Here is a 56146-nt window from a genome sequence, read left to right as displayed (position 1 = left end):
TGGCGGCAACTACTCCAGCCAGCCGCGCATGATGAAATACGCCGTCACCGCCTACGGCATCGCGAGCATCGGCGGAACGCTGGCCTATCAATCGCAGGCGCCGACGGCGGCCAAGGCCGACAAGATCGTCGACGAGCGGCTCGCGGCGCCGATCACGGCCGATGCCAACGACTTCGTCTACCAGTGGGAGTCCTCGCACGACTACAATGCCGGGGAGAAGCTGGAGCAGATCGAAGCCTCGTTGCTGCTGATCAACTCCGCCGACGACGAGCGTAACCCGCCGGAGACCGGCCTCACGGACGCGGCGATGAAGCAGGTCAAGAACGGCCGCCTGTATCTGATCCCCGCCAGCACCGAAACGCGCGGTCACGGCACCACCGGCAATGCAAAGTTCTACAGCGAGCAGGTCAGGCAATTGCTGCAAACCGCGCCGCAACGGACGATGTAGAATCGGCGGGCTGCACGTCCTCATATCGCAATGCATCATGTGCGGCGCCTCTCGCGCCGCATATTATTTGAGCATGCAATGCGCTGACAGCTCGGGCTTAATCGCGTCAGCGACACGAATCGAGGCGCGGAGCGATCGCGCGCCATTGGCACGACACGCGATGAGGAGGATCGCATGCGCAGGCTCGCACTGTGCGTTTGGCTGGCTGCGATGACGGCGCTGACGAGCGCGGCGTTTGCGTTCGACAACGGGCAATATGATCACGTCCCGCCCGACATCCGCGCCTGGTTCAAGAGCGTGATCGCGCCGAACGGCGTGCCCTGCTGCGACATCTCCGACGGTCATCGCACGGACTATGACGTGCGCAACGGCGCCTATTGGGTACCGATCGAGGGACAGTGGATGGCAGTGCCCGAACGCGCCATCATCCGCGACCGCGGCAACCCGGTCGGCCAGGCCGTGGTGTGGTACGTCCACCATCGCGGCACCATCATCATCAGCTGCTTCGTGCCCGCCGATGCAGTGTAGCGCGTCGTGATGGATTTCATTGGCTGGGGCGGCCCGATCGGGTAGCTTGCCCCCAAGCTGATGCGGAGACACGCCGTTGACCGATCTTTGCGCCGAAGACCTCGCCACCATCTATGCCAAGCCGAGCCCGCGCGTGATCGCGAAGGCACGTCCTGCGATCGATGCGCATGCAAAGAAGTTCATCGAGATGTCGCCGTTCTGCGTGCTCGCGACGTCAGGCGCGGACGGCAGCGTCGACGCCTCGCCGCGCGGCGGCGGCATCGGCTTCGTCCACGTCGCCGGCCCCAACCAGCTGCTGATGCCCGACCGCTCCGGCAACAACCGGATCGACAGTTTTCGCAACGTCGTCGAAGGCTCGGGCTTCGTGCATCTGCTGTTCTTCGTCCCCGGCATCGACGAGACGCTGCGCGTCGGCGGGCGCGGCACGCTGTCCGCCGATCCGGATCTGCTTGCCTCGATGGTGGAATTCGGCAAGCCACCGCGCGCGGTGCTGAACGTCGCGGTCAGCGAAGTCTATTTCCACTGCGGCAAGGCGCTGATGCGCTCGAAGCTGTGGTCGCCGGAGAAGGTGCAGCGCTCGGTGATGCCGAGCATCGTCGAGGTCATTCACGACCAGACGGGCCTGGGCGAACCGGAGAGTCAGGAGATCGTGGAAGAGCGCTACAAGCAGCAGCTGTAGGCGCGCTTTCGTTCCGCAAACAGATCGTCATGCCCGGGCTTGTCCCGGGCATTCATGTCTTCATTGCGCGCAGCATGTGGATGGCCGGGTCAAGCCCGGCCATGACGAATGGAGAGCGCGCGGTCGGAGCTTAATGCCCCTCGCCCTCGAGCCCGCCGACGTGCTTCTGGGTGTAGAGCTCGAGGCCGATGCGGCCGATCAGGTCGAGCTGGGTTTCGAGGAAGTCGATGTGGTGCTCCTCGTCGCTCATCAGCTTCTCGAACAGGTCGCGCGTGACGTAGTCCTTGACGCCGTGGCAGTAGGTCGCCGCTTCCTGGTAGAGCGCCCGCGCGCTCATCTCGGCGGCGAGATCGCACTCGATGATCTCCTTGACGTTCTGGCCGATGCGCAGGGGATCGAGCACCTGCATGTTCGGGAAGCCGTCGAAGAACAGGATGCGCGCGGTGAGCTTGTCGGCGTGCTCCATCTCCTCGATGGATTCCTTGCGCCAGACCTTGGCCATGTCCAGCAGGCCCCAATTGTCGAGGAAGCGGTAGTGCAGCCAGTACTGGTTGATCGCAGTCAGCTCGTGACGCAGTGCCTTGTTGAGGTAGTCGATGACTTTTGCGTCGCCCTGCATGGTTCACTCCAGCTCTTGCAGTCCAACTCGATCCTAAACCGAATTTAGAACGCTTCTAAATGAGTTTACGGAAGGGGGCAACCGGCTACGGGGACGCAGCGGGGGAAAAGCTCAGCCGACAGCGCGGAAGATTTCAGCAGGCCGCGAGCGCGAACTGGGCGGACTCGGCCGTCTCGTCATTGGCGGCCACGGTGTGGCTGTGCGGGCAGCCGGAGCAGCAGGACTTGGCGCACGGGCCAAGCGCTTCATCGATGATGGTCTTGATCGTCCGCGCGCAGCGGCCGCATTCGGCGCTACAGCCGAGGCAGCCATAGACCTGCTTGGCATGGCGCACGGCGTCGTCGGACTCGGCCACAGCGGCGCGGATGTCGTCATCGCTCAGCACGTTACAGGAACAAACGATCATGGAAGCGGCAGGCCCTTCGGTGATGCGCCATCATCGATATTTAACGGGCCAGCCGGATGCAAAGGGAAAAACCGGTATTTGAAGCTATTCCAAACTGACCCGGAAACAGCCTAGAACGGCTCTAAAACAGGGTGTTGCGCTGGATCAAGATGGCGGCCGGATCTAGTCGCCGCCAGCGCCTCCCCCACCGTCGCCGCCGCCTCCGCAATCCCCGCCGCTGCTGCCGCTATCGCTGCTGGAACAGCTGCCGGTGTCGGTCGAGTTCCCCGAGCTGTCGCTGGAAAACCAGCTTCCCAGCGAGAAGCCGTCGCTGGTCCCCGAATAGCTGTCGCCGCCGCCATCGCTGCCGGCCCCTGCGCGGGAGCGGCGTTGGCCGCGATTCTGGAGGTGGGTGATCCAGCCGTAGCCGATGGCGAAGACGATCCCGGCAGCAATCAATGCATTGATCATCGCGTTGCCCATCATCGCCTCCCTGGCGGAGCTGCGGTCCACACCAATTCGTCGCATCCGGCCAAGGTGCCGTTCATTGATCATTCAAACGAAGTATGGAACTTTACCCCCCAAAGAGTTCCCGCGTGTTTGTGCGAAAGGTCAAGCCAATGAAGAAGTCGCTCCTGGCAGTCGCTGCCCTCACCGCTGTGGCCCTGACGGCCGGGACGCCGGCCCATGCGCAGCGCGGCGTCGCTGCCGGCGTGGCGGCTGGGATCATCGGCGGCGCCATTGTCGGCGGGGCGCTCGCTTCCCCGTATTATTACGGACCCGGGCCGGGCTACGCGTATGGTCCGGGTTATGGCCCTGGTTACTACCCGCCCCGCTACTACGCGCCGGGCCCGGGTTATGTCGCCGACGACTATTACGGCGGTTGCGTCTGGCAGAGGCAGCGCTTCTGGGACGGCTATGGCTGGCGCGTCCGCCGCGTCAGGGTCTGTGGCTGAGGCGCCAAAAGCCGGTTCACGACGGATGCGCCGTTCATCTCGGAGCCCGAAAAAGACCGCTTTTTCTCGTCACAGCTCTGTGTGCGTTTACCGTGGATTGACCATTTGCGCGCTTCCTAGCTGCAAGGCTAATTCCATCAGAGTGTGCGTGAACCTTTGAACCCCGGGCGCCTCTAACAAGGGGAACCCATCTCCCAGGAGAGCCAAGAGCATGAAGAAGACTTTAGTTGCCGCCCTCACGGTTGCGACGGTCGCCGGTTCGCTGGTGACCGCTGCTCCGTCCGCAAAGGCCCATGACGGCGTCGGCGCGGGCATCGCGGCCGGCCTGATCGGCGGCGCCATCGTCGGCGGCGCGATCGCCTCGAGCCGTCCGGCCTATGGCGGCCCCGTCTACGTCGCCGAGCCCCCGCCGCCCGCGCCCTGCTACTGGCAGCGTCAGCGTTACTGGGACGGTTACGGCTGGGTCATCCGCCCGGTTCGCGTCTGCTACTGATCTGATCGCTACGGCGCTCGTGAGCGCCGCGATCGAAGCCCGGCGGAGACCATCGGCCGGGCTTTTTCTTTTGGTCCCGCGCGCTATCGCGCCGCCTCGATCGAGCGCAGCACCTCTTCGCTCGGCCAGCAATCGACCTTCAGGCCCGCCGACTTTTGATAAGCACCGAGCGCTGCGCGCGTCTGCATGCCGGCCTTGCCGTCGATCTTGTCCTTGTAGAGCCCGACGCGCGTGAGCCCGCGCTGCATGGTCTCGACGTCCCTGGTGCGCAATTGCTTCGAGGCCGACCACGGCGTTGCGAAGGGCAACGGGCTCGTCATGCGGTCGCTGAGATGACCGACGAACAGCACGTAGAGGTCGGAGAAATTGTATTCCTTGATGACGAAGTAGTTCTTCGTGGTCAGGAACGACGGGCCGTAGATTCCTTCCGGCTGCAGCAACGAGGCCGGCTGCGCCTGCTCCGCGGCGCTGAGCTTTTGTCCACGCACCGGCACGAAGCCTTCGCGCAGCCATTGGCTGATCGGCTTCGTCACCTCTGGCACCCCGGTGGTGCAATCGACCTTCGCCGGCGCCTGCACCTCGTAGGCCCAGCGCACGCCGCTCTGCCACCCCTTGTTGACGAGTTGCTGGGCGGCGGAGGCGAGCGCATCCGGCACCGAGTGCCAGATGTCGATGCGGCCGTCGCGGTCGAAGTCGACGCCGTGCTTGTAATATTCGGACGGCAGGAATTGCGTGAGCCCGGTGGCGCCGGCCCAGGACGAGCGCATGTCCTTGCGTGTCACCACGCCCTCGCCCAGGATCTTCAGCGAGAGGATGAACTCGTTGCGATAGGTGTCCTTGCGGCGCCCGACATAGGCCTGCGTCGCCAGCACGCGGACCAAATCATACGGCAGCGTGTAGCGGCCGTAGTCGGTCTCGCGGCCCCAGATCGCGAGCATGACGGTCGCCGGCACGCCGGAGCTCTTCTCGATCTCGGTCAGCGCGGGACGATATTTTTGCAAGAGCCGCTGCCCCTCGCCCGCAAGGCGCGCGATCGAGGCGTCCCTGACGTAGTCGGCCGGCACCTGCACGAACTCGGCCTGCGACGGCGCGCCGGTCGCCGGCCGGCCCGGCAGGATCAGATCCGGCAGCTTGTAGTCCGGCTCGAGCCCGCGCGTCTCTTGCTCGAACGTCGCGCGCGACACGCCGGCCGCCTGCGCCTCCGGCCAGAGCGAGGCGATGAACTGCGTGAAGGCGGCGTCGGCGGCGCGGGCGGACGACCAGCCGCAGGTGACAACGATCACCGCAGCGATGAGCGCCCGCCGCATCATGCCGCCATCACCGCGTCAGCTTCTTGTACTTCACGCGGTGCGGGATGATGCTGTCCTGGCCGAGCCGGCGCATCTTGTCCTTCTCGTAGTCCTGGAAGTTGCCTTCGAACCATTCGACATGGCTGTCGCCCTCGAAGGCCAGGATGTGGGTCGCGATGCGGTCGAGGAACCAGCGATCATGGCTGATGATGACGGCGCAGCCGGCGAAATCCTCCAGCGCCTCTTCGAGCGCGCGCAGCGTGTCGACGTCGAGGTCGTTGGTCGGTTCGTCGAGCAGCAGGACGTTGGCACCGGACTTGAGCATCTTGGCGAGATGCACGCGGTTGCGCTCACCGCCGGAGAGCGCGCCGACCTTCTTCTGCTGGTCGGCGCCCTTGAAGTTGAACGACGAGCAATAGCCGCGCGAATTGACTTCCTTCTTGCCGAGCAGGATCAGCTCGTTGCCGCCGGAGATCTCCTCCCACACGTTCTTGTTGCCGTCGAGCGCGTCGCGCGACTGGTCGACATAGCCGAGATGCACGGTCTCGCCGACCGTGATGGTGCCCTTGTCCGGCGTTTCCTGCTTGGTGATCATCTTGAACAGCGTGGTCTTGCCGGCGCCGTTGGCGCCGATCACGCCGACGATGCCACCAGGCGGCAGCTTGAAGGTAAGATCGTCGATCAGCAGACGATCGCCGTAGCCTTTGCTGAGGCCTTCGAAATCGACCACGTTGGCGCCGAGCCGCTCGGCCACGGGGATGATGATCTGCGCGGTCTGGGTCTGCTTCTCGCTCGCCTGCTTCAGCAGTTCCTCGTAGCGCTGGTAGCGCGCCTTGGACTTGGCCTGGCGTGCCTTCGGCGAGGACGCGACCCATTCCTGCTCGCGCGCAATCGTCTTCTGGTGCGCGGCGTCCTCGCGGCCTTCCTGCTCCAGCCGCTTCTGCTTCTGCACCAGCCAGGACGAGTAGTTGCCCTCGTAGGGAATGCCCTTGCCGCGATCGAGCTCGAGGATCCAGCTGGTGACGTTGTCGAGGAAGTAGCGATCATGGGTGACGATCAGGATCGCGCCGGGATAGTTGCGCAGATGGCCTTCCAGCCACGACACCGACTCGGCGTCGAGATGGTTGGTCGGCTCGTCCAGCAGCAGAAGCTCGGGCTGGTCGAGCAGCAGCCGGCACAGCGCGACGCGGCGGCGCTCACCGCCGGAGAGTTTTGTGACGTCGGCATCGTCGGGCGGGCAGCGCAGCGCGTCCATGGCCTGGTCGACCTTGCTGTCGAGATCCCAGAGGCCCTGGGCCTCGATCTCGTCCTGCAGCTTGGTCATCTCGTCGGCGGTCTCCTCGGAGTAGTTCATCGCCAGCTCATTGTAGCGATCGAGGATGGCCTTCTGCTTGGCGACGCCCAGCATGACGTTCTCGCGCACGGAAAGCTTGGCATCGAGCTGCGGTTCCTGCTCGAGATAGCCAACGCGGGCGCCCTGGGCGACCCAGGCCTCGCCATTATACTCCTTGTCGAGGCCGGCCATGATCTTGAGCAGCGTCGACTTGCCCGAGCCGTTGACACCGAGCACGCCGATCTTGGCGTCCGGGTAGAAGCTCAGATGGATGTTATCGAGCACCTTCCGGGTCGGGTAGCTCTTGGTCAGGCCCTGCATGAAATAGATGAACTGGCGCGCCATCGGTCCCGTGAAACCTTCGATTTGAGGAAATTTGCTTGCCGCCGATGTAGCGATCCCGCCCCCAAAGGGCAACGTTTTCCCTCCGTTCACCACGGATGAATACGGGATGGACACCATGCTGACGCCAATCCGGACAATTGAAACCATTTTTTAATAAAGCAGGCCAAAGCTCGTCACGGCGCCGAAAAAGACGCCACCCGCGGCAGAAGCGGCGGGGAGAACAGCGAGGCCGCACCATGGCTCTGACCGAGACCAATTCCTTTCCCGTTCCGGCAGAAGCCGGCAGCACCTCCGCGCTCGTCGCGGAGATCAAGGGCTTCTGGAAGGGCTTCTTCGCCACCGCCTTCAACCCCTACCGGCCCGAGCTGCACTACATGCGCGGCCCCGGCCCCGCCTGGCGCGCCAAGCACGGCATGGATGCGCCGGTCCGGTTGAAGCCCCGCGACCTCTGAGCCCTTTCCCCGCTATCGGATTTTTGAAGACGCGAGCTGCTTGCGCGCAGGTGTGATTGCGCGCAACCATGGCCCGGTTCCGACGATGGCCCCCGCCTGGCGCCATCACCTCTCGCCATGGATGAACGCTGATGACGCGGCTGCGCTGTGCAATTCTCGACGACTATTTCAACATCGCCCTCGACGTCGCCGACTGGCCGAAACTGTCCGACCGCATCGACGTCACCGTGTTCAGCCATCCCTTCACCTCGGAGCAGGCCGCGGCCAGCGCGCTCGCCGATTTCGAGATCGTCTGCGCGATGCGCGAGCGCACGGCGTTCCCCAAGAGCCTGTTCGATGGCTTGCCGAAGCTGAAGCTGCTGCTGACGTCAGGCATGCGCAACGCCTCGATCGACATGGAGGCCGCGAAGGCGAAGGGCGTTGCGATCGGCGGCACGCAATATTCCCGCGATCCCACGGCACCGCTGACCATGGGCCTGATCCTGGAGCTGACCCGCGGCATCGGCCGGGAGAATGCGCGCATGCATGCCGGCGAGCCCTGGCAGACCTTTGCCGGCGTCGAGATCGAGGGGCTGACGCTCGGCATCGTCGGGCTCGGCAAGCTCGGCAGCAAGATGGCGGGCATTGCGAAAGCATTCGGCATGAACGTGATCGCCTGGAGCCCGAACCTCACGCCGGAGAAGTGCAAGGCGGCCGGCGTCGGCTACGCCACCAAGGAGGAGCTGTTCGCCAAGGCCGACATCGTCACCATCCATGTGGTGCTGAGCGAGCGTTCGCGGGGACTGGTCGGCGCTGCGGACCTCGCGCGGATGAAGCCGACGGCCTTCCTCGTCAACACCGCGCGCGGGCCGATCGTGGACGAGCAGGCCCTGCTGGAGGCCTTGCAGCAGCGGAAGATCGCGGGCGCCGGCTTGGATGTGTTCTCGGTCGAGCCGCTGCCGGTCGACCATCCCTTCCGCAAGCTCGACAATCTCGTGCTGACGCCGCATCTCGGCTACGCCACCGAGGACGGCTTGCGCATCCATTACGGCCAGATGGTCGAGGCGATCGACGCCTGGACCCGCGGCGGCGAGCTGCCGCGCAAGCTGGCCTGAAACGAAAAGGGCGTGCCGACGGCACGCCCTTCGCAATCTGAATTGTCTCGCAGCGCCTAGCGCACGGTGACCGGCGCGGGCAGCGGCGGCACAACGGTCGGCTGCGTACCTGGGACAGGGCCGGCCTGGGCCGCCATCGGGGCCGGCGCACCGGGGGTGGGTGCGGCGGACGCAGTCGCCGTTCCCGGCGCCGGACCACCCGGCATCACCACCACGCGCGTGCCGACCTTGACCCGGTCGAACAGGTCGGAGACGTCCTCGTTCAGCATGCCGATGCAGCCGGAGGAGACGAACTTGCCGATCGTCGAGGGCTGGTTGGTGCCGTGGATCCGGTAGACAGTCGAGCCGAGATACATCGCCCGGGCGCCGAGCGGATTGCCGGGGCCGCCGGCCATGAAGCGCGGCAGATAGGGCTGGCGCTCGATCATCTCGGTCGGCGGATGCCAATCCGGCCACTCGGCCTTGCGGGTGATCTTCTGCACCCCGGTCCAGGTGAAGCCGTCGCGGCCGACGCGGACGCCGTAACGGACCGCGCGGCCATTGCCGAGGACGTAGTACAGGTAGGTGTTCGGGGTATCGACGATGATCGTTCCGGCCGGCTCCTTGGTCGCGAGCGAGACCTCCTGGCGGCGCAGGTTCGGCGGCAACTGTGCCGGCGCGGCGTCGGGCTGCTCCTCGGGCGGAAGCGAGGCGATCGCCATCGGCCGGCCATCGGCGCCAACCGGCGGCTGCCCGGCCTGGACCGCTCCGGTCGCGGCGGGACCACCGACGGCTTCCGGCGGACGCAGGCCGTCGCTGCCGGGGGCCTGCTGAGCGGGACGGTCGGCATAGATCACCGCGGGCGGGCCGGCGGGGCGGCCATAGCGGGGATCGTCGGGCGACATCACCGGCCCCTGCGGCGGCGCAGCCGAGTAGACGGGAGCGCCGGCGGGACGGCCATAACGGGGATCATCCGGTGACATCACCGGTCCCTGCGGCGGAGCGGCCGAATAGACCGGAGGACCAGCGGGGCGGCCGTAGCGCGGATCGTTGGGCGAGATCGGACCGCCCGGGCCGGGCGGCGGCAGCGATGCCTGCGGCAGCGCGTCGTCGTCATCTTCCAGCGCGTCGAAACTCGGCGTGCGGTCGCCGGGGCGGTATTCAGCCGGAGCGCCGTAGCTCGGCGCCTGCTGGACCGGATAGCTCTGGGCCTGTGCGAGCGAGGTTCCCGCCGCAGCGACTGTTGCGGCAGCGCATATCGTCAGAAAATGTTTGATCATCATCGCTCTTGTATAGTCCCCAGGCCCTATCGGACCGCTAACGGCCAGATGACCGAAGATAGCGGCACATTCAAGACATTACAGGCCGATTTGCGCCGGATTTGCCGATTTGTGATCCGCAAGACTACCGTTGCTCCGTTGCATCACGGGGGCGGAAATCGCATTCCGCCGTGGATTGCCGGAGTCATCGACCCCGATTTTAAGGGAACGGCGCGGAGGGGTTGCGATATGTTCGAATCAGCCTGATTCGCCGCCGCTTTGAGCTCCGATTCCGCGTGGCGAACGCGGCAACCAGTACTGTCACCGCGTTCAGATGGCTCATTGGCCCTGGCCACCTCGCCGCCGGGGCGGAAATTCGCAATCCCTCGATGCTTCCCGGCTTTCGCTTCCTGCTTGCCGCGATCCTGCTGTCAACCTCCATCCTGGTGTTCGGCTTGGGCGCCGCCGCGCTGCTGCGGGCGAGCCACGAGCAGTATGTCAGCAACCCCTCCTGGCGGAACGGCCCGCAGGAGCAGATGTTTGCCCAGGCATCCGAGCCGGCCCAGCCGGTGCTCGCGGCCTTGCGGGCGGAGCCGGAGCCGGCCGAGCCCACCGCGCCGTCGCTGCGCGACCAGGTGCCGACCATCGCTCTGCCGGTGAGCGAGCCCGAGCAGGTCGCGGCGGTGACGAGTGAGGCTGACGCTGAGCCCCAGGTCGCTACACCGTCGGCTGAGGCGCCAGCCGCCGAACCGGCCAAGACCGAGACGACGACGGAAGCCACGGCACCAGCTCCCACCGACACGCTCACCCCTGCCGACACCACGGCATCGATCCCCGAGGCCCCCCCTGTCCCGACCGCCGGCGCGCCGGCCCCGGCTGACCCTAGCCTCGCCCTGGAATCCTCGGCGCTCGATGCCGCCTCGGCCAGGATGGCTGCACTGAACGATCCCGCGACCACGGCCTGGAAGGATCCGCCGGCCAAGGCCAAGGCGGACAGCAGCGCAGCGGACAGCAAGGCGACGAAGCCGCGGGCGAAGGCGAAGAAGCGGCACCGCGTGGTGCGGCGCCCGCCGCCTCAACAGCTGCAGCAGTCGCTTGACCCGTTTGGACAGCCGCAGCAGACCTTCGCTACGACGACCACGCGCGCGCGCCAGTAAGCTTACGCCGGCCCGGTCGCGACCGGCGGGCCGCCGGCCTGGCCCCATTCCGACCATGAGCCGTCATAGAGCGCGGTATCGGTGATGCCGAGGCGATAGAGCGCGAGCGTCAGCACGCCGGCCGACACACCCGAGCCGCAGCTCGTCACGATCGGCGCATCGAGCTTGACGCCGGCACCGGTGAAAGCGGCACGCAGATCGTCGAGCGGCTTCATCGTTCCGGTCGCGGCATCGAACAGGAGATTGTAGGGCACGTTGCGGGCGCCGGGGATGTGGCCGGAGCGGATGCCCGCGCGCGGCTCGGGCGCGCGGCCCTCGAAACGGTCGGCGGCGCGTGCGTCGATCACCTGCTCTTTGTTGCTTTCGACGTTGGCGATGAGCTGCTGCATGCTGCGCACGCGTTTTGAATCATAGCTCGCCTTGAACGTCGCAGGCTTCGGCTTCACCTCGCCGCTCTCGACGGGACGCCCCTCGGCGCGCCACTTCTTCAGGCCGCCATTGAGGATGCGTACATTGCCGTGGCCGAAAGCCAGGAACATCCACCACGCGCGCGGCGCGGCGACCCAGCCGCCGGCATCGTAGATCACGACCGTGTCGGCATTACCGATGCCGAGATTGCCGACGTCGCGGCCGAACTGCTCGGCGCTCGGATACATATGCGGCAGCGGGTTGGAATGATCCGACACCGCGTCGACGTCGAAGAACACCGCGCCGGGCAGATGCGCGGCGAGATAGTCGTCCTTCGGCAGCGGCAGCACGCCCGGCAGCTTGAAGTTGGCGTCGAGCACTTTAAGGTTGGCGTCGTTGATATGGGCGGCGAGCCATTCGGTGGAGACGAGGGGGTCGGTGGTCATCGGTCTTTCCTTGTCATTCCGGGGCGCGCGTAGCGCGAGCCCGGAATCTATCGCGCGGCAGAGATGGTGGATGAATGGATTCCGGGTTCGCGCTACGCGCGCGCCCCGGAATGACGAAGGGAGAGATCTAGCCCTTCTTCTTCGGCTCCCACTGCTCCACCGGGCCGCCGGCGTCGCGCCAGGCGGCGTAGCCGCCGGCGATGTGGGCGACGGGCTTGAGGCCCATGTCCTGCGCGGTCTTGGCAGCGAGCGCGGAGCGCAGGCCGCCGGCGCAGTGGAAGACGAACTTCTTGTCTTCCTGGAAGATCGGCTTGGCATAGGGGCTCTGCGGATCGATCCAGAATTCCAGCATGCCGCGGGTGCACGCGAACGCGCCGGGGATGCGGCCGTCGCGCTCGATCTCGCGGGGATCGCGGATGTCGACGATGACGACGTCGCCGTTCTTGGAGATCTCGATGGCGTCCTTGGCGGTGAGCGTCTCGATCTCGGCATTGGCCTCGTCGATCAGCGCCTTGATGCCGCGGGTGATGGTCTGGGGCATGGGTCTTCCCTTCTGTTATTTCGTCATTCCGGGGCGATGCGCAGCATCGAACCCGGAATCCATTTATCGACGAACATTGCGGCCCGATGGATTCCGGGTTCGCGCTACGCGCGCCCCGGAATGACGGGAAGCTAGTGCGTCAATTCCTTCATCGCACCCTCCAGCCCCTCGATCGTGATCGGGAACATGCGATTGGTGAAGATGCGCTTGATGATGGTGGTCGATTCCGAATAGTCCCAGTGCTTCTGCGCGACCGGATTGAGCCACACCGTATGCGGATAGGTGCGGATGATGCGGTCGAGCCAGACCGAACCCGGCTCCTCGTTGACATGCTCGACCGAGCCGCCCGGCACCATGATCTCGTAAGGCGACATCGAGGCGTCGCCGACGAACACGACCTTGTAGTCGTGCGGGTATTTGTGCAGCACGTCCCAGGTCGGCGTGCGGTCGGTGAAACGGCGCTTGTTCTGCTTCCACACGCCTTCATAGAGGCAGTTGTGGAAGTAGAAGTACTCCATGTGCTTGAACTCGCTCTTCGCCGCCGAGAACAGCTCCTCGACCTGCTCGATATGCGAATCCATCGAGCCGCCGATGTCGAAGAACACCAAGAGCTTCACCGCGTTGCGCCGCTCGGGCCGCATGTGCACGTCGAGATAACCGTGATTGGCGGTCTCGCGGATGGTGGTGTCGAGATCGAGCTCATCAGGCGCGCCGGTGCGCGCGAACTTGCGCAGGCGCCGCAGCGCCACCTTGATGTTGCGGATGCCGAGCTCGACATTGCCGTCGAGATCCTTGAACTCGCGCTTGTCCCACACCTTCACGGCGCGGTTGTTGCGGTTCTTCTCCTGACCGATGCGGACGCCCTCGGGATTATAGCCGTGGGCCCCGAACGGCGAGGTGCCGGCGGTGCCGATCCACTTCGAGCCGCCCTGATGCCGCCCCTTCTGCTCCTCGAGGCGCTTCTTCAGGGTCTCCATGAGCTTGTCCCAGCCCATGGCCTCGATCTGCTTCTTCTCTTCCTCGGTGAGATACTTCTCCGCGAGCTTCTTCAGCCACTCCTCGGGGATCTCGGCCTTGTCCATGGCCTCGAGCAGGCTCTCCAGCCCCTTGAACACGGTCCCAAAGACGCGGTCGAACTTGTCGAGGTTGCGCTCGTCCTTCACCAGCGAGGCGCGCGACAGGTAGTAGAAATTCTCGACGGTGTAGTCCGCGAGGTCAGCGTCGAGCGCCTCCATCAGCGTGAGGTATTCGCGCAGCGTCACGGGGACCTGCGCATCGCGCAGAGAAGTGAAGAATTGCAGGAACATGGGTGACAGATTGCCCGTCGGGGGGCGGACGTCAAGGGGCGCTTCACCTCTCCCATTGGGAGAGGTGAAGCGAGATCGCGAACGCTGCTGGACCGGGAGGCTTTTTGCTCTAGAATTGGCCGCCTCACGGGGTTGTTTTGGGGACGTTTGCAATGGGAATTCTCGCAGCACTCATCATCGGCGCGATCGCCGGCTGGCTCGCCGGCAAGATTGTCCACGGGGCGGGATTTGGGCTGATCGGCAACATGGTCGTCGGCATCATCGGCGCGCTGGTGGCGGGCTGGGTGCTGCCTCAGCTGCACATCCAGCTCGCCACCGGCACGGTCGGCGCCATCGTGGATGCCACCATCGGCGCGGTGATTGTGCTCGTCATCCTTTCGCTGATAAAACGGGTCTGAAAGCCTGACCGAACCAGGAACGGCCGCCATGAGCGGCCGTTCCGTTTGTTGGACCAGGGCGATGCCTGCAGGGCAAGATCTGGGACGACGACCAACAAGGACGCGCGATGAAATTTACCGGCACCAAGGACTATGTTGCGACCGACGATCTCAAGGTCGCCGTCAATGCCTCGATCGTGCTGGAGCGCCCGCTCCTCATCAAGGGCGAGCCCGGCACCGGCAAGACCGTGCTGGCGGAGGAAGTGGCCAAGGCGCTGAACGCGCCGCTTCTGACCTGGCACATCAAGTCCACCACCAAGGCGCAGCAGGGCCTCTACGAATACGACGCGGTGTCGCGCCTGCGCGACAGCCAGCTCGGCGATGCCCGCGTCTCCGACATCAGGAACTACATCAAGCGCGGCAAGCTGTGGGAGGCGTTCACCGCCGAACAGCGCCCGGTGCTGCTGATCGACGAGATCGACAAGGCCGACATCGAGTTCCCGAACGATTTGCTGCTCGAGCTCGACCGCATGGAATTCCATGTCTACGAGACCGGCGAGACGATCAAGGCGAAGCAGCGCCCGATCATGATGATCACCTCCAACAACGAGAAGGAGCTGCCGGACGCGTTCCTGCGCCGCTGCTTCTTCCACTACATCAAGTTCCCCGACGCCGACACCATGGGCCGCATCGTCGACGTCCACTTCCCCGGCATCAAGAAGCGCCTGGTGGAAGAGGCGCTGCGCATCTTCTTCGAAGTGCGCGAGGTGCCCGGCCTGAAGAAGAAGCCGTCCACCTCGGAGCTTTTGGACTGGCTCAAGCTGCTGCTCAACGAGGACATGAGCGTGGAGCAACTGCGCGAGCGCGATCCGCGCAAGCTGATCCCGCCGCTGCACGGTGCGCTGCTGAAGAACGAGCAGGACGTGCATCTGTTCGAGCGGCTGGCGTTCTTGAGCCGAAGGGAAGTGTAGGTCGGCGCGCCGCCAACCACACGCCCGGTGTCGTCCCGGCCTAGTTGTGGAGCCTCAAGAGGTTGTCCTCGGTCAAACCGAGCCGGCTGATCGGCGTTTGAGAGTTTATACCACCGTGGGGCCGGTGCCAGTTGTATTGGTGCAGCCAGATGGGCAGCTCCCGGGCGCGCCGATCTGATGTGGGATAGGCTTTGGCATAAGCCCATTCGCGAAGCGCTGTCTGAATGAAGCGCTCGGCTTTGCCGTTTGTTCTCGGCGTGTAAGGCTTGGTGCGGATATGCTTGATGCCGAGGTCCCGGCAAGCGTCGCGGAAGGCGAAGGACTGGTAGCAACTCCCATTGTCGGTCATGACACGCGTGACGGTGACGCCGAGCCTTTTGTAATAAGCCACAGCGGCCTTGAGAAAGGGAACAGCGCTGTCCGCCGTCTCGTCGGGCTTGATCTCGGAGAAGGCGACGCGGGAATGGTCGTCGATGCAGACGTGGACGAAATCCCAGCCGGCGCCGCGGCTCTTGTTCGGACCACTCGGATCGCCAGTGATGCGGTGGCCAACACGCTTGAAACGCCCGAGCTTCTTGATGTCGATGTGAATGATCTCGCCTGGGGTCTCGCGTTCATAGCGGCGTTCCGGCTCGACCGGTTCGAGATCACGGATCCGGTTTAGTCCCAAGCGGCGCAGAATGCGGCTGACAGTGGCCGGTGATACAGCGGCCTTAGCTGCGATCTGCTTGCCGGTATGACGTTGGCGGCGCAAGACCTCGACAACCGTGCAAGTGGCTGGCGGGGTTTGGCTCGGCGATGAGTGGGGTCTGGAGGAGCGGTCGCGCAACCCTTCTACGCCTTCCTCGCGGAACCGCTTGACCCATTTGGCAACGGTCTTCGGCGTCGTGTTGAACTGGAAAGCCGCGTCGGCCTGGCTCAGCCCGCCCTCGACCACGCTTCGCACCATCGCCTCTCGACCTTTGGGCGTCAAAGGCGCATTCTTGTGGACGTTCATCTGGTCTCTCCTTGGAACACTGAAGCTTCGCAACCTCAGCTTCCTCGGTTCAGACCAGATGGACAACCTCCTGAAAGACCACAACTAGTGCGCAATTGCGCACGGGGGCCGGGACCCATACCGCGTGATTTATCGATAAGACTCCGGGGCCAGTACCGCCCACCAAACCACTCCCTGGGGTAATGGGTCCTGGCTTTCGCCAGGACGACGTTGGGGAGGCATTTGCGCGCTGCCTCAACCTCGTCATTGCGAGCGCAGCGAAACAATCCAGAATCCCTCCGCGGAAACAGTCTGGATTGCTTCGCTGCGCTCGCAATGACGGAGCAAGGGGCCGCATCGCTTTCTCCAACCTTCGCCTGAAACCGCAGACACGCCTTCGCAGCCTCGCGGCGCATTTCGCCCGAGCTTCGCTCTCTCCATCACACCCTCCAGGAAAGAGGGCGCAGGGAAGGCCGGGTGCCGGCTGGCACCCACGGTCCGCCGTGCGAAAGCACACGCAGAAGAACTGCACAGCGGCATACAGGTGAAGCCCAACACACGGCCTTCCCTGCGCGATGGTCGGACGGCTTATGCCGTGCTCTCCCGGGAGCCGAGTTCGTTCTGGCCTCCCTCACTCTCACGAAATTCGCCAGCACCGCGCCGGTTGACGCGACTGCCGCATCCGCAAGAGCTTGACCGTAGCAACGACGGTCAGGACCACACGGTTTTGCCGTACGCACGCAGCGCCGCTCGTCCGCACGAAGTCTTGGGCTCACGGAGAGCAATCCGCCCTGCCCTCAGCCTCTCGCACACGACGCTGCCGCGTCCACCGCAACCCGGCCCGCGTTTCGAACGACTCGCGAACCGCCCCTCTTCGTCGAGCCGGGCTGGCTCGATGTATGCCGCAATTCCGAATTTCGGTAAAGTGGAATATTTTTGCGGGGAGGGATTGACGGGTGAGCGACACAGCAAATCTAGTAGGGTGGGTTAGCAACAGCGTAACCCACCTCTTTTGTCTCCGCGTCCAGAGAAGTGGTGGGTTACGCCGCGCGGACTGCTCTTCGCGCAGCCGCTAGCTAACCCACCCTACGAAGATCTCACGCCACCGCCGCATCCGGAATCCGCGCCGCTTCCATCGGCACCTTGCCGCGGATCAGGTCCGAGGCACGGTCGGCGATCATCATCGTGGATGCGTTCAAATTCGCCGAGATCATGCGCGGCATCACGGAGGCATCGATCACGCGGAGGCCCTCCAACCCGTGGACGCGAAGTTGGTCGTCGACCACTGCCCACGTGCTGTCCGCCGGACCCATGCGGCAGGTGCAGCCGGGGTGGAAGGTGGTGGTGCCGCGCTCGGTGGCGGCTGCGAGGAATTCGTCGTCGGTGTTGATGTTGGGGCCGGGGAAATCCTCGTAGGCATAGTAGGGCGACAGCGGCGCACTCTTCAGAAGGCGCCGCGCGAGCTTCATGCCGCCGACGATGACGCGGCGGTCGAGCTCGGCGTCGAGGTAATTGGTCTGGATGATCGGCGGCGCGAACGGATCGGCCGAGCGAATGCGGACATAGCCGCGGCTCTCGGGGCGCTGCTGCCAGGAGGCCACCGTCATGCCGGGCTCGTCCTCGAGCTGGCCCTGCACGCCTTCCTTGTAGCTTGCCGGTGTGAAGGTGAGCTGCAGGTCGGAAGACTCGGCGCTCTCGCCGGAGTGCCAGAAGCAATAGACCATGGTCGGCGACAGCGAGAGCAGGCCGCGGCGCGCGGTTGCCCATTTCAGCGCCTCGATCCACAGCGAGAAGCCGCGGCGGAGCTCGTTGATGGTCTTGATATCTTTTACGCGCGCCACCGTGCGCGGCGCGTAATGATCCTGGAGGCCTTCGCCGACCGGCAGCGCGTGACGCACCTGGATGCCGTGAGCACCGAGCAAATCGGGCGAGCCAATTCCGGAGAGCTGGAGCAGCTGCGGCGAATTATAGGTGCCGCCGGACAGGATCACTTCCTTGTTGGCGCGCACCTCGACCGGCGTGCCGCCGCGGCCGCCCTTGGTGTAGCGCACGCCGACCGCGCGCTTGCCCTCGAAGATGATCTCGGTTGCGTGCGCGTGAGTGTGCACATGCACGTTCGGCCGTTTCATCGCGGGCTTCAGGAACGCGGTCGAGCCGGAGACGCGCAGGCCGTTGTTGATGGTGCGCTGGCAGTAGGAGACGCCTTCCTGCTTCGCGCCGTTGTAGTCGGGGTTACGCGGGATGCCGAGCGAGACCGCGCCCTCCATGAAGGCCTCGCAGAGCGGATCGCGCCAGTCCATGGTGGTGACGATGAGGTTGCCGTCGCGTCCGCGATAGGTGTCCTCACCCTCGCCGACCCGCTTCTCCAGCCGCTTGAAGTAGGGCAGCACGTCGGCATAGCCCCAGCCGCGATTGCCCATCTGCGCCCAGGTGTCGAAATCCATGCGCTGGCCGCGATTGTAGATGTGGCCGTTGATCGAGGACGAGCCGCCGAGCGTCTTGCCGCGCGGCGCGTAGATGCTGCGCCCGCCGGTGTAGGGCCCCGGCTCCTGCTGGTAGGCCCAGTTGATGCTCTTCATGTGGAAGGTCTTGATGAAGCCCGCCGGCAGATGGATGTACGGGTGCCAGTCGCTCGGGCCCGCCTCCAGCACGCAGACGCTAACGTTCGGATCTTCGCTGAGCCGGTTGGCAAGCACGCAGCCGGCGGAGCCCGCGCCGACGATCACATAATCAAATCTGTCCATGGTGCCTCGGCCGCTCAGCGCGGCTTGTCGTTGAGTTGAAATTCGAGATGCGCCTGCACGGTCGGCCATTCGGCGGCGGTGATGCTGTAGACCACGGTGTCGCGCAGCGTGCCGTTCGGCGCGACCTGGTGGCTGCGCAGAATGCCGTCCTGCTTGGCGCCCAGGCGCTCGATGGCGCGGCGGCTCTGGTGGTTGAAGTAGTGCGTACGGAATTCGACCGCGATGCAGTTCAGCGTCTCGAAGGCGTGCCGGAGCAGCAGCAGCTTGCACTGCGTATTGAGCGGGCCGCGCTGCGCGCTCTTGCCATACCAGGTCGAGCCGATCTCGACGCGGCGGTTGGCGGCATCGATATTCATGTAGGTCGTCATGCCGACGATGTTGCCGCCGGCGTCGAACACGGTGAACGGCAGCATCGAGCCTGCGGCTTGCAAGGCCAGGCGGCGGTCGATCTCCTTGCCCAGGTTCTCAGGCAGGGGAATCGCAGTGTACCAGAGCTTCGAGAGCTCGCCGTCCTTCACGGCCTCGGTCAGCCCCTCGATATGCTGACGCGACAGCGGCTCGAGACGGGCGTGCTGTCCACGCAGGGTGATGGGATCGGGCCAGGGCATATATCGTTCCTCATGAATGTCATTCCGGGATGGTCCGAAGGACCAGACTATGGTGCGCAATTGCGCACCTGAGAATCTCGAGATCCCGGGTTCTATGCTCCGCATAGCCCCGGGATGACAATCGCGTTTTACGCGATTGTCACTTGTTCAAGAAGTTCAACGGCAAACCACCGCGCGGCCAGTCCATGGCGATCAGCTCGCCCTTGCCTGACAGCGTGATGTAGGCGGTCTTCAGCCCGGGGCCGCCGAAGGCGATGTTGGTGGTGACGCGGTCGCCGGTCGGCACCTGCTCGACCAGGGTGCCGTCAGGCGCGATCACCGAGATGCAGCCGGAGACGAGGGTGGCGACGCAGACATTGCCGCCAGCTTCCACCGCGAGCGAGTCGAACATCTGGTAGCCGCCGAGGCCGCAGATCGGCTTGCCCCGCTCGCCGCGATAGATCACCTCGCGCGGCCTCAGCGTACCGGGCGCGGAGAGCTCATAGGCCCAGAGCCGCGCCGTCGGCGTCTCCGCGATGTAGACGGTGTTCTCGTCCGGCGAGAGCCCGATGCCGTTGGCCGGCAGCACGCCGTGCACGACCTCCACGACCTCTTTCATGCCGGGCTTGAGATAATATATGCCGCCGACGTCCATCTCGCGCGCGCGGCGCTTGCCGAGATCGGAGAACCAGAGGCCGCCGTGCCTGTCGAACACCAGATCGTTCGGCCCGCGCAGCTCGTGCTCGCCGCATTTGGTCACGACGGTCTCGACCTTGCCGGATTGCAGGTCGACTCGCTGGATCGAGCCGCCGAGATAGTTGTCCGGCTGCGGGCCCGGCATGATCATCTGGCCGGTCGGAATCCAGGAGAAGCCGCCATTGTTGCAGATGTAGATCTTGCCGTCGGGGCCGAGGGCGGCGCCATTCGGTCCGCCCGGCACCTTCGCCACGATCTCCTTGCGGCCGTCGGGATAGACGCGGGTCAGGCGCTGGCCGCGGATTTCCACCAGCACCACCGAACCGTCCGGCATCACGACCGGCCCTTCGGGAAATTCGAGGTCGGTGGCGAGAACGCGGACGTCAGACATTGAGACCCTCCCGGCTGCTTGTTATGGCTTGCACGGGATGTCCGGCACGGGCCCCACACGCAAGATTTGCCTGCGGTTATGACAAAGTCACCGGGGCTTGCCAAGCAAGCGGGACGGTATGCCAGCGTTGCGCCGCAAGGCGCGATTAAGGGTCATCGCGGATCGTGCTACCCGCGCACCGGCACCCAGATCTCGAAGCCGCCATTGCCGGTCGCGGGATCGAATTTTTCGTCGTAGCGCTCGAAGCTCGGCGCGTCCGCGGCCTTCAGGCCGGAGGCGGGCAGCCACTGATTCCAGATCGTGTTGACGGTGCGCCTGATCGAGGCGACGTGGTCGGTGTGGGCGAACACCGCATAGCGCTGCTCGGGGATGCGGATGCGGCCGAAGCGGCGCGGCAGGTCGGAATAATCGCTGACCTCGACACCGGCGATGTAGTCGAAATTGCCGGCATCGTCGCCGTTGCAGCAGACGCCATAGGCGACGTTGCCGACACGCGCCGGAATGTCGGCGACCTCCTGGTGGAAGCGCTGCCACATCCCCGGGATGATCGCGCCGTTGTCGCAGGAGATGCGTTCACTGATGCCGGCGACAAGGAAGGCCGTTGCGGTCTCGAAACGCGGCGGGGCGAGAGTGTCTGAGATGGTGGAGTCCATGAGGATCGGCTCCTGAAGCTTGAGATGGCCGGTGCACGTCGCGGCCCGCACCGCTTCGGGTGTGGTGCCGAACTGGTCGCGGAACGCGCGGGTGAATGCTTCGTGCGAGCCGTAATCCGCCTCCAGCGCCAGCGACAGAATGTCCGGCGCGCCGTTCGCAAGGCTGCGCGCCGCCTCGGTCAGCCGCCGCGCGCGCACGTAGCGCATCACCGGCAGGCCGGTGGCTGCGGCAAACGCGCGCACGATGTGGAACCGCGACACGCCTGAGATCGCAGCGATCTCGTCGAGCGTCATCGGCTCGGCAAGATGGCTCTCGATATACCAGAGCGCGCGCTGGGCTGGATTCATGGTGGTTCGGGCCCTCGTTCGAAGCGCGACCATGATGCACGGAGCGCCGCGGGCTTCGCTTGATCGGCGTTGCGGTCCCGCAAGAGAATAACGCCGGCACAGCTACTGGCAACGTCCGGGCATTCATGGCTACACTCGGGACGTCCTTGAAACCGCTCACAAGAAAGCAGGAGGAACCGCGTCATGAAGATCACCGATGTGCGGGCGCACCAGATCCGCATCCCCTATGACGCCGGTGTCGCGAGCTTCCGCCAGGGCGCCTCCGCCATCACCGCGCTCGACATGGTGATCGTCGAGGTCACGACCGATGCCGGGTTGACCGGCTGGGGCGATGCCTTCGCCTATGTCTGCCCCCGCACCACGCGCAGCGCCGTCGAGGAGATGATCGCACCGCAGGCCCGTGGCCTGGAGGTTCCCGATGCCGCCGGCATTCCCGCGGTGATGGAGCAGATCCAGCGCAATCTGCATCTGTTCGGCCGCTACGGCATCACCATGTTCGCGATCTCCGGGCTCGACATCGCGCTTTGGGACCTCGCCGCGAAGATCAAGGGCGTGCCGGTGCACCGCCTGCTCGGCGAGACCAGGCGCCCGGCCATTCCGGCCTATGCGAGCCTGTTGCGGATCGGCTCGCCCGACAACATCGCGGCCGAATGCAAGAAGGCGCTCGCGCTCGGCTATGGCGCCATCAAGCTGCACGAGACCACGGCGCCGGCGGTCTATGCCGCGCGCGAGGCGATCGGGCCGGGCATACCGCTGATGGTGGACATGAACTGCCCGCTGTCAGGCGAGCAGGCGATCGCGTTCGCCGGGACATGCCGGGACGCGCAGCCGATGTTCCTGGAGGAGCCGGTCTGGCCACCGGAGGATTTTGCCGCGCTCGCCGAGGTCCGCAGCAAGGGCGGGCTCGGCGTCGCCGCCGGCGAGAACGCCTGCACGGAATATCAATTCCGCCAGATGATGAATGCGGGCGCGGTGAGCCACGCCCAGCCGTCGGTGATCAAGGTCGGCGGCATCACGGAGTTCCTGAAGGTCGCGGCGCTCGCCGATCGGCTCGGCGTCCAGATCGTCCCGCATTCCCCGTATTTCGGCCCCGGCCTGCTTGCGACCTTGCATCTGCTGGCGGGGCGCGACGACGGGTTCGTCGAGATGTTTTACCTGAAGCGCGAAGCCTGCCTCTGGGGCGGCCGCGCCGACGTCGATGCCACCGGCCATGTCGCGGTGCCGACTGGGCTTGGGCTCGGCTATGAGCCCGACCGCGGCGTGATGGAGCGATATCGCGTCGCGTGAGCGCGGCGCCTATTTCGCCGCGTCCTTGGCCGGCGGCGCGTCCTGCTTCTTCTTCACGTCCTCCGCGATCTTCGTTTGCGCGGCCTGGAGATCGCCGAGCGTCTTCTGCAAGCCGGCAAGGCTCGTCTTCAACGCGTCGATCTGGCGATTGGCGGCATCCAGCCTCTGCTGGTGATCGAGGTTGAGCTTGGTGATCGTCTTCTGGAGGAAATCGACGTTGCTCTGGAGGCAGCTCGTGCGCCGCTCCATGGTCTTCTCGACGGTGCAGATCTCGATGCCGGGCACGTCCTGCGCGCGGAGCGGCGCGATCGCCAGCGTGGCGAGCAGCAACATCACGACACAGACGCCGGCGCTTCGAAACGGCATGCAGGTTCCTCGTCAAATTGATCACGGCAATGTGCGCTGTTTGCGCACAGCCGCCGGACGCTACCACACTCGTACCGCATTCTCGCGTTGAGCTTGGCTTGTTCCCTTGGGACAGGGAGCAGTGAACCGCGCGCGGAAGAAATGGGCGCTCTTTCCGCGGCTTTGATTAGGGGAGATTTTTGGAATGGCAACGCGCGATAGACGTCTGGCGGAATTCGACGGAGCCGGTGAACCGCCTCCTGGCTTGCCGGTCGAAGTGCTGTGCGAGGATCACAGCGGAACGTATCAACTGCCGTTCGCCTGCCGCTATGTCGAGGGACGCTGGCAGAACCACGAGGCCGGCATCGCGGTCGAAGCGACCGTGATCGGCTGGCGCTTGCCGCGTGTGAAGCACTCCGGCGTCGCCTGACGGCGGCTTCTGTTCCAAAATGCAACGGGGCCGCGCTCCGCCTTAACCTTCGGAACGCGGTTCGAACGAATCGCGTCCGAATCAGCCGAATCGCCTCGTCCACGCCTGTTCACGGCTAGATGTCGACGCGGGTCTGTTTTCGCGCACAATATCTGCGCGACGGCCGGGCGGGCTCGAGCCTGGAGCCGGCGCCAAAGGTTAACGGTGGACAAGGCATGGCTCGCACCGCCGCCCCAACCGGTCCCCGCCCCCGAAACAGGCAGGCCGGCGCAACGCCTGCCTAATATTCGACCTCGAGCTCCTCGATCTCGGCCGGCTCTTCCTTGGCCGCCGCGATCCATTCCTGCATCTCGGACATGGCCATGATGGTATCGGCGTAGGCCTTCAGACGCGGCTCGAGCTTGACGTCATAGGTCACGAAGCGCGTCACCACGGGCGCGTACATCGCATCCGCCATGGTGCGCCTCTCACCGAACAGGAACGGGCCGCCCGATTTCTCCAGGCAGTCGCGCCAGATGGACCAGACGCGGTCGATGTCGGCCTGCGCGCGCGACCAGATCTTGAAGCCGGGGAAGTGTCCCTTCAGATTGACCGGCAGCGAGGCGCGCAGCGTGGTGAAGCCGGAATGGATTTCGCCGCAGATCGAGCGGCAATGAGCGCGCTGGACGCGGTCATCCGGCAACAGGCCGGCGTCCGGCATCACCTCGTTGAGGTATTCAGCGATCGCCAGCGTATCCCAGACAGTCGCGCCGTCGTGGCGCAGGCATGGCACCAGGATCGACGACGACAGCAACAGGATTTCGGCGCGCGCGGAGGCGTCGTCGGGCGCGGTCACGATCTCCTCGAAATCGAGCCCGGAAAACTTCGTCAGCAGCCAGCCACGCAGCGACCAGGACGAGTAGTTCTTGCTGCTGATGGTCAGTGTCGCCTTCGCCATATGGCCTCTTCCCTCACGCCTGAGATGGGCACCCCGCCCGGCCCGCGGGCATGCCCACTACCTGTGCTTCCCGTGTGTACACCCCGCTTGAAGAGCAAGCGATGTGCCAGTTTTACGGGCGATTTGACTCAGTTTTGGCTTCGATATTGCATGGCACCATGGGACAGGTGGGCGCTTCAGTATGATGTCGATGTATTATCAAGCCTTTCAGAACCAGATGGACCTGACGGCGCCTTGGCGCGCGGGCGCCTCGTCTGCGCTCAAGTTCCTCAATCTGGTGCCGCAGGGCGTATCGCACCAGGTCGTCGGCCGGCTGTCGGCGGCGCTAGAGCTGATCTCGCGCTCCACCCTCACCTACCATCGCCCGGCCTACGGCATCGACAGCGTCATGGTAGGCAACCGTGAGGTCGCCGTCACCGAGGAGATCGCCTACGCGACCCCGTTCGGCTCGCTGCTGCACTTCAAGAAGCAGGGCGTGCCCGAGCAGCCACGCATGCTGCTGGTCGCGCCGATGTCCGGCCATTTCGCGACGCTGCTGCGCGGCACCGTGAAGACGCTGCTCCAGGACCACGACGTCTACATCACCGACTGGCACAATCCGCGCGACATTCCGCGCAGCGAGGGCCGCTTCGGGCTCGACGACTACACTGATCATCTCATCGACTTCCTCGGCCAGCTCGGCCCGCGCCCGCATATGGTGGCGATCTGCCAGCCGTCGGTCTCGGCGCTCGCGGCCGCCGCCGTCATGTGCGAGGGCAACCATCCCTCGCGGCCGGCCACGCTGACGCTGATGGCAGGGCCGATCGACACGCGGATCCAGCCGACCAGGGTGAACGAATTCGCCAAGAGCAGGCCGATCGACTGGTTCGAGCAGAACCTGATCAACTACGTGCCGGTGCAGTGCCGCGGCGCGCTGCGCAAGGTCTATCCGGGCTTCGTGCAGCTCACGGCCTTCGTCTCGATGAATCTCGAGCGGCACATCAAGCAGCACATGGACCTCGCCAACCACATCGCCAAGGGCGAGAAGGAAAAGGCGGCAACCATCAAGACCTTCTACGACGAATATTTCGCGGTGATGGATCTGCCCGCGGAATTCTACATCGAGACCGTGCGCGACGTATTCCAGGAGCATCTGCTGCCGCAGGGCAAGCTGATGCATCGGGGACGGCCGGTGAACACCAAGGCCGTCAGCCGCATGGGGCTGATGACGGTCGAGGGCGAAAAGGACGACATCTGCTCGATCGGCCAGACGCTCGCCGCGCAAGACCTCTGCACCGGCGTGCGCGCCTATCGCCGCGTGCACCACATGCAGGCCGGCGTCGGCCATTACGGCGTGTTCTCCGGCAAGCGCTGGAACAACGAGATCTATCCGCTGCTGCGGGATTTCGTGCACGTGAATTCGTGAGGCGCACGCCGCGCCGCGCGAGGGCTGCTCTTCAAGCCCGTATCGAGCCGGGCCACGCGACGACTTGCCCTGACATCACAAGGCGGTTGCGTCCGCTCTCCTTGGCGGCGTAGAGCGCTTTATCCGCAGCCACAATCAACGACGTGCAATCCGCCTTGTCGGCGAACGACATATGTGTGGCGCCACCAATACTGAGGGTGACCTGCTTGGATGGCGGGTTGAGCGCGTGGAGGATGCCGAGGTCCTGAATCGCTTGCCGGATTCGCTCGCCGACCTGCTCGCACCCTCCCATGTCCGTGTTTGGCAGCAGCAAGGCGAATTCCTCACCACCATACCGAGCGGCTACGTCTGCAGGCCGTCTGGCCTGCTCCGCCAGGACCCCGGCGACCGAGCGAAGACATGCATCGCCCGCCTGATGCCCGTACTGATCGTTGAAACGCTTGAAATGATCGACGTCCATCAGCAACAGTGACAGAGGCGTTCCTTCGCGCCTCGCCCGGTCCCATTCCGCCTCCAGCCGCTCGTCGAAGTGTCTGCGGTTTGCCAGGGCCGTCAGGCCATCCGAACTGGCGAGAGCCGACAGCTTATCCTCCAGGTCCTTACGTTCGGTCATGTCGCGCGAGATCGCCACCACGCCGTTGATGTCTCCACTCTGCGCACTCCTTGCGACGCGCAGCGCGGTTTCGATCCAGACCTCGCCTTTCTCGCGATGCCGAGTGCGATAAGTGATTCTGGCCTCCTCGGCTTCGCCGTTCATCAGCGCGGAGATCGTTTGCTCAACCCGGGCCAGGTCCGCGGGATTTATGCCGGCAAGGGCCGACGTATCCACCAATTCATTCGGAGCCCAGCCGAGAACCCGCGCGCTGGACGGCGACGTATAGAGGATGCGTCCATCGAGCGCGATGCGCATGACCATGTCTCCCGACTGCTCCGCAAGGAGGCGAAAATCCGCCTCCTTGGCGATCAGGGCGGCGGCCATCTTTTGCCGCAGGTGCAACTGGCGCACCAGCAAAAGCCCCGCAACAGCGAGCCCTCCTATCAGTCCCAGCACCGCAGCCATGCGCATCAGCGCGGCCCTGCGCCATGGAGCCAAGACGTCGTCTTCCGATTCCGTCGCAACCACGAGAACGGGGTAGCGACTGCTCAGTTGATAAAAGCTCAGTCGCCGAACGCCGTCGAGAGGCGACGTGAAGTAGTAGACGCCCGCAGCCGGCCGCTCGCGGAAATTCCTAAAGAGCGGTGCATTCGACAGATCGCGGCCCGTGTATCCGTTGTCCGGGCTACGCGCGAGGACAATGCCTTTCGCTGTCGCCAGTGAAATTGAGCCGTTCTGGCCAACGTCGAACCCGCGATAGAATTGCAGAAAGTAGTCGACATCGATCGTGGTAAGAGCCACTCCGGCAAAACTGCCGTCAGGATGATTGAAGCGCCTTGACGCGGTGATGATCCATTGCCCGCCGGACCTGCTCCTCACTGGAGGCCCAATGAAGGTTCCCCGGTCAGCCACGGCGCGATGATGCTGGAAATACTCTCGGTCGCTGTTGTTGAGACTGGCGAAATCCACAGGCTCGCTGGTCGCGAGCCAGCGGCCGGTCTCGTCATAGACGAACACGGCGCGGATCCGGTTCGCGGCTTTGCGCCGGGAAAGAAAGGTCTGAATCTTGGCGATTGCCGCCGGGCTGGTTCCCTCGAGTTCGAGTTGGCCAACCAACACATTGAGAACGGTGTCCGCGAGTTCGAACGTATCGTCCGCGTGTTGCGTCACCGACCGGGCCAGATTGGCCATGTCCGTTTCGGAGCCCTTCAGCAGCGTCTGTCGCGAGGACCACTCCCGCCAGCCGCTGAGCGCGACCATCGCCAAGCAAGCGACCGCCACAAATGCGGAGGCCCAGAGCGTCAGACGCCCCTGGCGAACATCACTACGGTGATCGATCAAGAGACGCTCCCTCCACCCTCAACCCCGTAAACGCCTTGGGCTAAGGAATGGTTGCTCGTTCCGGTTGAGGTTTTTGGCAGAGCACCGGAAGGAGACTGACGGCATCGATGAGCGGCCTGACCGTCGATCGATAGCCCATGGACTGGTCGGACGAGAAGGATAACACAGCAATCAGCTCAGCTTGACGGCCTCGAGCACTGTGCCGGCCACTCGACCAAAGTGAGGTTCAGTAAAACTCGCCGGATGCAGGCTTCGAACTCCGGCAAGATGTGCCAAGTCGTCGATCCGCGGTTGAGGCCGAATGACCAGGCTCTCTGCCGGCAGGCGTTCGGTCGGCGAAAACGACGCGGGCTTGGCGCCGCCTGCAACAATGTGGGGCAACGGCGCGGCCATTGACCAGATGTTCTTGAGCATCGCCCTGTTCACCGAGCACGCGATGACGCCGTTGCCCCTCAGGCGGGCGACGGTAAAGAGCTTCCGGATCAGCAGGTCTCGTTCAAGCGACTGCGGCAAATGGAACTGCAGCCCGACGAGATGGCCTCTTTGTTGCACGACCATCGCGTCGATCCACCCCACCTGCGCGATGTGCACGCGCAGCGGTTCTCCAGCGCGAGGACAGTCAATGCCGGCGCCGAGCAGAACGCCGGCGCCAGAGAGGGAGACGTTGCTCACGCGCCCAGAAAGCACCTCGCCGGTCCCAGTCAGGATCAAGACTGATTCATCGACATCGAAACGCTCCTCGGCACGTCCCATCCGCGCCTGCAGCGAGGTCATGCAGACGAAGAAGAGCACGACGATGTTCACGACCGACCAGAAGGCGACCATCGGTAAAGCGCCCGGATGATCGATGATCCGCCATTCCGGGATGGTGTTGAGAACCACGCCGACGACCGTCAACGCCATCAGACCCGCCGATGGCCAGAATATCTCCGCGGCGTAGCTTGCGCGTCGCGCGGCTGCGCCCTTGGGCGTTACCCTGAACGCATGCCCCGTCGGCTTGACGAGAGTCCCGAGCACCGTTGGCAAGATCTTGAAGCTCTGGATAGTCGCCGATACCTGAGCGGCGAGCGGAAAGTGCTCGTGCGGCGCGAACCAGGAGATGCCGCCGTTAAGCGCCAGGATCGCGGGGAACAAGTAATAGAAGACCGACTCAGGAGTGACGTCGACGACAGGCGCTAGCCCAGTCCACATGAACACGATCGGAACCAAGACGACCGCGAGCGCCCGCAGGCCTATTGAGAGCCAATGCGTCGGAAAGAAGAGGAGCCGATGCATCAAGCCCAGTCCGGGGCCGAGCGGGCCGTCGGCGAGATACAGCGTCTGGATCGCGCCACGCGCCCAGCGTTGCCGCTGCACGAAAAAGGCGTCAAGGCTTTCCGGCGCCAGTCCGATCGCCAGCGGCTCGCGTAGATAGCGAGTGACGTACCCCTTGCGCAGCAGGACCAGCGTCAGCAACATGTCTTCCGTGATGGACTGGGTCGGCAAGGCATCGCCCACCGCGCGGAGTGCCGCGCGACGCGTGACGGAGTTCGAACCACAACAAAAGGCACCATCCCAGCCGTCGCGCGCCGGCATGATGGAATCGAAGAAGAACCGTTGCTCGTCCGGCAGTCCCCTGTGCAGGCCGAGATTCGCCTGCATCGGGTCCTCATTGTAGAAGGTGTGCGGGATCTGAACGATTCCGATCTTTGGATCGGCGAAGAAGCCCATCGTGCGCATCAGGAAATTGCGCTGCGGCACGAAGTCCGCATCAAAGATCGCGAAGAAGTCGCCGCTCGTCTTCGTCAGGGCATGATTGATATTGCCGGCCTTGGCATTCAAGTTGTCGGCGCGCGTGAGATAGCCCGCGCCCTTTTGCTTGCAGAGTTCCCTGAGCCAAGGCCTGCGACCATCATCCAAGACCCAGACCTGGAAATTTGGATAGCCCAGGCACAGCGCGCCCGTGATCGTCTTTTCCAGCACCTCGAATGGCTCGTCATAGGTCGGAATAAAGACGTCGACCGAGGGCAGCTCGTCATCCGGCAGGCTGCGAAGCCGACGCTCGTGCTGATCTGCTTCGCTGCGGCGATCGGTCCTGCGAAGGAAAGTCAGATAGAGAATGAACTGATCTGTGAAGGTCAGAAGCTCGACGAACAGACAGAACCAGATCCAGCCGACCTGATACCAGCTCCCGCTTGCCGGCAGCACGGTGGTGCAAATACGCCATTCGAGATAGCGGGCGACCACGAGCCAAACCACGACAAAGACCGCGACTCGCGCCCAAGGGCGCGCGACTGGAAAGGTCGGCGCCAACAGGTACATCGCCGCAAAGATGCCCAGCATCGGCGCGAACAGCTGAGAGAGAGGCAGAGTCATGGCCTGCATGGAACATCTCGCTTACAGGGACGACTGGTCGAGCTCCAGGCGAGCGGTCAGCCATTTCAACTTCGAGCTGACCAATCGTAGCAGGCCGTCGGCGCTGCGCTCGAAGCGCACCTCAGCCAACCGTCCGATATCGCAGGAGCCGTTGCGGTCGGCCGACGTCTCATTGGGCGGAAGCGATATCTCTACGGTGATGTTGCCCGGATCAGGCCGCGGCACCCGAGCCGCAAGCAGCCGATCATCGCCGTAGGCTGCCGATCCGCGGACTTGCCGGATCTGGCCGGTCTTCCATTCGCGGCTCCCAATCAGGCGGACGGTAGCCGCATCTCCGGCCTTGATCTTCTCGAAATCACGCTCGGGGAGTTCAACAACGATGAACCGGCGCTCGCAATCTGCAAAATCGAAGACCGATTGCCCTTCCGTGACCATCGAGCCCGGGCTGGCCGCGACCGACCAGACCACATGGGCTGCGGGCAAGGACAGATCGTAGTGATCGAGACGATCAAGTCGAGTGCGTTCCTCTGCGATCTCCGCGGCCAGCTGCGCGGCACGTGAGCTGTTCTGCAACAGGTCCGTCTCGAGCTCCTGGCGGCGGAGGACAAGCCGCTCGCGCTGCTGCTGAGAATAGGGCACGTCATTGGCATCGCCACGAAGATAGATGCCCTTCTCGACCGCCCCCATCTCGGTCTTGAGGCGCTGCAGGCGTTCATCGGCCATCTGGCACCGCGTTGCGGTTGCCTCCTGCGAGGCCTGGGCCTCACCGGAGCGGATCTGCGAACTGATGCCGAGCTTCACGAGCCTCTCCATCCGGCCCGCGACATCGTTCCGCTGCCGCGCCTCGGCGAGACAGCCGCCTTTTTCAGCTTCCGTTTCGCCGATCTCGTGGCTCAGGCGTGCCACCATCCCCAAACGATAGTCCTCGCTGCGCTCGCCGAGCTTGCGATCGAGCTCGGCGATTTCCTCCAGTTGCCGACGTGCGAGCTCGGCGCGCTTGGTGGACATGGCAAGCTGCTGATCAAGGTCCATGAGGTGCCGGCGATCCGGCGAACGCGCCTCGACCAGCGGCACCACCCGGGTGCGCTGGAAATATTCACCCTTGCGTGGAAGATCTGACGAGAGCTGACCCGCCATCGGTGCAGTCACCCGCATGAGCTCGGCATTGACATAGGCGGAGGGAGCGATTCGGTAGGTCACATACGGCAACAGGGTCCATCCGCTCAGAGCGATGATCCCGAGCGCCAAGGATCGGCGAACAATCCGGCTGCGAATGAAACGTTCGACATGCAAGCGAACCACGACTGGATCTCCAATGGGCTTTGGTCGCTGCGCCTGCCCCAGCGAAGGCAAGCCAATCGCCGCATGGCCCGGCCCTGGGATGGAGTCTGCGCCTTGAGGCACTGAGCAATCCGACAACATTGGTGCTAGCCGAGATCGGATTCGCCGCCGCAGCAGACTCGCGTTCACAACCAAGAGAAGCGTATTTAGCTTTCACCACATTAGGTTAAGCTGTGTCAAAACCGGAAGACTACGGCTCCCCGAATCGAAGACCAGGATGCCGACCTATTCCGGCTTGAAGTCGGCGCGCCGGTTGCGCCGATCGAATGGCGGCGCGGCTAACGCCCATTCCTAAGCAGCTCTTTCGCTTCTTCGACTTCGGGAAGATTTCGTTCCGCCTCGAATTCGGCGAGGACAGGAGCGAGCAGTTCGAAAACCGCGCCCGCTCGGCCATTTGTCTTGTGCAGGCGCGCAAGTCCAATGGCGCTGCGCAGCTCGAAAGTCTTCGCCTGTTGGTGGCGTGCGATTTCCAGTGCCCGGTTGAAGGCATTTTCGGCCCCGGAATCGTCCGGAGGGTCATGTCGCGACAAAAGCTCGCCCTGGACGCGATGCAGCTCGGCATCAAGCCAATGCTGACCGGATTGTCCCGACCATGCGATCAATTCGCTCAAGATCTCCAGCCCGGTTTCGAGTTGGCCCACCTCTGCATCCGCCATCGCGACCTGCATCCCCCAAAACGGTTCACAGAGGTAGCAGTCATTCTCGCGCAGCATGGTCCATCCGCGACGCATGTCCGTCAGTCCGGCCATCCGGTCGCCGGCACGCCACTTGGCGAGGCCATTCAGGTAGGTACCGGCGGCCACGTACAGCGGCATCGTGTGGTCGCGCGCGAGACCAAGCGCCAGGATGGTATCCGTCTGCTGCAACATGCCCCCGCACAGTCCGTCGAACACGGCCCGATGAACAAGCGCATTGGCCCGGGACAGCGCCCGTTGTTCTCCCGAAGCGCTCACCGCTTCGGCTGCGAGCCGGCGCGCGCGAGCGATGCTGCCAAGCGGCCAAAGCACCAGAGCAAGAAACCTCATGATCACGAACGGCAGATCCAGCGCCGAGGGCCTGAACGTCGCGGGATCCGGCTCGGCACCATAGATCGCCAGTGCCCGCTCGAGATGCGTTCTCGCGTTCAAATAGTCGCCCCCGAACCAGCAGGTGACGCCGCCTGTCCAATGCGCAACGACGGCGGCCACCGGCGCGTCCGGTCGTCGCTCCGCGGCACTCATGATGGCGTCGGCCAGTTCCCGCATTGGAGCAAGTTCGCCGTGTGTCAGACAGGCATTGAAGAGGCCCGAATGTATCGGCGCAAGTTCCACCGGATCATTGATGTCGGCAGCGAACTGCCGGGCGCGCGTCCATGCGGCTACCGTTTCGGGGGCGCTGTGCCCGAGGCCGCCCCTTAACGCGCGGCCATATGCGATTTGAAGATGCAGCCTGCTCATCATCCGGCGAGGCTCGTCAGGCAACTCATCGGCGATGGCAATCGCCTTGCCGAGATGCGCAATTGCCTCGGAATAGGCCGAGCGTTTCAGCGCCTGCTGGCCCGCCTTGCGCCACCACTCGAGGGCGACCTCGTTCAGCCCAGCCTCGGTGAAGTGGTGTGCCAGAACTTCCGGCTCGGTCTCGGCGACGACTGGAAACTTTTCGCGCAGGACATCGCCGATGCGCGTGTGAAGCACCTGCCGTTTGCTCTTGAGCAGGCTCTCGTAGGCCGCCTCCTGAACGAGAGCGTGCTTGAAACTGTAGTTTGCCTCGGGCGGAGCCCCGCGACACACCAGCAGTTCGGCCTCCTCGAGTTGCCCCAGCGCAGCGCTCAGCGTCAGATCATCGCGTCCCGCCACATATCTCAGCAGCGCGTACGAGAAGTCGCGGCCGATGGCGGCGCCTATCTGCGCCACCTCCTTCACCGGAGCCAGCCGGTCGAGCCGCGCCATCAGCGAATCCTGCAACGTCGCGGGAATAGCGAGCGGCGGGAGCGGACTTTCGAGGCGATAGCGCCCGGCACCTTCGACGAGCCATCCGGACTCCAGCACCATCTTGGTCAATTCCTCGACGAATAGCGGGACGCCATCCGTCCTGTCGATGATCTGCTTCATCATCTCGCGTGGCAGCTGGCGACCGACAGTCACCTGCTCGACCAGCGCCCGCGTGTCCTGCCGATCGAGCCGGTCGAGCCGCAACAGAGTGACGTTGGCAAGGCCCGACCAGGAGGGCTCGAACTCCGGCCGCGACGTCATGAGCACGAGTATCGGCAGTCGCCTGATCCGGTCGACCGTGAGATCGAACAGTTCAAGTGTCGTGGCATCGGCCCAATGCATATCCTCGCAGATGATCAGCAGGGGCTGCTCTCGCGCCAATCCCTCAAGCTGATCGAGAAGGGTGGCAAAGGTCTGTCGCCGCAGCTGCGCCGGGCTCAGACCGAGCGGCGGATAACGGTCGCCGGTTGGGATCGAAAGCAGTGCCGCAATGAGCGCCGTCGCCCGGGCAACCTGCTGCGTTCCAAGCGCCAGCATCGCCTCGAGCTTGTCGAGCTTTTGCCCGGGCGTGTCGTGCGAGCAAATGCCGGCAGCGCGCTCGACTTGCGCGACAAAGGGATGAAGCGCACTGTTGGTGTGGTACGGCGAGCACTGATATCGCACGCGGCGGTGCGCCCCCAACACGGGGCTTTCGGACAGCATTGCGACCATGCGCGACTTGCCGATGCCGGCTTCGCCGGAAATCAGCACCATCTGCCCTTGCCCCTGCCATGCCAACCGCTGGCGCGAGAGCGTGAGTTCGATCTCCTCCTTGCGGCCGACAAAGCCGATCGAGCGCGCCGCGTGGACCGCCTCGAAGCGACTTTCCGATGCAGGCGCTCCCTCGACTGCCCAGACCGCGATGGGTTCGGATATCCCCTTGACCTCGCGGCGGCCGAGGTTGCGAAAAGTGAAGAGATCACCGAGCAGCCGGCGCGTCGACGAGGCAACGACGACCGCTCCCGGCTCCGCCAGGCTCTGGAGCCGGGCAGCGAGGTTTGGTGTATCGCCGACCGTTGCGCTCTCCTCTGACGCATCTCCGCTGATGAGGTCGCCGACCACCACAAGCCCGGTCGCGATTGCGATCCGCAACTCAACCCGTTCGTCGCCGCTCGTCTTGAGCTGTCGCATCGCAGAGATTGCGTCGAGGCCCGCGCGCACTGCGCGCTCCGCGTCATCCTCGTGGGCGCGCGGATAGCCGAAATAGACGAGTATTCCGTCGCCGACGAACCTGGCTATGCTGCCGTCATAGGCGGAAATGACCCTCGCGCAGGCAGCGCGATAGGCCCGGATCACTTCCCACATATCCTCGGGATCGAGACGCGCCGAGAGTGCGGTCGAGCCGACCAGATCGCAAAACATGACGGTGAGGTGGCGCCGCTCGGCGTCGTGAGGAGGAGCCGGCGATGCGATCAACGCGGCGGGATCGAGGTCGGCAATAGCACGCAGCATTTTACGGCGATGGCCGAGCAGGACTCCGAGCTTATCGAAGTCCTCGTCCATCAGCTCGGGAAGGACGCCCATGTCGACGCCATTTTGGACAAAACGCTCTGCGTACTGCCCAAGTCCCAGCTTCTCGAGCCACTCCGCAATCTGCATTGGCTCCACCGATCCTGTGGTTGGCGGTTAGCAGAATTTTGGACCACGGCGCGGGGACGATATCCCAACATCATCATGATGGCACGTCTTGTTTGTTGCGCGATAAACTCAGGTTGCTCAGTACCGATACGGCTTCCAAGCAGCGGCATTGCCCGATGCGAACGGCAGCGCCACCAAAAATCGTCAGCACGCAGCGTTGAACGACGGAGGTTGCGATGATTCGTGGCTACTCACCCCGTACCTGAGACCCGCTCCAACACTGCGGCTCGTGTCCGCGTCACCACGCCTGGCAGACGCTTTCCGTGAGCGCAGTCCTTCATTCCTTGTCCATCGACGCTTCGTAGCTGCGAGCCATCGTGCCCGCCGCAACTTGAAGCGAAGAGCCAACCACCCAACAGCCGGCCACAAAGCCTATCAGGCCGTTGGGGAGATTTTGATCAAGGACAAGGATGCTGACTGACAGGGTTGCGGCAATGGCGGCGACGAACGTTCCGGCCGCACTCATGATCTCAACCGCCTCGGAACCGGTGTATTCGTCCGAGAGGCTCGAGATCGACTTCCGAGCGACACTGCGAGACAAATCAATTCCGACATAATAGCTGAGAGCTCCGTAGAGCGTGGTCATCAGCACAATCCAGCCGCTTTCAAACAGTCCGTCTCTCTGACGCAACAGGGTCGCGCCCACATAGAGGCCGCAAGAGGCCCCAACGGCTGCGAGCCCAATTCTTTCAAGAAAATGGGCCGATTTGATCAGGCTGGAACGAGCGATCCGAAGATCGCCGGCTTGCCTCGTTTCGGACGCTGCACTGGAAACTGCATCGCCTAGCTTCATTGGTGAGCTCCTTCTTGGGTAAGTAGCAGCCTACCGGTCGCCCCCGAATAGAGGCAGCCTCGTGGACGCGTCTTGCGATTCCCCTGATTCCAATTTCTGAAAAATCTGTGCTGAGTGATGGGGCTGGCTTGCTCGCGAGCAAGACGAGAGCCAATCCAAAGCTGCGAGCACGCGGCTTCGCAGGCATTGCATCTCACCCGTGTCTGTCAGTTAGCTTCGGGTGCGGCAATTTCTTGCGGAATTGGTAGCTCGAGAAGAGTGTGATGGAATATGAGATCGTTCACATTCCGCAGCTCCCTGTCGCTCGATCCGGTCACGATTTCCGGAGGACGAGTCTGCATCTGCCCGGCGCTTTCGCCGACATCAAACCTATCTACACTTGCCTGCTTCGTACACGTCAACTCATGCGTTCGGTCACGTCATCGGAAACGTACCGCATCCTGCGCGCCTCAGGCCGACCACTCCTCGCCCCACACCTGGACGACGTGACCAGGCGAGACCTCGCGATATTGCCGCACCGGCGGCTGGTAGTCCGGCGCGCGCACCGGGCTCCTGATCTCGTCGTTGGAGGCCTCGCGCTTGGTGCCGCGGCGCGCGGGATCGGGGACCGGCACGGCGGCCATCAGCTTCTTCGTATAGGGATGCTGCGGATTGCCGAACAAATCTGCGCGCGGGCCGATCTCGACGATCTCGCCGAGATACATCACCGCGACCCGGTGGCTCATGCGCTCGACCACCGCGATGTCGTGGGAAATGAAGAGGTAGGCAAGGCCCATGCTGGCCTGAAGGTCGAGCATCAGGTTGACGACCTGCGCCTTCACCGAGACGTCGAGTGCCGAAACCGCCTCGTCCGCGACGATCAGCTTCGGCCCGAGCGCGAGCGCCCGCGCAATGCAGATGCGCTGGCGCTGGCCGCCGGAGAATTCATGCGGGAAGCGCGCGGCCATGTCGGCGGTCAGGCCGACGCGCACGAGCAGGTCGGCGACCTTGTCGCGCCCCTGCGCAGCGGTGGCGAGGCCGTTGGCCAGCAGCGGCGCTGCGATCGCCGTCCCCACCGACATGCGCGGATTGAGGCTCGCGAACGGATCCTGAAACACGATCTGCATCTGCTTGCGGAAGTCGCGCAAGGTGCGGCCGTTCATCGCCAGCACATCCTGGCCGTCGAGCAGAACCGTCCCGTTGTCCGGCTCGAGCAGCTTGAGGATCGAGCGGCCGGTCGTCGACTTGCCGCAGCCGGATTCACCGACCAGCGCCAGCGTCTCGCCGGCGTGCAAGGTGAAGGAGACGTTCTCGACCGCGTGGACGCGGCCGGAGACCTTGCCGAACAATCCCGAGCGGATCGGAAAGCGCGTGGTGAGGTTCGAGACTTCGAGCAGCGGGCGCTCGGCAGTCGAGACCGTATCCGGTGTCTCGGTCGGCTCATCTGAGGTGCCGGTGACCTTGTCGACAATCGGAAAGCGCATCGGCCGCGGACGCCCGTCCATCGAGCCGAGGCGAGGCACCGCCGCGAGCAGCGCGCGGGTGTAGGGATGCGAGGGCGCGGCAAAGATGCGCGACGTCGCATCGGTCTCCACCGCCTGCCCGCCATACATCACGACCGTGCGGTCCGCGATCTCGGCGACCACGCCCATGTCGTGGGTGATGAAGAGGATCGACATCCCCTCTTCCTGCTGGAGCTCCTTCAGGAGCTCCAGGATCTGGGCCTGGATCGTGACGTCGAGCGCGGTGGTCGGCTCGTCGGCGATCAGGAGTTTCGGCTTGCAGGCCAGCGCCATCGCGATCATCACGCGCTGGCGCATGCCGCCGGAGAAGCGGTGCGGATGCTCGTGGAAGCGAGATTTCGCGGCGGGGATGCGGACGCGGTCGAGCAGCCGGACGGTCTCGGCCTCGGCCGCCGCCCGCGACATGCCGCGATGCTGGATCAGCGCTTCCGCAATCTGGAAGCCGATGGTGAGCACCGGATTGAGGCTCGTCATCGGCTCCTGGAAGATCATGGCAACGTCGTTGCCGCGGATGTCCTTCATGCTCGCTTCGGGCAGCGCGAGGAGATCGCGGCCGGCGAGCGTGACGCGCCCTTCGATCCGCCCGCTCTCCTTCGGAATGAGCCGCATGATCGACAGCGCAGTGACACTCTTGCCCGAACCGGACTCGCCGACGATCGCCACGGTCTCGCGCGGCGCGACGTCGAACGACACGTTGCGGACGACGGGGATCCATTGCCGCTCGCGCATGAAGGACGTGGTCAGGCCCGCGACCGACAGCACCGGCCCCTGCGCTTCGGCAATGACTTGGTCAGATCTGCTGGCGCCGATGCTCATGCGAGTGTCCTAGTAGCCGCGCGTACGATCGACACGCCCCGGCAGATCCTCGCCGCGACGGTGACGTGCGATGACGTCGAGCACATAGTCGACGGCCGTATCCGGCGTGGTCATGCTGGCGTTGTGCGGCGTCAGCAGGATGCGCGGATGGCTCCAGAATGGATGGCCCGCCGGCAGCGGCTCGGGATCGGTGACGTCGAGGATAGCCCCCGAGAGTGCGCCGCTGTCGAGAGCCGCGAGGATATCGGGCTCGACGAGATGCGGGCCGCGCCCGACATTGACCAGGGAGGCGCCGCGCGGCAGGCGCGCGAACAGGTCCGCGTTCAGGATCCCGCTTGTCTCATCGGTCAGAGGCAGCAGGCAGACGAGAATGTCGGTCTGCGCAAGGAAGTCGGGCAAGGCATCCATGCCCGCATGGCAGATAACGCCCTCGATCTCGCGCGGCGAGCGATTCCAGCCGAGACGCGGGAAGCCGAACGCCTTGAGGCGTTCGAGCACGGCCTGGCCGAGCTGGCCGAGCCCCATCACGCCGACACGCCGCCGCTTCGCCGGCGTGATCCGGATCTCGCGCCAGACCTGTTCCTTCTGCTGGGCGATGAAGTGCAGGAGATCGCGATGCAGGGCGAGCACGGCCATGGTGACGTATTCCACCATGGTCTCGGCAATGCCGGGCTCCAGCATGCGCACCAGCGGGATGTGCGGTGGAAGTTTGCTGGCGTCGAACTGGTCGACGCCGGCGCCGACCGAGAAGACCAGCTCGAGGTTTGGAAAGGTCGCCGCGATGTTATCAGGCGGCACCCACGCCACGAGATAGCGCACCTCGGCGGGATCGCCGATGTCGGGCCAGAGCCGGAACGGCAGATGCGGCGCGCGCTCCGCGAAGAAGCGCGCCCACTCCGCGCCGCGCACCATGTTGGCCTTGTAGAGAACCGTCATGCGGCCAAGGCCCTCAGAACGGGCTGACCGGCGCGAGCCGGCGGCCGTCGATCATGCGCTTGTGGCTGTAGGGCTCAGGATCGACCAGCGGCGTCGAGCCGGTCACGATGTCGGCGGCGAGCTTGCCGGCCGCAGGGCCGATGCCAAAACCGTGGCCGGAGAAGCCGGTGGCGAGGAAGAAGCCCGGCAGCGCATCGACCGGCGAGATCACCGGGATCGTATCGGGCGTGCAGTCGATCGTGCCGCCCCAGGCTTCCGCGATCTCGATGTCCTTCAATTCGGGGTTCGACTTGATCAGCGCTGATAGCGCCGCATTGACCAGCGACATGTCGGGCGCGGGATCGCGCACCCGTTCGGTCTCGAACGGCGACGGCTTGTCGAGGCTCCAGCTGGTGCCGCGCATGAGCTGGTCGAAGAACGACTTGCCGAACGACATCTTCAGTCCGTTGCGGCGATGCAGATAGGTCGGCCAGAAGGTGCGCGCGTAGCGGAACAGATCGGGCGACAGCTCGACCGTGCCGCGGTTGCGCAGCGCCAGCGTAAAGCCGCCGTCGAGCCGGCGGCGGATGCAGTAAAAATCGGTACCGAGCGCACCCGACGTGATCTCCGGTCCGGGCGTGGTGCGGCATGCGGTGGCGTTGACGAGGCCGATCGGCAGCTCGATGCCGTGACGGCGGCAGAACAGCGACGACCACGCGCCGCCCGAGAGCAGCACGGATTGCGCGCGGATGGTGCCCTTCTCGGTGACGACGGCGCTGACCCGCCCGCCGGTCGTCTCCAGCCCGCGCGCGGCGCAGCCCTGGTGGATCGTAACGCCGTGCTTTCGCGCGGCAGTCGCAAGCGCGGGCACGGCCATCGACGGCTCCGCGCGGCCGTCGCTCGGCGTGTGCAGGCCGCCGACCCACTTGTCGGCATTGCCGGGCATGCGCTCGGCGACCTCCGCCGGCGTCAGGACGGTGGAGTGTACCTGCTGCTCGCGCGCGATCGCGGCCCAGCGTTCCCAGCCGGCGAGCTCGTCCTTGCTCTTGGTCAGGAACAAGACGCCGGTGCGGCGGAAGCCGGCATCGACGCCGGCGTCGTTCTGCATGTCCTCCCACAGCCGCAGCGCCTCGCGCGCCAGCGGAATCTCCTCACGCGCGCGGCCCTGCTGGCGGCACCAGCCCCAATTGCGGCTCGACTGTTCGCCGCCGACATGCCCCTTCTCGACGAGCGCGACGGAAAGCCCCTTCTTCGCCAGATGATAGGCCGCCGAGACGCCGATGACGCCGCCGCCGATGACGACGACGTCGGCCTGCGCCGGCAGGCGTTCGTCGCTATTTATACGGTTGAGCGGCGGGGACATCGGACACTCCTGGACTTCAGTTCGATCGAGCTCTTGCTCGTCATGGGATATTCATCCTGGGATCGAGCGCGTCACGCAGGCCGTCGCCGAGGAAGTTGAAGCTCGTGACCGCGAGCGTGATGGCGAGGCCCGGCGCAATGGCGAGCCACGGCGCGCTGGTGAGATAGATCTGCGCGTTGTTGAGCATGTTGCCCCAGCTCGCGGCCGGCGGCTGGATGCCGTAGCCGAGATAGCTGACATAGGATTCGAGCAGGATCGCCTTGGCGACGTTCAGCGTCGCCGCGACCACGATCGGCGCGATCGCGTTGGGTACGAGCTCGCGGAACATGATCCGCAGGTTCGACGAGCCGAACGCGACGGCGGCGACCGCGAACTCGCGCTCCCTGAGCGAACGAACCTGGGCCTCGACGACGCGGGCAACGCTCATCCAGGCGGTCGCCGCGATCAGCACGGTGGTGGTGACGAGGCCGGGCTCGGTCAGCGCGGCGAGCGCAAGCAGCAGGAAGATGGTCGGAAAGCACAGCACGGCGTCGACGAGCCGCATCAGGACCGCTCCGACCACGCCGCCATAGAAGCCGGCGAAGGCGCCGACGGCGATGCCGACCGCCATCGCGATCACCATCGCGACGATGCCGATTGAGAGCGACACCCGTCCGCCCATCATCAGCCGCGCCAGCACGTCGCGGCCGAGCTCGTCGGTGCCGAGGATGTGCGCGCCCGAGAGCGGCGGCGCGAACCGCTTCATGATGTCGATATAGGTGTCGTCGAACGGCAAGAGATATGGACCCAACGCCGAGCCGAGGACGAGAACGAGGATGATCACGGCGCCCGCAAGCGCGAGCCGGTGCCGGCGGAATCGCCGCCAGGCGGCCTGGCCGGGCGCGAGCTGGTCGGTGGAGAGAACCGCGCTCGTCATCGCTAGCCCACCCGGATGCGCGGATCGACGACGGCATAGAAGATGTCGGCGAGCAGCGAGCCGATCAGCACCATGGTCGCCGAAAACATCAGGATGCCCATCACCACGGGATAGTCGCGGTAGCCGATGGAATCGAGGAACAGACGCCCCATGCCGGGCCAGGTGAACACGGTCTCGGCGACCAGCGCGCCGCCGAGCAGCGTCGGAAACTGGAGGCCGGCCACCGTGATCATCGGCAGCAGCGCATTGCGAAGCGCGTGCACGGTGAGGATCCGCCATTCCGGCATGCCCTTGGCGCGCGCGGTACGGATGTAATCCTGGTTGATGACCTCGAGCATCGAGGAGCGCATGAAGCGGCCCCACATCGCGGTCTCGACCAGCGCCAGCACCAGGGCGGGCGCGATCAGATGATGCAGCAGGTCGAGGAAGGAGCCGTCGCCGACGGTCTCGCGGTTGCCGGCCGGCAGCCAGCCGAGCTTCACCGAGAACACGTAGATGGTGACGAGGCCGAACCAGAAGGTCGGGATCGACAGCGCGATCATGGCGCCGACGGTTGCGAGCGTGTCGAACAGCGAATAGCGGCGCAGCGCGCCAAGGATACCGATCCAGCAGCCGAGCAGCACCGCAATGATCGTCGCGGTCGCCATCAGCTCCAGCGTTGCGCCGAGATGCGAGGAGATCACCGACAGCACCGCCTCGCCGTCGCGGTAGGACTTGCCCCAATCGCCTTTGAGCATGCGGCCGAACCAGTCGAGATACTGGATCGGCAGCGGCCGATCGAGGCCGAGCTGCCTGGTGACGCGGTCGAGATCCTCCTGCGTCATCTGCGCGGAGGCAGCAAATTGCGAGAGCGGACCGCCCGGCGCCAGATGCAGCAGGGCGAATCCGATCGCCGAGACGATCACAAGCAGCATGATCGCCTGCGCCAGGCGATTGACGACATAACGGGCCATCTCAGGCGATCCAGCGAGCCGGATCCATCAGGCCCAGTACCATTCGCGGATGTTCCAGCAATTGATGGAGGTGTTGATGTTGGGACGGAAACCCTGCAGCCCTTCCTTCACGCCTTCGGCGATGAAGCCCTGGAACATGGGCAGGATCGCGAGGTCGTTGCGGATCAGCTTTTGCAGATCGCCATAGGTGGTCTTGCGCTGCGACAGATCGAACTGCTTGGCGCCTTCGGCGAGAAGACGATCGGCCTCCGGGCTCTGGTACTGATAGGTGTTGTAGCCGCGGCCGCCCTTGGCGGGAATGGCGCCGGAGCCGAAGCGCGGCGTCACGTCGGGGTCGCTGCCCAGCATGAAGTTCACCGACACCAGCACCGAGTTGAACTTCGACTGCTGCCAGAAGTCGCCCCAGATCACCGCCGCCGGCATGTTGTTGACGCGCATCGCAGCACCAATCGCGCGCCAGTCCTGGACCAGGAGCTGCTGGGTCTGCTCGCGCACCGCATTGCCTGACGTCGTCGAGTTGGTGAATTCGAGCTTGACGCCGCCCTTCTCGCGAACGCCGCTGGAGCTGCGAACCCATCCCGCCGCATCGAGCAGCGCATTGGCCTTGGCGGGATCGTATTTGTGCTGCGGCAGGCCCTTCTGGAACGACCACGCCTGCTGCGGCACGAAGCTCTCGGTCTGCGTCGGCAGGCCGTAATAGAGCGCGTCGATGATCGCCTGCTTGTTGATGGCGAGGTAGAGCGCCTCGCGCACCGCGCGGTCGGCGAAGGGACCGAAATCCAGGTTGGGCGCGATATGCTCCACCGAGGACGTCGCCGAGACGAAGATCTTGCGGCCCTTCAGCGTCTTCGCCTCCTGCACGAAGTTCGGCAGGATGCCTTGCAGGCCGGTGTAGTCGACCTGGCCGGTGCGGAACTGGGTGTAGAGCACGGTGAGGTCGGGGATGTATTTGAACACTACGCGTTCGACGTACGGCCCCTTGCCGTGATAGCCGGTGTGGGCATTCAGGAGAATGTGGTCGCCGGGCACGCGCTCACCCCAGCGGAACGGTCCGGTGCCGACAGGCGCATTGTGGAACGGCGAGGCGTTCGGATCTGACACCTTCTCCAGGATGTGCTTGGGCACGATGAAGGTCAGCGATCCCAGGATCGACATATAGGGCGAATAGGGAGCTTCCATTCGCCAGTGGATCTCGTCCGCCGCGACGACCTTGATGTCCTTCACGAGGCTGTGGCCGACGCGGCTGCGCGCGCGGAAATCGGGATTGTTGATCAGCTCGAGCGAGAACTTCACGTCGTCGGCCGTGAACGGCGTGCCGTCATGCCACTTCACGTCGCTGCGCAGCTTGATCTTCCAGGTCAGGCCGTCGGCCGACAGGCCGCCATTCTCGATGGTCGGGACCTCGCGCGCCAGATCGGGAACGAAATTGCCCTCGGGATCGATGTACCAGAGCAGCGAGAACACCTGCCACCAGACGCCCTGATCGACCTCGATGCCGGGCATCAGCGGATGGAAGACGGTCGGCTCCTGCGACAGCGCCGCAATCACCTGCCCGCGCGGCTTGTCCGGCGGATTGGTCGGGCGCTCGGTCTGGGCGAAGGCATTGCCTGCGAGGCTCCATCCCGCCGCGGCGCCGGCCCCGAGCTGGAAGAATTGACGGCGATTCGGACTACCGAGATGCACTGCCCCAACGCCGAACCTGCCGGTGTCGTTTGCCATGACCCACTCTCCGTTGTCGCACACGGCACCGTCTCCCGCGCCCCGAGACCCCGGCAGGGGACAGGAGTGGGCTTTAGTGCTTCTAAATTTTTCGATCAAAAGTTCATCATGACTAAATACAGCTGTCAATCGCATTGCTAGTATGCGCGACCTTTTCACTCCGACTGAAGCCTCGGACCGATGCGGTCCAAGGCTGAGATGATGCATGGGAGAGCGACATGGATGGTCGCGGCGATACCAACGGTCCGAAGGACGCTCCGACGATCGAGGCCGACGATGCGGTCGACCAGCGCCTCGGCGAAACCGTACGGCTGCTGCGTCAGCGCGCCGGCCTCTCGATCCAGGACGTCGCCAACAAGACCGGCCTGTCGAACGGCATGATCAGCCAGCTCGAACGCGCGCGCGCCATGCCGTCGATCCGCACGCTGCGCCTGCTCAGCATCGCGCTCGACGTGCCGATCTCCTATTTCTTCGAGACCACCGATCCCGGCGACGTGCAGCGCTACATCGTGCGCAAGAACAGCCGTCGGCTGCTGCGCCTCACCGCGAGCGGCGTCGTCAAGGAAGCGCTCACCCCGGATGGCAAGGGCCAGCTCGAACTCTACGAGCTCACGCTCAATCCCGGCGCCTCGTCCGGCACCGACTTCCTGCAGCACACCGGCGAGAAGGCCGGCTACATCCTGTCCGGCAGCCTGCGGCTGTGGCTCGACAACCAGGCCCACGTGCTCGAGGCCGGCGACAGTTTTCGTTTCCCGAGCATCGTGCCGCACATGTTCGACAACCCGACCCAGCAGACGGCGCGCGTGATCTGGGTGACGACATTGCGCCAGACCGATTCGCCGGCGGGTTGAAGCCCGAGGCAGGCCGGGCCTCGTTTCCGGGACGGCCGGCCGTCCCGCGCCACCTGAAATTGCCCCTCGACGGAAACGCACGGAATCTGTAGCTCACATAATGGCGGACTCCTCGACAGGACGGGGCCGGTACGGTCCGCGGCTGGCGTCTTGGGTGTGAGGCCATGAAACTCAGGGGGGTTGTGACATTTGCGATGGCCACCCAGGTCGTCGTGACCGCCGCACTCCTTCTCGCTTCCTATGCCATGACCGGCACCGCCGGCCCGCGCGGGTTCGGCATGGCCCAGCTCATCGCCCTGATGGCGAGCGGTGTCGTTGCGGTGCTGCTCGCGCGTCTCTGCACGAGCGCGATCGAGACGTCGCAAGCCGAGCGGGCTGCCGCGCAACTGGCCGATCGGGCGAAGGCCGTCGCCGAGAGCGCACAGATGACGCAAGCCGTCATCAAGACCGCGCTCGACGCCTTCATTCAGACCGACGAACGCGGCATCGTCGTGGAATGGAGCTTTCAGGCCGAAGCCCTGACCGGATGGTCGCGGCAGGAGGCCATCGGCGCCGACGTCGTCGACCTCCTCGTCGCCGAGCCGCTCCGCGCCGGCTTCAGGCAGCGCATGATGCGGCTGCTGCCGGAACTGTCGGATACGCCAATCGGCATTCGCTTCGAGGTGAGCCTGCTGCACAGGAACGGCGATGCGATCCTGGTCGAGGCGTCGGGCACGGCCCTCCGGCTTGGCGGGCGCACCATCATCAACAGTTTCGTCAAGGACATCACCCAGAAGCGCGCCGCCGAGGAGCAGCTGATACAGGCCCAGAAGATGGAGGCGGTCGGGCAGCTCACCGGCGGCATCGCGCACGAATTCAACAACATGCTCACCGTGATCACCGGCACGATCGAGATCCTTGCCGACGCCGTAAAGGACAATCCGCCGCTTGCAACCATCACCAAGCTGATCAGCGAGGCCGCCGATCGCGGCGCCGCGCTGACCTCGAGCCTGCTGTCCTTTGCAAGGAAGCAGGCGCTGCAGCCGACGGAGATCGACGTCAACGAACTGCTCGAGGAGCTCGCCAAACTGCTGCTGGCGACCTTCGACAAGAAGATCGAGATCGTGACAAAGCTCGACAGCAAGGTCTGGCTCGCCTTCGTCGACCGCGGCCAGCTGAGCTCGGCGCTGCTCAACCTCGCGATCAACGCCCGCGACGCCATGCTGGACGGCGGCAGGCTGACCCTGACCACACGCAACGTCGTGTTCGGCGTGCGCGAGGCCGTGGCGGTCGGCGCCGGCTATGCCGGCGACTATGTCGAGATCGAGATCGCCGACACCGGCACGGGCATCCGGCGGGCGATCCTGGAGCGGATCTTCGATCCGTTCTTCTCGACCAAGGAGGTCGGCAAGGGCACGGGGCTCGGGCTCAGCATGGTGTTCGGCTTCGTCAAGCAATCCGGCGGCGGCATCAAGGTCGCGTCCGAGGAAGGCCGCGGCACGACATTCACGATCTACCTGCCGAAGGCCGAGACCAGCACGCTGCGCCCCGCCGGCTATGACGATCGCAAGGTCGTGGGCGGACAGGAGACCATCCTCTGCGTCGAGGACGATCGCGACGTCCGCCAATACGTCGCGGTCCAGCTCGAGAGCCTCGGCTACAAGGTCATCCCCGCCGCCAACGCGACCGAAGCGCTCGCCATCGCCGCGGAGGGCAAGGCGTTCGACCTGCTGTTCACCGACATCGTGATGGCCGGCGGCATCAACGGACGCGAGCTCGCCGAGCAGATGGTGGCCGCGCGGCCGTCCCTGCGGGTGCTGTTCACCTCCGGATACGCCTACGACTCGATGCACGCGCAGGGCCGCGCCACGAAGGGCGCCCCGCTTCTGACAAAACCCTATCGCAAGGCCGAGCTCGCGCGCATGCTGCGCCGCTCTCTCGACACCGCCGTCGATTCCGTGGGCGACGCGATCCCGACGCCCTACTCGGTGCAGGCCGATGTCGAGGGCTTTTTGCGCTGGCAAGCAGCTGAAGACAGCGGCACGACGCGGTCGCGAAAGTAGCTCTCTGCGCTAGCTCATCCTTCGCCGCAGCGTTGCCGACGGCGTCTCGCCAAATTTTTCGCGGTAGGCGCCGGCCATGCGGCCGAGATGAGTGAAGCCGAGATCGAAGGCGATCTCGGTGATGGAGGCATCGGGCGGGGCTTGCGCGAGCCGGGCGTGCAGACCAGCGAGGCGCATGTCGAGCAGCATCTCCGAGATCGAAACCCCGAAATGACGGCGGAAGCCGAGCTGGAGCGCGCGGATGCCGATCCCGGCGGCGCAGGCGAGCTGCGCAAGGTCGAGCGGCTCGCCGGCACTGTCCGCAAGACGGTCCCGCGCCACGCGAAGCGCACGCGGCAGACGCTCGGCTTGCCCCGAGAACGTCCTGATCGCATCCGACAGGCCGTGACGCTGGCCATTGAGCAGGTGATCGAGCAGCGCCTCCCGCCAATCGGCGGTCGCGACCGGTGAAAGCCTGCCGGAGGGGCCAAGACGTTCGGCGAGCGTCATCAGCCCGCCAAGGCTGGTCCGCAAGGCCCGCCCCGACGGCGCATCCAGGTCGATCACAGGATCGAACTCGACCGTGCCCGCGACCCTCCCCGACAAGGCCGCGGCGCGCTGCTCGACCATGCGGCGGTCAAGCAACAGGATCACTTGGGCACAGTCGCTCCACATCATCCGGGTCGGGATCGTCGGCGACAGCAGCGACGCCGTCCGGCCCGGTACGGCATCGAATTCGCCGGCGCCGGCACGAATGCGGGCGGTGCCCGTGAGCGGAACCTGCAGCAGGAAGAAGCGCTCGAGGCAGCCGGGATCGATGCTGACCGATCCGCCATAGGTAACGTAGTTGATGGAAAAGCCGTCGAACGCCGCGCAATTGTGCCGGGCGGAGAAGCCGGCCGCCCGCGCCTGCGCCGGCTTGAGATCGTGCGGACAGAAGATGCGTCCAATCTGCTCGGCCGCCTCATCGACATCATCGGTGGCGACGCGGGCAAAGTCCGCAAGCCGTTCTGCTGCGGACGCACTTGCGCTCATTTCCAGCACGGCTGCGGACATCGTCGACCACGCTTCGCGTCACGGAATTGCTTTAAGCCTATAATAGTTCCCTGGACGCGGAAAGGGCCGCGTCGCAAAATCGTCGTGCTGCATGGCAAAAGCGCCATCCGGATTCGTTTAGCGGATAGACAGGCAGCCGGTCGCCGGCCGAAGCTCCATCCTCGCCGGAATCCATGAGGAGCGAGCCATGACTGCACTCGAAAAGGGCATAACCGCTGTTGGCACGGGCTATGGCGGCAAGAGCTGGAACATCCTTGGTCAGGTCTATTTCCCCAAGGCCGTCACCGACTCCACCTTCGCGTTCGAGACCAACAGCGATCCCGGCCAGTTCGTGCCGGTGCACATCCATCCGACCCAGGACGAGTTCATCCTGGTGCAGGAGGGCACGCTCGACCTCAAGCTCGACGGCGTCTGGGTCAAGGCCCATGCCGGCGACCTCGTGCGCATGCCGCGCGGCATCCCGCACGGCTATTTCAACAAATCTGACAAGCCGTGCCGCGCGCTGTTCTGGGTCTCGCCGATGCAGAAGCTGGAAGCGCTGTTCAACCAGCTCCACAATCTGACCGATCCTGCCGAAGTCGTGCGCATCTCGGCACTGCACGAGGTCGACTTCCTGCCGCCCGAGGCCAACGACTAGACGCAGCCCCGTCGCCTTTCATCTGCTTGCAGGTCCACCGGCCGCGCCTTGCGGCCGAACGTGGCCGCTTGCGCGCGAAACACCCTGATTGCGAGCAATCCCATGGTCAGTCCCAAGCATGTTTGCGTGATCGGCGCCGGCGTCTCCGGTCTCGCCGCCGCAAAGGCATTCTCCAGCCGCGGCCATCGCGTCACCATTCTCGAGCGCAGCGGCGATCTCGGCGGCGTCTGGGAGCCTGCGCGCTCCTATCCTGACGTGCAGACCCAGAGCCCGAAGGATCTCTACCGCTACACCGATCGCGCCATGCCGGACGCTTATCCGGAATGGCCGACCGGGCCGCAGGTCCACGCCTATCTCGCCGACTACGCCAAAAGCTTCGGCCTCGACCGCATGCTGCGCCTCAACACCGAGGTCGCCGGCATGGCGCGCCGCGCCGACGGGAAGCCGGGCTGGACGCTCGCGCTGACCACCAAGGACGGCAAGGCGACGAACGAGGATTTCGATTTCGTCGCGGTCTGCATCGGGCAGTTCAACGAGCCGCGTGAGCTGCATTGCCCGGGCGAGGACGGATTTCTGGCGCAGGGCGGCCAGATCCTGCATTCGTCGAAATACAGCGATCCCGCGCTGGCGAAAGGACGCCGCGTCGTCGTGCTCGGCGGCTCGAAATCGGCGACCGACATCGCGGTGAACGCGGTGAAATCAGGCGCACGCGAAGTCACCATCGTGATGCGCGAGCCGGTCTGGCGGATCCCCTATTTCATCGGCGGCCTCGTGAACTTCAAGCGCATCCTCTACATCCGTGCGCAGGAGGAGATGTTTCCGGGCTGGGGCGCCAGCGCGATGGCGCGGCTCGCACACCGCATCGCAGCGCCCCTGATCTGGGCGAACTGGCGCGGGCTGGAGAGCCTGTTGAAGGCGCAGCTCAAGCTTGGCCCGTGCAAGATGGTACCGAAAGAGCGGATCGAGGACGGCGTCAACTGCTCGGTGCCGATCGCAACGCCCGGCTTCTATCCGATGGTCGCGGACGGTCGCATCAAGGCGGTGTTCGGCACGTTCGATCATTACGAGGGCGACAGCATCGTGATGAGCGGCGGCGAGCGCGTCGGCGCCGACGTCGCGGTGCTCGCGATCGGCTACAAGCTCGGCGTGCCGTTCCTGCCCGCGGCCTATCAGCAGAAACTGGTCGACGCGGACGGTCAGTACCGGCTCTACCGGCTGATCGCCAACCCCGATCTGCCGGAGCTTGGCTTCGTCGGCTTCAACTCCTCGTTCTGCACCGTGCTCTGCGCCGATCTCGCCGCCAACTGGCTGGTGCGCTACGCCGACGGCCAGCTCGCCAACCAGCCGACGGCGCAGGCGATGCGCGACAACATCGAGATGATGCTGCACTTCAAGCGCGTCGAGCGGCCGGCCGCCGGCGTCTATGGCGGCTTGTGCGTCGCGCCCTATCACTATCGCCATTTCGACGAGCTGATGGCCGATATCGGCGCCAGGAACCAGAAGCGCGGCGGGCTCGCCGGACACTTCCAGCCGCCGGATGCGGATGCCTATGCGAAGTTCCTGGCGACGGCGCCGGACTACCGGGCCACAGCGTAAGGTCGGAGAACCCGGGCGACGCGGGATTTGCAACTCGCCAGTCCGCGCGTTTGATGTTTACGATCCCATGATCGACGAATCTCCGGCACACGGGAACCCGCCATGGGACGACGATGTCACGCCGCCGCAGCCCTGGCGGTGCTTGGGCTGATCCTCACGACGTTCACGGCGAGCCAGGCACAAACGCTCACGGCGAGGCAATCGGAGGCGCTCGCCACCTACGATCGCGCGCTCGGCGATTTCAAATCCATCCTTGCCGAGCGGCGCCGACAGATCGCGGCGAAGGAGCCGCTGCCGAACCTGCCGGGACAGGCGCTCTATCTGGCACGCGTCGCGGTCATCAGTGCTTACAAGGATCTCACCGACGCCATGCCGTCGCGGATCGGCAAGCCCAACAAGTTCGAGATTCCGCCGGCCTATTTCGACGCCGACATCGAGCCGCTGGTCGACGAATATGCTGGACTCTTCGAGATCATGGAGGCGCCGCCCGCCGGCGCGCAGAACTCGCCGACGCCGTTCAAGGACGTCGTCGATCTCGCAGTCGCTATCGCGCGCGCCAAGGGACTTGCGCCTGGCCACGCCGAAGCTGCGGGACGTATCAGCCTCGGGCTGTTCTTTGCCGAGACCAACGGCAAGCAGAACGTCCGCAATGCGCGCTCGAACACCTATATGGGCAGCTTCCAGACCGGCCCGTCCGAGGACCGCAACGGCCGCAGGAAATGGGAGTCTATCAAGAGCGAGATCGCGGCGGCCGATCCCGCGCTAGCCGCGCGTGACGACAGGGAAGAGGCACGCGCCCGCGGCACCGATCATCGTTTCAATCACTGGACCAATGTCCGCAACGGTCTCATGAACGCGCATGCGGATCTGTTCCGGGAGATCCCGGGAATCGTGAAGACGCTGCCCGACCCGATCGACCAGATGAAGCTGTTCGAGCTGATCCAGATCGTTCCCACCCCGACGCGGTCCGCGCTCAAATCGGGCGATCTCCTGAACTACCGGGTGTCGAGCCCCACGATCATGAGGCACTTGCGCAACAACAGCATCTTCGCGTTCGGCCAGGCCGACAGATCGCGCAGCTCGGCAAGCTTCCGCGAGATTCTCGCTGCGATGTGGCTGTTCAACCGGAAGTTCGAGAAGGCGATGGCGAAATACGCGGAGATCAGGGCGCACTGAGGCATCGGTTGTAACCGCTACCGGACGTAGTAGGCTCGTGATCTCATCAGCAGCACGGGCAGTTTCATGCGCATCCTCATCCTTGGCGGCAGCCAGTTTCTCGGACGCGCGATTGCGGCCCATGCCTGCGCCAACGGTCACGACGTGACCTGCGCCGCCCGCGGTCTCGCCGGGCCGATCGCGGCAGGCAGCCGGCTGGTCCGGATCGATCGCGACGTCGCGGACGGTCTCGCGCCGCTCGCGGGTGAGACATTCGATGCCGTCGTCGACGTCTCGCGTCATCCCGGCCAGGTTCGCCGCGCCGTCGCGGCGCTGAAGCGGCCGGGCATGCACTGGACCTTCGTCTCCACGATCAGCGTCTACGCAGACAACCGCATACCGGGACAACGCGCCGACACGGCGCCGCTGCGCGAGCCCATGACCGAAGACGTCGCGCACAGCACCGACGCCATTTATGGCGCCGCCAAGGTCGCGTGCGAGCAGGCCGTCGGCACTAATGCCTTCATCTGCCGGGCCGGCCTCATCGCCGGGCCGGAGGATCCGACGGGACGGTTCGCGTACTGGCCGGCCCGGCTTGCGCGCGGCGGCGAGGTGCTGGCGCCGGGAGCGCCTGATGATGCCGTCCAGTTCATCGACGTGCGCGATCTCGCACAATGGATCGTGCATGCGGCCGAGGTTCGCCTGACCGGCATCTATGACGGGATTGGACCGGTGCGCACGCGCGGCGAATTCCTGACCGAATGTGCATCCGCGCTGAACTCCGCCTGCACCTTCACCTGGGTCGATCGCGCCTTCCTGGAAGCGCATGACGTACGGCGCTGGGCAGGTCCGCGATCACTGCCGATGTGGCTGCCCCTGCCCGACTTCGCCGGCTTCATGACACGCGACACCTCGCCGGCACGCGAGGCCGGATTGACCTCGCGCCCGGTGGCCGCCACCGCGCGCGACACGCTCGACTGGCTCCGCGCCGGCAACGGGCCGGTCATCGGTCTCACCAGCGACGACGAGAAGGACGTGCTCGCCGCGTGGCACGCGGGCATGACGAGCTAGGGCAGACTCATAATCTTGATATCGTCTTGTGACCGACAGCGGTCGTTCCTTGGTAACGACGACATGCAGAAGGGCGAGATCACCCGCCACAATTCTAGATAGAGTGTGAGCTGGTTCATATCGGCGGCCCCATGCCGCGCGTAGCTTGGCGAGAAGATGTCTCGCTTCCCGGCGCCAAGGCGTCACGGGTTTCCGGACGTCACGTCGAGCGAACATCTGTCAACCCATAGGAGGACAGGTCATGAAGTTCGCAGCACTGCTTTTGATCTTTGCTCTCGCCGCATTCGCGACGGCTATTCCGGCAGATTCGGCCAACGCATGCGCGCGCCCCTGCGGAAACTATTGTTGCGGATAATCGGCGGAGAATTCCAATGCGCCCATTGATCAAGTGGGGGGCATTAGTGACGATCGTGAGCATCGCACCACTGGCATCCGTGGCTGCGATACGTCACCACACGCCCCCAAATAGACTCAACGAAGCAATCACCGCTATCGGCTTTCACCCGATAACGCCGCCGGTGCTCCTGCGCGCTCCAGGCTCCATCTATCATGTCTCTCCGAACGGCCAGGATTACGACATGCTGTGCGAAGTCTCGCCTGAGCGGCTGGTCGGCGTCACCCGCACGTCATCTTCTGCAACCCAAGTCACCTCCGAACTACGAAAGACGCAATATTCGCTCGACTCAAAAGTCGTGCGTTCGATTCAGTCACATACCGATGCAAAATTGGCGGAAGCTGTAAAGCTGGAGCTCGATGACGTTCAAGTGCTGGAGATCTCACTTGAAGACCTATCAATCATCGCTGAGGAGCTGTTCCGTCGCGAGTCCTGTGATCGGGAAGTGAAACGGTATCTGGAAAACGGCGAGTACGTTTGCCAGGGACAGCGGGTCCTCAAGGCGTCGACGAAATACGTGGCGGCCTACGACAATTCAGCGGCGGGCTCCGTGGAACAAACGACAGACCTGATAAAGAATAATTTCGATCCGACAGTCAGCATACAGGGCGGTCAGAGCGTCTCCGGAGCGAACCTTTATTACGGGATGAGACTGGCACCGCGGTGTCTATCCCTCAGGGATGCCAAAAGGCAACCACGGCCACCGTTCTCGCTCTGGGACAGACTGGTCAATCACTTTCCTTCGCTCGAGTTCTTTTGAATATAGCCGCGACACGCCGTGGCAACGGCCAGCGTGTTCATGCAGGCGACAACCGACTCTTTCGGCTCAACCGCGGCGACCACGGCCGAGGCCTTGGTGGCGCCGGCGCCCCCCGTACGCCCAGACCGCTTTTATACACACACGCCCTAATTTTCCGGTTTGTAGCCGTCCGTCAGCGTCTTCAGGAACGCGATGATGTCGGCCTCGTCCTGCTCGGTCATCGCCGGCCTGTCGCCGGGGCGACGATCGAACGGCGGATCGGTGACGTCGACATTGGCGTGATATTTTTGCGGCAGGTCATCGTACTTCAGCACGGTGCCGTCGGCGGCGCGCGGAAAGACCTTCTCCGGATTGGTGTCGCGGAAATTGTAGAAGTCGAGCACCTGCTCGAGGTTGCGGAAGACGCCGTTGTGGAAGAAGGCGTGACGCACCGCGGTGTTGCGCAGCGTCGGCGTCAGGAACATGCCGCAATATTGGGTCTGCTCGGGCATGTCGGTGCGATGCGGGCCGCAAACGCCAAGGTCGAAATAATTGGGGTCGCGATTGTTGGCAAGCTCGGCGTTGCGCGGGGCGCCGAGCGCCTCGTATTGGTGATCGGTGAACAGCGGCGGCAGCCCGTCGCGGGTCGGCGCCGAGGTGTGGCAGCCGGCGCAATTGGCCTTGTCGGGATCGTTGAACGCTTGCAGCCCGCGCAGCTCGCTCTCGGACAGCCGCGCCCTGCCCTCGAGCCAGTAATCGTACTTGCTGGTGTAGGGATGAAAGCTTGGCTCCTCGACCTGATAGCGCGCCACCGCGAACATCGCCTCCGCGATCAGGAGCCGTTGATTCTTCAGCACACCAGCGCCGAACAGCTCGACGAAGCGGGTGGCGTAAGACGCGCGGCGCAGCTTGCCTGCAACGATCTCGGCGCGGCCGCCGTCCATCTCGTTGGGATCGAGCAGCGGAAACAGCGCCTGGTCCTGCAACGTGTCGGCGCGGCCGTCCCAGAACAGGCCGCCTTGCGGAACGATGTTCGCTGACGCGCCGCTACCGCCCGCGGTCTTGGTGGTGCGCGCAGCCAGCTGGCCGAGCGCGGCCATCTGCGCGAGGTCGACGACGTTGTCGTCGTCACCCTTGTCGGGGCCGATGCTGAAATTCGGATGGCGATCGAGATATGTCAGCGACGGCACCGCGCGTGCGCCCGGGCGCGACAAGGTCGCGCCGCCGAGCATGACCGGCCCGTCATTGGGCGGACCGTAGGCGTGATCCGGGCTGTGACAGGACGCGCATGACAGCGCGCCCGAGGACGACAGCGAGGCGTCGTAAAAAATCTCCCTGCCGAGCTGCGCCATCGCCGAGAGCGGAGCGGCCGGCGGACGCATGAGACGAACCGGGTTCGGATTCGCACCCGCGGGATTTGCTTCCGCAAATCCCTGCGTCGCGACGACAAGGACGGCGCCGGCCAGACAAAGCAGGCCGGCGCCGAAAAGCCACATGGTGCGGCTGTTCATATGACCTTGCGTCCTAGTGGTGGTGGTGCTCGTCCGGCGGGCTGGTCATGACAGTGCCGGAAGTTGGATCGAGGAACAGTGCGTCCACCCGGAGATCGTGGCGATGATCATGATCGAAGTCGAACAGGTCCATGATCGACCCGGCGCTGGCGTCGAACGAGCCGCCGCCGAGACGCTGGCCGCGCAGCCAATTGTCCTCGATGAACCGCACCACCGAGGCCTGCCAGATGTAGGTGTGGCTGACGAAGTTCGTCCTCGCATAGGGCGAGACCACGATGAAGGGAACGCGGGTGCCCGGGCCGCAGCGGCCGTTCACCGGCTTGCCGCTAAGCCCCTTCGGCGCCGGCTGCTTCTGCGGGCCGAGACCGCACAGGCCCGGACCGTTGACCTGGTCGGCGGTCGGATCGTAGGAGGCGCTCTTCGGCGCGACGTATTGGTGATCGTACCAGCCGTCGGAGTCGTCATAGGTGATGATGACCGCGGTCTCGCGCCACTCCGGCTGCTTCTGGAGGAAGTTGATCAGCTCGACATTGCCCACCTGCTCGTCGAGCGGATCGGAATTGCCGGCGTGACCGTCCTGGAAGGCCGGCATCTTGATGTAGGAGACGGCCGGGATGTTGCCGGCCTTCACCGCGGCGTAGAAGTCCTCGAGATCGTAGTTGTGGTTGGCCGGATCAACCTTGCCGTTGAAGTCGTGGGTATGGCCAATCGCCTGGACCGAGCTCGGCCGCGCATGGGTCGGGTTGGCGGTCGACTTGTAGTACTGGAAGAAGGCGTGGTGCGGACTGTAGTCCACGATGGTGCCGTTGACGTTGCTCGAGAAGGTGCTGCGGCCGCAACCGGTGGTGCCGTTGGCGTTCTTGAGCGTCAGGTCGAAGCCGCCCATGAAGCCGCCCCAGCTGATGCGCTCGTCGTTGAGCAGATCGCCGATGTTCTTGCTGGTCATCAGCACGGTGCTGGTCGTGCTCGAGCAGGAATCGTAGGCAGGATCGGT

Annotated in this window: 50 protein-coding genes (2 of these 50 cut by a window edge); 20 read left to right on the top strand and 30 right to left on the bottom strand. The window is 64.7% G+C overall.

Features of this window, described 5'->3' with window-relative positions; all coding sequences use genetic code 11:
* From AB5K84_RS12555 to AB5K84_RS12545, 3 genes are all read left to right on the top strand, one after another.
* Positions 1-448 carry the final stretch of an alpha/beta fold hydrolase gene (locus tag AB5K84_RS12555; RefSeq protein ID WP_441232416.1) on the top strand. 614 nt of this gene lie to the left of the window's left edge, so only the last 448 of its 1062 coding nucleotides appear in the window; its start codon lies off the left edge, out of view; the stop codon is at positions 446-448.
* A 174-nt stretch (positions 449-622) separates the two neighbouring features.
* Entirely contained in the window at positions 623-976 is a 354-nt protein-coding gene (locus AB5K84_RS12550; protein ID WP_027547906.1) for a hypothetical protein, read from the top strand.
* A 76-nt stretch (positions 977-1052) separates the two neighbouring features.
* Positions 1053-1655 carry a pyridoxamine 5'-phosphate oxidase family protein gene (locus tag AB5K84_RS12545; RefSeq protein WP_038966396.1) on the top strand — a complete coding sequence of 201 codons (603 nt, stop codon included), beginning with the start codon at positions 1053-1055 and terminating at the stop codon, positions 1653-1655.
* A 130-nt stretch (positions 1656-1785) separates the two neighbouring features.
* Here AB5K84_RS12545 and bfr read toward each other — a convergent pair whose 3' ends face one another.
* The 3 genes from bfr to AB5K84_RS12530 form a co-directional block, all read right to left on the bottom strand.
* Positions 1786-2274, bottom strand: a complete 489-nt coding sequence (bfr, locus tag AB5K84_RS12540) for a bacterioferritin (protein ID WP_011089420.1) — start codon at positions 2272-2274, stop codon at positions 1786-1788.
* A 133-nt stretch (positions 2275-2407) separates the two neighbouring features.
* On the bottom strand, positions 2408-2680 hold the full coding sequence (locus AB5K84_RS12535) for a (2Fe-2S)-binding protein (RefSeq protein WP_011089421.1): 273 nt from the start codon (positions 2678-2680) through the stop codon (positions 2408-2410).
* 162 nt (positions 2681-2842) lie between these two features.
* A complete protein-coding gene (locus AB5K84_RS12530; RefSeq protein ID WP_110117146.1) occupies positions 2843-3145 on the bottom strand; it encodes a hypothetical protein in 303 nt (100 codons plus the stop codon).
* A gap of 134 nt (positions 3146-3279) precedes the next feature.
* On the opposite strand from AB5K84_RS12530, the gene AB5K84_RS12525 reads away from it, so the two are divergent.
* Together AB5K84_RS12525 and AB5K84_RS12520 are read left to right on the top strand one after the other, a co-directional pair.
* Complete coding sequence (locus AB5K84_RS12525; protein WP_028176314.1) at positions 3280-3615, top strand: hypothetical protein; 336 nt, start codon at positions 3280-3282, stop codon at positions 3613-3615.
* Between the two features lie 211 nt (positions 3616-3826).
* On the top strand, positions 3827-4108 hold the full coding sequence (locus tag AB5K84_RS12520; RefSeq protein ID WP_011089423.1) for a hypothetical protein: 282 nt from the start codon (positions 3827-3829) through the stop codon (positions 4106-4108).
* 83 nt (positions 4109-4191) lie between these two features.
* Here AB5K84_RS12520 and AB5K84_RS12515 read toward each other — a convergent pair whose 3' ends face one another.
* Together AB5K84_RS12515 and ettA are read right to left on the bottom strand one after the other, a co-directional pair.
* Positions 4192-5418 (bottom strand): lytic murein transglycosylase, encoded by a 1227-nt coding sequence (locus AB5K84_RS12515; protein WP_110117147.1) that lies wholly within the window; start codon positions 5416-5418, stop codon positions 4192-4194.
* Positions 5419-5425: 7 nt separating this feature from the next.
* Positions 5426-7075, bottom strand: coding sequence for an energy-dependent translational throttle protein EttA (gene ettA / locus AB5K84_RS12510; protein ID WP_011089425.1), 1650 nt, complete (start codon positions 7073-7075; stop codon positions 5426-5428).
* 236 nt (positions 7076-7311) lie between these two features.
* Between ettA and AB5K84_RS12505 the strand changes: the two genes are divergently transcribed.
* Entirely contained in the window at positions 7312-7527 is a 216-nt protein-coding gene (locus tag AB5K84_RS12505; RefSeq protein WP_060908653.1) for a hypothetical protein, read from the top strand.
* A 131-nt stretch (positions 7528-7658) separates the two neighbouring features.
* Positions 7659-8621: a D-2-hydroxyacid dehydrogenase family protein gene (locus AB5K84_RS12500; RefSeq protein WP_028176317.1), complete on the top strand. Its 963-nt coding sequence runs from the start codon at positions 7659-7661 to the stop codon at positions 8619-8621.
* A gap of 56 nt (positions 8622-8677) precedes the next feature.
* Here AB5K84_RS12500 and AB5K84_RS12495 read toward each other — a convergent pair whose 3' ends face one another.
* Complete coding sequence (locus AB5K84_RS12495; RefSeq protein ID WP_039185840.1) at positions 8678-9880, bottom strand: L,D-transpeptidase; 1203 nt, start codon at positions 9878-9880, stop codon at positions 8678-8680.
* A gap of 368 nt (positions 9881-10248) precedes the next feature.
* Between AB5K84_RS12495 and AB5K84_RS12490 the strand changes: the two genes are divergently transcribed.
* Positions 10249-11016: a hypothetical protein gene (locus tag AB5K84_RS12490; protein WP_441232415.1), complete on the top strand. Its 768-nt coding sequence runs from the start codon at positions 10249-10251 to the stop codon at positions 11014-11016.
* Positions 11017-11018: 2 nt separating this feature from the next.
* Here AB5K84_RS12490 and sseA read toward each other — a convergent pair whose 3' ends face one another.
* From sseA to AB5K84_RS12475, 3 genes are all read right to left on the bottom strand, one after another.
* The gene (sseA, locus tag AB5K84_RS12485) at positions 11019-11870 is read right to left on the bottom strand and encodes a 3-mercaptopyruvate sulfurtransferase (RefSeq protein WP_441232414.1); all 852 of its coding nucleotides are present in this window, start codon (positions 11868-11870) and stop codon (positions 11019-11021) included.
* A 127-nt stretch (positions 11871-11997) separates the two neighbouring features.
* The gene (locus tag AB5K84_RS12480; protein ID WP_110117150.1) at positions 11998-12411 is read right to left on the bottom strand and encodes a rhodanese-like domain-containing protein; all 414 of its coding nucleotides are present in this window, start codon (positions 12409-12411) and stop codon (positions 11998-12000) included.
* A 131-nt stretch (positions 12412-12542) separates the two neighbouring features.
* Entirely contained in the window at positions 12543-13718 is a 1176-nt protein-coding gene (locus AB5K84_RS12475) for a vWA domain-containing protein (protein ID WP_011089432.1), read from the bottom strand.
* A gap of 152 nt (positions 13719-13870) precedes the next feature.
* Between AB5K84_RS12475 and AB5K84_RS12470 the strand changes: the two genes are divergently transcribed.
* Positions 13871-14116: a GlsB/YeaQ/YmgE family stress response membrane protein gene (locus AB5K84_RS12470; RefSeq protein WP_011089433.1), complete on the top strand. Its 246-nt coding sequence runs from the start codon at positions 13871-13873 to the stop codon at positions 14114-14116.
* Positions 14117-14223: 107 nt separating this feature from the next.
* Complete coding sequence (locus AB5K84_RS12465) at positions 14224-15066, top strand: AAA family ATPase (RefSeq protein ID WP_028152332.1); 843 nt, start codon at positions 14224-14226, stop codon at positions 15064-15066.
* A gap of 40 nt (positions 15067-15106) precedes the next feature.
* On the opposite strand, the gene AB5K84_RS12460 is transcribed toward AB5K84_RS12465, so the two are convergent.
* The 5 genes from AB5K84_RS12460 to AB5K84_RS12440 form a co-directional block, all read right to left on the bottom strand.
* Entirely contained in the window at positions 15107-16063 is a 957-nt protein-coding gene (locus AB5K84_RS12460) for an IS481 family transposase (protein ID WP_182871944.1), read from the bottom strand.
* 1076 nt (positions 16064-17139) lie between these two features.
* A complete protein-coding gene (locus AB5K84_RS12455; RefSeq protein ID WP_110117154.1) occupies positions 17140-18786 on the bottom strand; it encodes a GMC family oxidoreductase in 1647 nt (548 codons plus the stop codon).
* 14 nt (positions 18787-18800) lie between these two features.
* On the bottom strand, positions 18801-19394 hold the full coding sequence (locus tag AB5K84_RS12450) for a GNAT family N-acetyltransferase (RefSeq protein ID WP_441232413.1): 594 nt from the start codon (positions 19392-19394) through the stop codon (positions 18801-18803).
* A gap of 139 nt (positions 19395-19533) precedes the next feature.
* The gene (locus tag AB5K84_RS12445) at positions 19534-20460 is read right to left on the bottom strand and encodes an SMP-30/gluconolactonase/LRE family protein (RefSeq protein WP_011089437.1); all 927 of its coding nucleotides are present in this window, start codon (positions 20458-20460) and stop codon (positions 19534-19536) included.
* A 167-nt stretch (positions 20461-20627) separates the two neighbouring features.
* Positions 20628-21461 carry an AraC family transcriptional regulator gene (locus AB5K84_RS12440; protein WP_038967668.1) on the bottom strand — a complete coding sequence of 278 codons (834 nt, stop codon included), beginning with the start codon at positions 21459-21461 and terminating at the stop codon, positions 20628-20630.
* 183 nt (positions 21462-21644) lie between these two features.
* Between AB5K84_RS12440 and AB5K84_RS12435 the strand changes: the two genes are divergently transcribed.
* Positions 21645-22748, top strand: coding sequence for a mandelate racemase/muconate lactonizing enzyme family protein (locus AB5K84_RS12435; protein ID WP_028174589.1), 1104 nt, complete (start codon positions 21645-21647; stop codon positions 22746-22748).
* 9 nt (positions 22749-22757) lie between these two features.
* Here AB5K84_RS12435 and AB5K84_RS12430 read toward each other — a convergent pair whose 3' ends face one another.
* Positions 22758-23114: a hypothetical protein gene (locus AB5K84_RS12430; protein WP_028174588.1), complete on the bottom strand. Its 357-nt coding sequence runs from the start codon at positions 23112-23114 to the stop codon at positions 22758-22760.
* A 184-nt stretch (positions 23115-23298) separates the two neighbouring features.
* Between AB5K84_RS12430 and AB5K84_RS12425 the strand changes: the two genes are divergently transcribed.
* On the top strand, positions 23299-23523 hold the full coding sequence (locus AB5K84_RS12425; RefSeq protein ID WP_011089440.1) for a hypothetical protein: 225 nt from the start codon (positions 23299-23301) through the stop codon (positions 23521-23523).
* Between the two features lie 280 nt (positions 23524-23803).
* On the opposite strand, the gene AB5K84_RS12420 is transcribed toward AB5K84_RS12425, so the two are convergent.
* On the bottom strand, positions 23804-24460 hold the full coding sequence (locus tag AB5K84_RS12420; RefSeq protein WP_441232412.1) for a glutathione S-transferase family protein: 657 nt from the start codon (positions 24458-24460) through the stop codon (positions 23804-23806).
* A gap of 181 nt (positions 24461-24641) precedes the next feature.
* On the opposite strand from AB5K84_RS12420, the gene AB5K84_RS12415 reads away from it, so the two are divergent.
* Positions 24642-25865: a polyhydroxyalkanoate depolymerase gene (locus AB5K84_RS12415; protein ID WP_011089442.1), complete on the top strand. Its 1224-nt coding sequence runs from the start codon at positions 24642-24644 to the stop codon at positions 25863-25865.
* Between the two features lie 31 nt (positions 25866-25896).
* Here AB5K84_RS12415 and AB5K84_RS12410 read toward each other — a convergent pair whose 3' ends face one another.
* The 11 genes from AB5K84_RS12410 to AB5K84_RS12360 form a co-directional block, all read right to left on the bottom strand.
* A complete protein-coding gene (locus AB5K84_RS12410) occupies positions 25897-27720 on the bottom strand; it encodes a diguanylate cyclase domain-containing protein (protein ID WP_441232787.1) in 1824 nt (607 codons plus the stop codon).
* A gap of 252 nt (positions 27721-27972) precedes the next feature.
* The gene (locus AB5K84_RS12405; protein ID WP_441232411.1) at positions 27973-30165 is read right to left on the bottom strand and encodes a glycosyltransferase; all 2193 of its coding nucleotides are present in this window, start codon (positions 30163-30165) and stop codon (positions 27973-27975) included.
* Between the two features lie 12 nt (positions 30166-30177).
* Complete coding sequence (locus AB5K84_RS12400) at positions 30178-31458, bottom strand: HlyD family efflux transporter periplasmic adaptor subunit (RefSeq protein WP_236842121.1); 1281 nt, start codon at positions 31456-31458, stop codon at positions 30178-30180.
* Between the two features lie 317 nt (positions 31459-31775).
* Positions 31776-35105, bottom strand: a complete 3330-nt coding sequence (locus tag AB5K84_RS12395; RefSeq protein WP_441232410.1) for an adenylate/guanylate cyclase domain-containing protein — start codon at positions 35103-35105, stop codon at positions 31776-31778.
* A 316-nt stretch (positions 35106-35421) separates the two neighbouring features.
* Positions 35422-35937, bottom strand: coding sequence for a hypothetical protein (locus AB5K84_RS12390; RefSeq protein WP_441232409.1), 516 nt, complete (start codon positions 35935-35937; stop codon positions 35422-35424).
* A 449-nt stretch (positions 35938-36386) separates the two neighbouring features.
* Positions 36387-38255, bottom strand: coding sequence for an ABC transporter ATP-binding protein (locus AB5K84_RS12385; RefSeq protein WP_441232408.1), 1869 nt, complete (start codon positions 38253-38255; stop codon positions 36387-36389).
* A gap of 9 nt (positions 38256-38264) precedes the next feature.
* Complete coding sequence (locus AB5K84_RS12380; protein ID WP_375762357.1) at positions 38265-39191, bottom strand: 2-hydroxyacid dehydrogenase; 927 nt, start codon at positions 39189-39191, stop codon at positions 38265-38267.
* Positions 39192-39204: 13 nt separating this feature from the next.
* A complete protein-coding gene (locus tag AB5K84_RS12375) occupies positions 39205-40533 on the bottom strand; it encodes an NAD(P)/FAD-dependent oxidoreductase (protein ID WP_161533631.1) in 1329 nt (442 codons plus the stop codon).
* Positions 40534-40573: 40 nt separating this feature from the next.
* Complete coding sequence (locus tag AB5K84_RS12370) at positions 40574-41449, bottom strand: ABC transporter permease (protein WP_028174577.1); 876 nt, start codon at positions 41447-41449, stop codon at positions 40574-40576.
* Positions 41450-41451: 2 nt separating this feature from the next.
* The gene (locus tag AB5K84_RS12365; protein WP_011089452.1) at positions 41452-42402 is read right to left on the bottom strand and encodes an ABC transporter permease; all 951 of its coding nucleotides are present in this window, start codon (positions 42400-42402) and stop codon (positions 41452-41454) included.
* A 27-nt stretch (positions 42403-42429) separates the two neighbouring features.
* Complete coding sequence (locus AB5K84_RS12360) at positions 42430-44121, bottom strand: peptide ABC transporter substrate-binding protein (RefSeq protein ID WP_028174576.1); 1692 nt, start codon at positions 44119-44121, stop codon at positions 42430-42432.
* 218 nt (positions 44122-44339) lie between these two features.
* On the opposite strand from AB5K84_RS12360, the gene AB5K84_RS12355 reads away from it, so the two are divergent.
* Both AB5K84_RS12355 and AB5K84_RS12350 read left to right on the top strand, forming a co-directional pair.
* Positions 44340-44972 (top strand): cupin domain-containing protein, encoded by a 633-nt coding sequence (locus tag AB5K84_RS12355; RefSeq protein WP_028174575.1) that lies wholly within the window; start codon positions 44340-44342, stop codon positions 44970-44972.
* Positions 44973-45136: 164 nt separating this feature from the next.
* On the top strand, positions 45137-47014 hold the full coding sequence (locus tag AB5K84_RS12350; protein ID WP_441232407.1) for an ATP-binding protein: 1878 nt from the start codon (positions 45137-45139) through the stop codon (positions 47012-47014).
* Between the two features lie 9 nt (positions 47015-47023).
* On the opposite strand, the gene AB5K84_RS12345 is transcribed toward AB5K84_RS12350, so the two are convergent.
* Positions 47024-48049, bottom strand: a complete 1026-nt coding sequence (locus tag AB5K84_RS12345; protein WP_441232406.1) for an AraC family transcriptional regulator — start codon at positions 48047-48049, stop codon at positions 47024-47026.
* A 187-nt stretch (positions 48050-48236) separates the two neighbouring features.
* On the opposite strand from AB5K84_RS12345, the gene AB5K84_RS12340 reads away from it, so the two are divergent.
* The 5 genes from AB5K84_RS12340 to AB5K84_RS12320 all read left to right on the top strand — a co-directional run bounded on the left by AB5K84_RS12340 (position 48237) and on the right by AB5K84_RS12320 (position 53662).
* Positions 48237-48686, top strand: a complete 450-nt coding sequence (locus tag AB5K84_RS12340; protein WP_011089457.1) for a cupin domain-containing protein — start codon at positions 48237-48239, stop codon at positions 48684-48686.
* 84 nt (positions 48687-48770) lie between these two features.
* Positions 48771-50282: a flavin-containing monooxygenase gene (locus tag AB5K84_RS12335; protein ID WP_441232786.1), complete on the top strand. Its 1512-nt coding sequence runs from the start codon at positions 48771-48773 to the stop codon at positions 50280-50282.
* Between the two features lie 102 nt (positions 50283-50384).
* Complete coding sequence (locus AB5K84_RS12330; RefSeq protein ID WP_279083073.1) at positions 50385-51458, top strand: hypothetical protein; 1074 nt, start codon at positions 50385-50387, stop codon at positions 51456-51458.
* Positions 51459-51524: 66 nt separating this feature from the next.
* Positions 51525-52508 (top strand): NAD-dependent epimerase/dehydratase family protein, encoded by a 984-nt coding sequence (locus tag AB5K84_RS12325; RefSeq protein WP_441232405.1) that lies wholly within the window; start codon positions 51525-51527, stop codon positions 52506-52508.
* A 371-nt stretch (positions 52509-52879) separates the two neighbouring features.
* A complete protein-coding gene (locus AB5K84_RS12320) occupies positions 52880-53662 on the top strand; it encodes a hypothetical protein (RefSeq protein WP_441232404.1) in 783 nt (260 codons plus the stop codon).
* Positions 53663-53808: 146 nt separating this feature from the next.
* Here the strand turns inward: AB5K84_RS12320 and AB5K84_RS12315 are convergent, their stop codons facing one another.
* Together AB5K84_RS12315 and AB5K84_RS12310 are read right to left on the bottom strand one after the other, a co-directional pair.
* Complete coding sequence (locus tag AB5K84_RS12315; RefSeq protein WP_271551387.1) at positions 53809-55152, bottom strand: cytochrome-c peroxidase; 1344 nt, start codon at positions 55150-55152, stop codon at positions 53809-53811.
* 13 nt (positions 55153-55165) lie between these two features.
* On the bottom strand, positions 55166-56146 hold the 3' portion of the coding sequence (locus AB5K84_RS12310; RefSeq protein WP_441232403.1) for a phospholipase C. The gene runs 726 nt beyond the window's last position; only the last 981 of its 1707 coding nucleotides appear in the window; its start codon lies beyond the right edge, outside the window; the stop codon is at positions 55166-55168.

Origin of the sequence: Bradyrhizobium sp. 1200_D9_N1_1 (assembly GCF_052075915.1) — a bacterium.
Classification (GTDB): domain Bacteria; phylum Pseudomonadota; class Alphaproteobacteria; order Rhizobiales; family Xanthobacteraceae; genus Bradyrhizobium; species Bradyrhizobium diazoefficiens.
The sequence above is the reverse complement of the archived record's forward strand: the minus strand, read 5'-3'. Positions and strand labels throughout refer to the sequence as shown.

What these genes read in the sequence shown, in the direction of transcription:
- AB5K84_RS12550 (WP_027547906.1), top strand. Translation starts at nt 623, where the DNA reads ATGCGCAGGCTCGCACTGTGCGTTTGGCTGGCTGCGATGACGGCGCTG.
- bfr (WP_011089420.1), bottom strand. Translation starts at nt 2,274, where the DNA reads ATGCAGGGCGACGCAAAAGTCATCGACTACCTCAACAAGGCACTGCGT.
- AB5K84_RS12535 (WP_011089421.1), bottom strand. Translation starts at nt 2,680, where the DNA reads ATGATCGTTTGTTCCTGTAACGTGCTGAGCGATGACGACATCCGCGCC.
- AB5K84_RS12530 (WP_110117146.1), bottom strand. Translation starts at nt 3,145, where the DNA reads ATGATGGGCAACGCGATGATCAATGCATTGATTGCTGCCGGGATCGTC.
- AB5K84_RS12525 (WP_028176314.1), top strand. Translation starts at nt 3,280, where the DNA reads ATGAAGAAGTCGCTCCTGGCAGTCGCTGCCCTCACCGCTGTGGCCCTG.
- AB5K84_RS12520 (WP_011089423.1), top strand. Translation starts at nt 3,827, where the DNA reads ATGAAGAAGACTTTAGTTGCCGCCCTCACGGTTGCGACGGTCGCCGGT.
- AB5K84_RS12515 (WP_110117147.1), bottom strand. Translation starts at nt 5,418, where the DNA reads ATGATGCGGCGGGCGCTCATCGCTGCGGTGATCGTTGTCACCTGCGGC.
- ettA (WP_011089425.1), bottom strand. Translation starts at nt 7,075, where the DNA reads ATGGCGCGCCAGTTCATCTATTTCATGCAGGGCCTGACCAAGAGCTAC.
- AB5K84_RS12505 (WP_060908653.1), top strand. Translation starts at nt 7,312, where the DNA reads ATGGCTCTGACCGAGACCAATTCCTTTCCCGTTCCGGCAGAAGCCGGC.
- AB5K84_RS12500 (WP_028176317.1), top strand. Translation starts at nt 7,659, where the DNA reads ATGACGCGGCTGCGCTGTGCAATTCTCGACGACTATTTCAACATCGCC.
- AB5K84_RS12495 (WP_039185840.1), bottom strand. Translation starts at nt 9,880, where the DNA reads ATGATCAAACATTTTCTGACGATATGCGCTGCCGCAACAGTCGCTGCG.
- AB5K84_RS12490 (WP_441232415.1), top strand. Translation starts at nt 10,249, where the DNA reads ATGCTTCCCGGCTTTCGCTTCCTGCTTGCCGCGATCCTGCTGTCAACC.
- sseA (WP_441232414.1), bottom strand. Translation starts at nt 11,870, where the DNA reads ATGACCACCGACCCCCTCGTCTCCACCGAATGGCTCGCCGCCCATATC.
- AB5K84_RS12480 (WP_110117150.1), bottom strand. Translation starts at nt 12,411, where the DNA reads ATGCCCCAGACCATCACCCGCGGCATCAAGGCGCTGATCGACGAGGCC.
- AB5K84_RS12475 (WP_011089432.1), bottom strand. Translation starts at nt 13,718, where the DNA reads ATGTTCCTGCAATTCTTCACTTCTCTGCGCGATGCGCAGGTCCCCGTG.
- AB5K84_RS12470 (WP_011089433.1), top strand. Translation starts at nt 13,871, where the DNA reads ATGGGAATTCTCGCAGCACTCATCATCGGCGCGATCGCCGGCTGGCTC.
- AB5K84_RS12465 (WP_028152332.1), top strand. Translation starts at nt 14,224, where the DNA reads ATGAAATTTACCGGCACCAAGGACTATGTTGCGACCGACGATCTCAAG.
- AB5K84_RS12460 (WP_182871944.1), bottom strand. Translation starts at nt 16,063, where the DNA reads ATGAACGTCCACAAGAATGCGCCTTTGACGCCCAAAGGTCGAGAGGCG.
- AB5K84_RS12455 (WP_110117154.1), bottom strand. Translation starts at nt 18,786, where the DNA reads ATGGACAGATTTGATTATGTGATCGTCGGCGCGGGCTCCGCCGGCTGC.
- AB5K84_RS12450 (WP_441232413.1), bottom strand. Translation starts at nt 19,394, where the DNA reads ATGCCCTGGCCCGATCCCATCACCCTGCGTGGACAGCACGCCCGTCTC.
- AB5K84_RS12445 (WP_011089437.1), bottom strand. Translation starts at nt 20,460, where the DNA reads ATGTCTGACGTCCGCGTTCTCGCCACCGACCTCGAATTTCCCGAAGGG.
- AB5K84_RS12440 (WP_038967668.1), bottom strand. Translation starts at nt 21,461, where the DNA reads ATGAATCCAGCCCAGCGCGCGCTCTGGTATATCGAGAGCCATCTTGCC.
- AB5K84_RS12435 (WP_028174589.1), top strand. Translation starts at nt 21,645, where the DNA reads ATGAAGATCACCGATGTGCGGGCGCACCAGATCCGCATCCCCTATGAC.
- AB5K84_RS12430 (WP_028174588.1), bottom strand. Translation starts at nt 23,114, where the DNA reads ATGCCGTTTCGAAGCGCCGGCGTCTGTGTCGTGATGTTGCTGCTCGCC.
- AB5K84_RS12425 (WP_011089440.1), top strand. Translation starts at nt 23,299, where the DNA reads ATGGCAACGCGCGATAGACGTCTGGCGGAATTCGACGGAGCCGGTGAA.
- AB5K84_RS12420 (WP_441232412.1), bottom strand. Translation starts at nt 24,460, where the DNA reads ATGGCGAAGGCGACACTGACCATCAGCAGCAAGAACTACTCGTCCTGG.
- AB5K84_RS12415 (WP_011089442.1), top strand. Translation starts at nt 24,642, where the DNA reads ATGATGTCGATGTATTATCAAGCCTTTCAGAACCAGATGGACCTGACG.
- AB5K84_RS12410 (WP_441232787.1), bottom strand. Translation starts at nt 27,720, where the DNA reads ATGGTCGCGCTCAGCGGCTGGCGGGAGTGGTCCTCGCGACAGACGCTG.
- AB5K84_RS12405 (WP_441232411.1), bottom strand. Translation starts at nt 30,165, where the DNA reads ATGCAGGCCATGACTCTGCCTCTCTCTCAGCTGTTCGCGCCGATGCTG.
- AB5K84_RS12395 (WP_441232410.1), bottom strand. Translation starts at nt 35,105, where the DNA reads ATGCAGATTGCGGAGTGGCTCGAGAAGCTGGGACTTGGGCAGTACGCA.
- AB5K84_RS12390 (WP_441232409.1), bottom strand. Translation starts at nt 35,937, where the DNA reads ATGAAGCTAGGCGATGCAGTTTCCAGTGCAGCGTCCGAAACGAGGCAA.
- AB5K84_RS12385 (WP_441232408.1), bottom strand. Translation starts at nt 38,255, where the DNA reads ATGAGCATCGGCGCCAGCAGATCTGACCAAGTCATTGCCGAAGCGCAG.
- AB5K84_RS12380 (WP_375762357.1), bottom strand. Translation starts at nt 39,191, where the DNA reads ATGACGGTTCTCTACAAGGCCAACATGGTGCGCGGCGCGGAGTGGGCG.
- AB5K84_RS12375 (WP_161533631.1), bottom strand. Translation starts at nt 40,533, where the DNA reads ATGTCCCCGCCGCTCAACCGTATAAATAGCGACGAACGCCTGCCGGCG.
- AB5K84_RS12370 (WP_028174577.1), bottom strand. Translation starts at nt 41,449, where the DNA reads ATGACGAGCGCGGTTCTCTCCACCGACCAGCTCGCGCCCGGCCAGGCC.
- AB5K84_RS12365 (WP_011089452.1), bottom strand. Translation starts at nt 42,402, where the DNA reads ATGGCCCGTTATGTCGTCAATCGCCTGGCGCAGGCGATCATGCTGCTT.
- AB5K84_RS12360 (WP_028174576.1), bottom strand. Translation starts at nt 44,121, where the DNA reads ATGGCAAACGACACCGGCAGGTTCGGCGTTGGGGCAGTGCATCTCGGT.
- AB5K84_RS12355 (WP_028174575.1), top strand. Translation starts at nt 44,340, where the DNA reads ATGGATGGTCGCGGCGATACCAACGGTCCGAAGGACGCTCCGACGATC.
- AB5K84_RS12350 (WP_441232407.1), top strand. Translation starts at nt 45,137, where the DNA reads ATGAAACTCAGGGGGGTTGTGACATTTGCGATGGCCACCCAGGTCGTC.
- AB5K84_RS12345 (WP_441232406.1), bottom strand. Translation starts at nt 48,049, where the DNA reads ATGTCCGCAGCCGTGCTGGAAATGAGCGCAAGTGCGTCCGCAGCAGAA.
- AB5K84_RS12340 (WP_011089457.1), top strand. Translation starts at nt 48,237, where the DNA reads ATGACTGCACTCGAAAAGGGCATAACCGCTGTTGGCACGGGCTATGGC.
- AB5K84_RS12330 (WP_279083073.1), top strand. Translation starts at nt 50,385, where the DNA reads ATGGGACGACGATGTCACGCCGCCGCAGCCCTGGCGGTGCTTGGGCTG.
- AB5K84_RS12325 (WP_441232405.1), top strand. Translation starts at nt 51,525, where the DNA reads ATGCGCATCCTCATCCTTGGCGGCAGCCAGTTTCTCGGACGCGCGATT.
- AB5K84_RS12320 (WP_441232404.1), top strand. Translation starts at nt 52,880, where the DNA reads ATGCGCCCATTGATCAAGTGGGGGGCATTAGTGACGATCGTGAGCATC.
- AB5K84_RS12315 (WP_271551387.1), bottom strand. Translation starts at nt 55,152, where the DNA reads ATGAACAGCCGCACCATGTGGCTTTTCGGCGCCGGCCTGCTTTGTCTG.